General features: G+C 36.6%; 48 protein-coding genes (1 of these 48 running past the window's edge). 35 read left to right on the top strand and 13 right to left on the bottom strand.

The window, feature by feature from the left end; all coding sequences use genetic code 11:
• Positions 1 to 365: the 3' portion of a RagB/SusD family nutrient uptake outer membrane protein gene (locus DXB63_RS03645; RefSeq protein ID WP_122125039.1), read on the top strand. The gene continues 1,267 nt to the left of window position 1, outside the view; only the last 365 of its 1,632 coding nucleotides appear in the window; the start codon falls outside the window, past its left edge; it ends in the stop codon at positions 363 to 365.
• Positions 366 to 412: 47 nt separating this feature from the next.
• On the opposite strand, the gene DXB63_RS03640 is transcribed toward DXB63_RS03645, so the two are convergent.
• The 4 genes from DXB63_RS03640 to DXB63_RS03625 form a co-directional block, all read right to left on the bottom strand.
• Positions 413 to 2,182 carry a helix-turn-helix domain-containing protein gene (locus DXB63_RS03640; protein ID WP_122125038.1) on the bottom strand — a complete coding sequence of 590 codons (1,770 nt, stop codon included), beginning with the start codon at positions 2,180 to 2,182 and terminating at the stop codon, positions 413 to 415.
• A 402-nt stretch (positions 2,183 to 2,584) separates the two neighbouring features.
• Positions 2,585 to 3,847 carry a lipopolysaccharide assembly protein LapB gene (locus tag DXB63_RS03635; RefSeq protein WP_122125037.1) on the bottom strand — a complete coding sequence of 421 codons (1,263 nt, stop codon included), beginning with the start codon at positions 3,845 to 3,847 and terminating at the stop codon, positions 2,585 to 2,587.
• Positions 3,848 to 3,944: 97 nt separating this feature from the next.
• Positions 3,945 to 6,314, bottom strand: coding sequence for a T9SS type A sorting domain-containing protein (locus DXB63_RS03630; protein ID WP_122125036.1), 2,370 nt, complete (start codon positions 6,312 to 6,314; stop codon positions 3,945 to 3,947).
• A 25-nt stretch (positions 6,315 to 6,339) separates the two neighbouring features.
• Positions 6,340 to 8,325 (bottom strand): Omp28-related outer membrane protein, encoded by a 1,986-nt coding sequence (locus tag DXB63_RS03625; protein WP_122125035.1) that lies wholly within the window; start codon positions 8,323 to 8,325, stop codon positions 6,340 to 6,342.
• Positions 8,326 to 8,576: 251 nt separating this feature from the next.
• On the opposite strand from DXB63_RS03625, the gene DXB63_RS03620 reads away from it, so the two are divergent.
• The 7 genes from DXB63_RS03620 to DXB63_RS03590 are packed head-to-tail and all read left to right on the top strand — an operon-like array spanning position 8,577 to position 15,021.
• Positions 8,577 to 9,851 carry an MFS transporter gene (locus DXB63_RS03620; RefSeq protein ID WP_122125248.1) on the top strand — a complete coding sequence of 425 codons (1,275 nt, stop codon included), beginning with the start codon at positions 8,577 to 8,579 and terminating at the stop codon, positions 9,849 to 9,851.
• Between the two features lie 25 nt (positions 9,852 to 9,876).
• Positions 9,877 to 10,464 (top strand): bifunctional nuclease family protein, encoded by a 588-nt coding sequence (locus tag DXB63_RS03615; protein WP_122125034.1) that lies wholly within the window; start codon positions 9,877 to 9,879, stop codon positions 10,462 to 10,464.
• A gap of 9 nt (positions 10,465 to 10,473) precedes the next feature.
• Positions 10,474 to 11,172 (top strand): 16S rRNA (uracil(1498)-N(3))-methyltransferase, encoded by a 699-nt coding sequence (locus tag DXB63_RS03610; protein ID WP_122125033.1) that lies wholly within the window; start codon positions 10,474 to 10,476, stop codon positions 11,170 to 11,172.
• 23 nt (positions 11,173 to 11,195) lie between these two features.
• Positions 11,196 to 12,740, top strand: coding sequence for a DUF4836 family protein (locus DXB63_RS03605; protein ID WP_158563632.1), 1,545 nt, complete (start codon positions 11,196 to 11,198; stop codon positions 12,738 to 12,740).
• Positions 12,741 to 12,759: 19 nt separating this feature from the next.
• Positions 12,760 to 13,404 carry an ATP-binding cassette domain-containing protein gene (locus DXB63_RS03600; protein ID WP_122125031.1) on the top strand — a complete coding sequence of 215 codons (645 nt, stop codon included), beginning with the start codon at positions 12,760 to 12,762 and terminating at the stop codon, positions 13,402 to 13,404.
• Positions 13,398 to 14,603 carry an ABC transporter permease gene (locus DXB63_RS03595; RefSeq protein ID WP_122125030.1) on the top strand — a complete coding sequence of 402 codons (1,206 nt, stop codon included), beginning with the start codon at positions 13,398 to 13,400 and terminating at the stop codon, positions 14,601 to 14,603. The genes DXB63_RS03600 and DXB63_RS03595 overlap by 7 nt, the downstream gene beginning before the upstream one ends.
• Before the next feature lie 7 nt (positions 14,604 to 14,610).
• Entirely contained in the window at positions 14,611 to 15,021 is a 411-nt protein-coding gene (locus tag DXB63_RS03590) for a secondary thiamine-phosphate synthase enzyme YjbQ (RefSeq protein WP_122125029.1), read from the top strand.
• Between the two features lie 4 nt (positions 15,022 to 15,025).
• Here DXB63_RS03590 and DXB63_RS03585 read toward each other — a convergent pair whose 3' ends face one another.
• Together DXB63_RS03585 and DXB63_RS03580 are read right to left on the bottom strand one after the other, a co-directional pair.
• Positions 15,026 to 15,604, bottom strand: coding sequence for a Crp/Fnr family transcriptional regulator (locus tag DXB63_RS03585; RefSeq protein WP_122125028.1), 579 nt, complete (start codon positions 15,602 to 15,604; stop codon positions 15,026 to 15,028).
• 35 nt (positions 15,605 to 15,639) lie between these two features.
• Complete coding sequence (locus DXB63_RS03580) at positions 15,640 to 16,992, bottom strand: MATE family efflux transporter (RefSeq protein ID WP_122125027.1); 1,353 nt, start codon at positions 16,990 to 16,992, stop codon at positions 15,640 to 15,642.
• Positions 16,993 to 17,138: 146 nt separating this feature from the next.
• Between DXB63_RS03580 and DXB63_RS03575 the strand changes: the two genes are divergently transcribed.
• On the top strand, positions 17,139 to 18,302 hold the full coding sequence (locus tag DXB63_RS03575) for a Xaa-Pro peptidase family protein (protein ID WP_122125026.1): 1,164 nt from the start codon (positions 17,139 to 17,141) through the stop codon (positions 18,300 to 18,302).
• Between the two features lie 291 nt (positions 18,303 to 18,593).
• Positions 18,594 to 18,725: a hypothetical protein gene (locus DXB63_RS18340; RefSeq protein ID WP_255419990.1), complete on the top strand. Its 132-nt coding sequence runs from the start codon at positions 18,594 to 18,596 to the stop codon at positions 18,723 to 18,725.
• 281 nt (positions 18,726 to 19,006) lie between these two features.
• Here DXB63_RS18340 and guaA read toward each other — a convergent pair whose 3' ends face one another.
• Together guaA and mscL are read right to left on the bottom strand one after the other, a co-directional pair.
• Positions 19,007 to 20,530 (bottom strand): glutamine-hydrolyzing GMP synthase, encoded by a 1,524-nt coding sequence (gene guaA / locus DXB63_RS03570; protein WP_122125247.1) that lies wholly within the window; start codon positions 20,528 to 20,530, stop codon positions 19,007 to 19,009.
• Positions 20,531 to 20,720: 190 nt separating this feature from the next.
• On the bottom strand, positions 20,721 to 21,158 hold the full coding sequence (gene mscL, locus DXB63_RS03565; RefSeq protein ID WP_122125025.1) for a large-conductance mechanosensitive channel protein MscL: 438 nt from the start codon (positions 21,156 to 21,158) through the stop codon (positions 20,721 to 20,723).
• A gap of 253 nt (positions 21,159 to 21,411) precedes the next feature.
• Here mscL and gap point away from each other — a divergent pair, with 253 nt between their 5' ends.
• The 5 genes from gap to DXB63_RS03540 all read left to right on the top strand — a co-directional run bounded on the left by gap (position 21,412) and on the right by DXB63_RS03540 (position 31,144).
• Positions 21,412 to 22,422, top strand: coding sequence for a type I glyceraldehyde-3-phosphate dehydrogenase (gene gap / locus DXB63_RS03560; protein ID WP_122125024.1), 1,011 nt, complete (start codon positions 21,412 to 21,414; stop codon positions 22,420 to 22,422).
• A 123-nt stretch (positions 22,423 to 22,545) separates the two neighbouring features.
• Positions 22,546 to 23,463, top strand: a complete 918-nt coding sequence (gene miaA / locus DXB63_RS03555; protein ID WP_122125023.1) for a tRNA (adenosine(37)-N6)-dimethylallyltransferase MiaA — start codon at positions 22,546 to 22,548, stop codon at positions 23,461 to 23,463.
• Between the two features lie 46 nt (positions 23,464 to 23,509).
• Positions 23,510 to 24,439 (top strand): diacylglycerol kinase family protein, encoded by a 930-nt coding sequence (locus tag DXB63_RS03550; protein ID WP_122125022.1) that lies wholly within the window; start codon positions 23,510 to 23,512, stop codon positions 24,437 to 24,439.
• Between the two features lie 7 nt (positions 24,440 to 24,446).
• Positions 24,447 to 25,256, top strand: a complete 810-nt coding sequence (gene kdsA, locus DXB63_RS03545) for a 3-deoxy-8-phosphooctulonate synthase (RefSeq protein WP_122125021.1) — start codon at positions 24,447 to 24,449, stop codon at positions 25,254 to 25,256.
• A 281-nt stretch (positions 25,257 to 25,537) separates the two neighbouring features.
• On the top strand, positions 25,538 to 31,144 hold the full coding sequence (locus DXB63_RS03540) for a carboxypeptidase regulatory-like domain-containing protein (RefSeq protein ID WP_122125020.1): 5,607 nt from the start codon (positions 25,538 to 25,540) through the stop codon (positions 31,142 to 31,144).
• 367 nt (positions 31,145 to 31,511) lie between these two features.
• On the opposite strand, the gene DXB63_RS03535 is transcribed toward DXB63_RS03540, so the two are convergent.
• Together DXB63_RS03535 and DXB63_RS03530 are read right to left on the bottom strand one after the other, a co-directional pair.
• Complete coding sequence (locus DXB63_RS03535; protein WP_122125019.1) at positions 31,512 to 32,213, bottom strand: Crp/Fnr family transcriptional regulator; 702 nt, start codon at positions 32,211 to 32,213, stop codon at positions 31,512 to 31,514.
• A gap of 150 nt (positions 32,214 to 32,363) precedes the next feature.
• Positions 32,364 to 34,541, bottom strand: a complete 2,178-nt coding sequence (locus DXB63_RS03530) for a glutamine synthetase III (protein ID WP_122125018.1) — start codon at positions 34,539 to 34,541, stop codon at positions 32,364 to 32,366.
• A gap of 207 nt (positions 34,542 to 34,748) precedes the next feature.
• Between DXB63_RS03530 and DXB63_RS03525 the strand changes: the two genes are divergently transcribed.
• Positions 34,749 to 36,893, top strand: a complete 2,145-nt coding sequence (locus DXB63_RS03525) for a DUF5686 family protein (protein WP_199604158.1) — start codon at positions 34,749 to 34,751, stop codon at positions 36,891 to 36,893.
• Here DXB63_RS03525 and DXB63_RS03520 read toward each other — a convergent pair.
• Positions 36,879 to 37,346 carry a methylated-DNA--[protein]-cysteine S-methyltransferase gene (locus DXB63_RS03520; RefSeq protein WP_122125016.1) on the bottom strand — a complete coding sequence of 156 codons (468 nt, stop codon included), beginning with the start codon at positions 37,344 to 37,346 and terminating at the stop codon, positions 36,879 to 36,881. The two genes, DXB63_RS03525 and DXB63_RS03520, sit on opposite strands and share 15 nt — an antisense overlap.
• Before the next feature lie 3 nt (positions 37,347 to 37,349).
• A complete protein-coding gene (locus DXB63_RS03515; RefSeq protein WP_122125015.1) occupies positions 37,350 to 38,429 on the bottom strand; it encodes a YhcG family protein in 1,080 nt (359 codons plus the stop codon).
• Positions 38,430 to 38,593: 164 nt separating this feature from the next.
• Here DXB63_RS03515 and DXB63_RS03510 point away from each other — a divergent pair, with 164 nt between their 5' ends.
• A complete protein-coding gene (locus tag DXB63_RS03510; RefSeq protein WP_122125246.1) occupies positions 38,594 to 38,869 on the top strand; it encodes a GNAT family N-acetyltransferase in 276 nt (91 codons plus the stop codon).
• A 44-nt stretch (positions 38,870 to 38,913) separates the two neighbouring features.
• Here DXB63_RS03510 and DXB63_RS03505 read toward each other — a convergent pair whose 3' ends face one another.
• Positions 38,914 to 39,387, bottom strand: coding sequence for a Dps family protein (locus DXB63_RS03505; protein WP_122125014.1), 474 nt, complete (start codon positions 39,385 to 39,387; stop codon positions 38,914 to 38,916).
• A 129-nt stretch (positions 39,388 to 39,516) separates the two neighbouring features.
• Here DXB63_RS03505 and DXB63_RS03500 point away from each other — a divergent pair, with 129 nt between their 5' ends.
• The 18 genes from DXB63_RS03500 (at position 39,517) to DXB63_RS03420 (ending at position 57,478) form a co-directional block, all read left to right on the top strand.
• The gene (locus DXB63_RS03500; protein ID WP_122125013.1) at positions 39,517 to 40,443 is read left to right on the top strand and encodes a hydrogen peroxide-inducible genes activator; all 927 of its coding nucleotides are present in this window, start codon (positions 39,517 to 39,519) and stop codon (positions 40,441 to 40,443) included.
• A 427-nt stretch (positions 40,444 to 40,870) separates the two neighbouring features.
• The gene (locus tag DXB63_RS03495) at positions 40,871 to 41,422 is read left to right on the top strand and encodes a UpxY family transcription antiterminator (protein ID WP_122125012.1); all 552 of its coding nucleotides are present in this window, start codon (positions 40,871 to 40,873) and stop codon (positions 41,420 to 41,422) included.
• Positions 41,423 to 41,424: 2 nt separating this feature from the next.
• Positions 41,425 to 41,880 (top strand): UpxZ family transcription anti-terminator antagonist, encoded by a 456-nt coding sequence (locus DXB63_RS03490; RefSeq protein WP_122125245.1) that lies wholly within the window; start codon positions 41,425 to 41,427, stop codon positions 41,878 to 41,880.
• 157 nt (positions 41,881 to 42,037) lie between these two features.
• Positions 42,038 to 43,177, top strand: a complete 1,140-nt coding sequence (locus DXB63_RS03485; RefSeq protein ID WP_122125011.1) for a glycosyltransferase family 4 protein — start codon at positions 42,038 to 42,040, stop codon at positions 43,175 to 43,177.
• A 243-nt stretch (positions 43,178 to 43,420) separates the two neighbouring features.
• Complete coding sequence (locus DXB63_RS18390) at positions 43,421 to 44,149, top strand: acyltransferase family protein (RefSeq protein WP_122125010.1); 729 nt, start codon at positions 43,421 to 43,423, stop codon at positions 44,147 to 44,149.
• 56 nt (positions 44,150 to 44,205) lie between these two features.
• Positions 44,206 to 45,741 carry an oligosaccharide flippase family protein gene (locus tag DXB63_RS03475; RefSeq protein ID WP_158563631.1) on the top strand — a complete coding sequence of 512 codons (1,536 nt, stop codon included), beginning with the start codon at positions 44,206 to 44,208 and terminating at the stop codon, positions 45,739 to 45,741.
• Between the two features lie 20 nt (positions 45,742 to 45,761).
• Positions 45,762 to 46,685 (top strand): glycosyltransferase family 8 protein, encoded by a 924-nt coding sequence (locus DXB63_RS03470; protein ID WP_122125008.1) that lies wholly within the window; start codon positions 45,762 to 45,764, stop codon positions 46,683 to 46,685.
• A 54-nt stretch (positions 46,686 to 46,739) separates the two neighbouring features.
• On the top strand, positions 46,740 to 47,744 hold the full coding sequence (locus DXB63_RS03465; protein WP_122125007.1) for an acyltransferase: 1,005 nt from the start codon (positions 46,740 to 46,742) through the stop codon (positions 47,742 to 47,744).
• Between the two features lie 5 nt (positions 47,745 to 47,749).
• A complete protein-coding gene (locus DXB63_RS03460; protein ID WP_122125006.1) occupies positions 47,750 to 49,078 on the top strand; it encodes a hypothetical protein in 1,329 nt (442 codons plus the stop codon).
• On the top strand, positions 49,044 to 50,015 hold the full coding sequence (locus tag DXB63_RS03455) for a glycosyltransferase (protein ID WP_122125005.1): 972 nt from the start codon (positions 49,044 to 49,046) through the stop codon (positions 50,013 to 50,015). The genes DXB63_RS03460 and DXB63_RS03455 overlap by 35 nt, the downstream gene beginning before the upstream one ends.
• Positions 50,000 to 50,971 (top strand): glycosyltransferase family 2 protein, encoded by a 972-nt coding sequence (locus DXB63_RS03450; RefSeq protein ID WP_122125004.1) that lies wholly within the window; start codon positions 50,000 to 50,002, stop codon positions 50,969 to 50,971. The genes DXB63_RS03455 and DXB63_RS03450 overlap by 16 nt, the downstream gene beginning before the upstream one ends.
• 67 nt (positions 50,972 to 51,038) lie before the next feature.
• Complete coding sequence (locus DXB63_RS03445) at positions 51,039 to 52,037, top strand: hypothetical protein (protein ID WP_147332254.1); 999 nt, start codon at positions 51,039 to 51,041, stop codon at positions 52,035 to 52,037.
• A gap of 183 nt (positions 52,038 to 52,220) precedes the next feature.
• Positions 52,221 to 52,358 carry a glycosyltransferase gene (locus tag DXB63_RS17775; protein WP_147332253.1) on the top strand — a complete coding sequence of 46 codons (138 nt, stop codon included), beginning with the start codon at positions 52,221 to 52,223 and terminating at the stop codon, positions 52,356 to 52,358.
• Between the two features lie 18 nt (positions 52,359 to 52,376).
• On the top strand, positions 52,377 to 53,252 hold the full coding sequence (locus DXB63_RS03440; protein WP_369869577.1) for a glycosyltransferase family 4 protein: 876 nt from the start codon (positions 52,377 to 52,379) through the stop codon (positions 53,250 to 53,252).
• Entirely contained in the window at positions 53,249 to 54,436 is a 1,188-nt protein-coding gene (locus DXB63_RS03435; RefSeq protein WP_122125001.1) for a Coenzyme F420 hydrogenase/dehydrogenase, beta subunit C-terminal domain, read from the top strand. The genes DXB63_RS03440 and DXB63_RS03435 overlap by 4 nt, the downstream gene beginning before the upstream one ends.
• A complete protein-coding gene (locus DXB63_RS03430) occupies positions 54,436 to 55,707 on the top strand; it encodes a polysaccharide pyruvyl transferase family protein (protein ID WP_122125000.1) in 1,272 nt (423 codons plus the stop codon). Before DXB63_RS03435 ends, DXB63_RS03430 begins: the two co-directional genes overlap by 1 nt.
• Positions 55,708 to 55,817: 110 nt before the next feature.
• On the top strand, positions 55,818 to 56,327 hold the full coding sequence (locus DXB63_RS03425) for a DapH/DapD/GlmU-related protein (RefSeq protein ID WP_233522770.1): 510 nt from the start codon (positions 55,818 to 55,820) through the stop codon (positions 56,325 to 56,327).
• Between the two features lie 71 nt (positions 56,328 to 56,398).
• Positions 56,399 to 57,478, top strand: a complete 1,080-nt coding sequence (locus DXB63_RS03420) for a glycosyltransferase (RefSeq protein WP_122124999.1) — start codon at positions 56,399 to 56,401, stop codon at positions 57,476 to 57,478.
• The last annotated feature ends 193 nt before the right edge of the window (positions 57,479 to 57,671 follow it).

Genomic DNA, 57,671 nt, shown 5'->3' with positions numbered 1-57,671 from the left:
CAAAAGATGGCAAGTTGATGGAAAATGATATTGTCCTTTTCCGTTATGCGGATGTTTTATTGATGAAGAGTGAAGCTAAAGTGCGTAATGGAGAAAATGGAGATGAAGAGTTGAATCGTGTTCGTGCTCGTAGTGGAGCGGGTTATAGGACTGCGACGTTAGAAAATATATTGGCAGAACGTCAGTTGGAGTTTGCTTGGGAAGGTTGGAGACGTCAGGATTTAATTCGTTTTGGATTATTTACACGTACATATAGTGACCGTCCCCGACTTGCGGGAGAAGAAAATGGTTATACCACAGTGTTTCCAATACCGGAAAAAATAAGGAAGATGAATCTTGCGTTTACTCAAAATATGGGATATTAAATATGTTTTCTTGGAATATTTATTGGATATTTCTTTTTGGGTAAGAATTAAGTATTTCGGTTTGTCTGACAATCCTGAATTTCCATTTTCTTAAATTCCAGTTTCTTTTCCTCTTGTGCCATTCTTTGGAAGATAGAAGGAGTGATCCCTGTGATAGACTTAAATACATTCGTGAAAGTCGTTGTTGACTTATATCCTAGACTTTCGGCTATTGCCTTAATTGTATAATGGCCATAATTATCCAAGTCTGTTAATCGGATTCGTGCTTCTCTTATACGAAATTCATTAATATAAGTATTGAAGTTCTTATGATAAACTTCATTAATGACTTGTGATACATATTTACTATTTGAATTGACCAAAGTCGCTAGCTTGTTTAAAGAAAAATCGTCATTACAAAACTCATACGTGTTTTCCATTATCTGATTAATCGAATCCAATAAAAGTTGTTTTTGTTGGTCTGTCAAGGTGTTTGCTTGGTATTTTAAAGAAGTTTCTGCAGATTTGGTATTTAATGCATCATCTTCTGAAAGGATATCCTTTTCTTGTTTTTGATCTTTTGGGGACATTATTGGAACTGTATGGAGCTTCTCTTCATATTGTTGTCTCAGCTTTTTATTGTCATCATTTGATGCCATAATTTCTTGATTGATATGATACAATTTTTTATAAGCTTGTGATAATGCTCTTTTTTGTTTATAAGTAACAAGCAGGAATACACTGATCAGCAAGAAACCGAATAAGAAACCAAGTAAGCCAAGAGATTGTCTCTTTATTTTCAATTCTTTTTTTTCTTTTTCGCCATAAAGTATAGAGAATTGTTTATTCGTTGTTTCCATTTCATGGATAGCTTGCATGGATTTAACTCTATTAAACTCTCGAGTATTGAAGATAGAATCGGATAATGATAAATATTCACCTTTATACAACAATGATTTTTGAGGATTATCTAGCTTGTTATATAAGGTAGAATAAGCTTTTATACTTTGTACTAAGATGTCGGTTAGTTTATATTCTTGTGCTAATTTATAACATTTGTTGAGATAGTAAAGCGTGGAATCATTATTGTTCATGAGCAGATAGGTTTTATATAACTCTTCGTAAGATGAGCATTCATATCGGGGAGACATTTGATACTTATCGGCGAACTGTAATGATTGTTGAAAGGAATGAACGGCATCACTATATTTTTTTTCATTGATATAGATTAGTCCTTTATTTAGTAAATTGATATAGTTTTTTAGAGTGTCAGTAGAATTCGTCAATTGTTTTGATAGTTGATAATACTTCTTAGCTTCTGATACATTACCGAGGTAATTATAAGCACCGGTAAGGTTAGTATACAAATTGTATTCTTTTTCCTTATTAGGATGGAGTTGATATAATTTATGTGCTCGCTTATAATAACTGATTCCTGTTTCATAGTCAAAAAAAGTACAATAGACACTTCCTATTTTCAAATATATATTTGGTATTATTTGAGGTGCATTACATGATTCACAGATTTTTAATCCTTGAATATAGCAATCAAATGCTTTGGTATAATTACCTTGCAAATAGTAGGCATCGCCTGTTCTAAGAAAACTGGTTATAGATAATTGCTTTTCTTCTTCATTCATTTTATCATGATAGCGTTGGTTTGCGATTGTATAATATACAATCGCAGAATCCGATTCTAGAGGGTAGCAATCCCCTTGCTGAATGATTTCTGAAGTGGATAATACATTTGCTTGTTGAAAAAATGTCTCTTTATTGTTTTGAGAAAATACTGACAAATGAATACTGACAAATAATGTTATTATAGGGAATATCTTCATATATTTAAATTTAGAAGCTAATAATTAAAATAATATTCCATAAAGCATGAATTTATATTATTTAAATCGTTTTTGATGATAGGGTATTCTCGAATAATCGAGATAGCCTATTCTACTTTGGCATAATGCCGAAGATTTATCTGATATAAATGCCGTTCTTTTTATAGAATATTTTCTCAAAAATATATATATATTTTTAATCTAGCTAATATTAGAATCAATTTTCACTTTATCTGGATGCTATATTTTTTAGTCTTGTCTCAAAATAAAAGGAAAAAACTTTTTGTTATATCAACAAAAAGTTTTATTTGACTCAAATCAGTGCTATATACAAATCTGTAATTGTGATATCTGTTTTTCCTAATTTATGGTCAATAACTAAAAATAAAAGATCTAAGAGGTTTATTTTTCATAGACTTCATCTGAATTTTCTTTGAATTTTAATTGTATATCATTAATGGAGTTTTTAGTTTCAGTTAGTTTCTGTTCCGCTCTAGAAATATTATTATATGTTTCTATTAAATGTTTTCGTTGTAAGAATATAATTATTACAAGTAACCCGGCAATAAATAGAAATGCTCCTATAAACCATAGAATTTTACTATAGTGACTTTCTGCTTCTTTTTTTGAAGATATCGGAGATCCGGTGATAATTTTTTCTTCTTCCTTCTTTATTTCAAACAAACGTTGTGTATTCCATGTCTTATAAGACTCTATAGTCTTGAGAACGGAGTCAGAAAGGGAGAGATATTGTTTTTTATACCATAAAGCTTTAGAAGGATTATCCAACATCTCATATAATTTGGAGTAAACATTAAGATTTTCTATTTGATCATTTATCAAATGATTCTGCTCGGCTATTTGTTGGCATTTCCCAATATAGAAAAGCATAGAATCCAATTGATTCAAATATTGGTAAGCATGGTATAATTGAAAATAAGAGGTCGATTCATACTTGGGATCCAACTGATGTTTTTGGACGATACCAACAGATTCTCTGAAAAGGTGTATGGCATCTACATATTTATTCTCGCCTGCCAATATCATTCCATGAAGTAACAGATTCATATAAGTTTTGATCGAATCCTCTGCTACCGTCAGTTTTTCCATATGGGAATAGTATTTTCTAGCTTCTTCTTTCTTTTTTAATAAACTGTAAGCACCTGCTAAATTACATAACAATTTGTATTCGTACTGCTCGTCCGGATACTTACTACACCATTCGTATCCCAATTTATAGTATTCAATTCCCTTTTCATAATCATGAAAGGTGCAATAAATGCTGCCTATATTCAGATAAAAATCCCGAAACGAACTTTGATCTGTACTGTTTTGGCATATTTTTAGTCCATTCATAAAGAAATCCAGTGCATTGGCATAATCTTTTCGGGAATAACAAATGTGCCCAAGTTGAAGGCAGCTTCGGATGCAAAACTGCTTAGAGTATTCGTCCGTATTCTCCTTATTACGGGTGTATAATAGGGAGTATAAAATAAAAGCCGTATCATAATCTTGTTGCTTATAAGTACTATCTGCTTGTTCGCAAAGCATATCAGACGGAACATTATTCCACTGTCTGGAAAGCTTGCCGTACAAATTACCGTCATGTGCGAAAGACATTATGGAACTAGCAAAAAGAACAAAATAAAGAATCACTTTTCCCATTTTTGTATATATAGTATAGGAATAAATTAAAAAAGATAAATGCCGGAGACCAAACCGTCTCCGGCATTTGAAACCATAAATGGACAATACAGAAAAACTAATGCATCACTTTTACCTTAAAAGTTTTACTTGCACCGCCTGCTTTTACATTCAGCATATAAAGCCCTGAAGTTACATCGCTTAAGTTCATTATATTGCTAACGGAAGAAGTGTTCATGCTCTTCACGACTCTTCCTTGCATATCAAGCAAGAATACCTGAGTCACGATATTATCATACGGAAGATCAATATGTAATTCGTCGGATACCGGATTCGGATATATGCTTGCCTGACATTGATCCAATGCTGCAGATTCTATTCCGTTACCATTATATTTCAAATCCAGAACATAAGCATATTTGCCTAGATCTTTCATACACCATCCGCATACATAACGTCCGTTAGGCGACATATCCATCATAGAACACAAATAATATCCCTGCAAATCATACCCTAATGTTTCTTCAACGTATGTATTCAGATTCTCCGCTTTTCCACTTTCCTTTGTCCATATCCAAGGAGATGTACCCGATGTATCGATACCGACTACTATGGTAGCATCATTATTCATATCCTGTGGTTGACCACCCAAACCTGTACCTTCCATCAGAATTAAACCACTCTCTTCACTCCAAATCCATGGAGAACCGACAGCACATAAATTATCACCACGACCACCGATCCATTTTCCATCTGCTGTGATGGCGGTACATTGTCCCAATAAATTAGCCATCATATCATTCTGATTATCAAAGTCCACATCATCTTCCGTCTTATCTGGATCTTTGAGCATCATTTTGCTGTCATAACCTCCATCTGCATTCTTGCGCCATACGTTCGCATACCATGGTCCCCAAATATCCTGCCAACCAACAATCACACTTCCGTCATAACTCATTTTGGTTGCTTTACTTGATTTGTTTCTGTCTGCAAACTTAGATCCCAAATCGAGAACTCCTAATTCATTCGACCAAACGCATGCATGATATTGTGTTGTGTTATTACAAGTTACATAAGATCCACCTATCACGATTTTTCCATCAGCCGAAATTCCTTCAGGACCGGAAATTACATCCCCTGAAGAAGCTCCAAGTGTTTCAAGCAATTTCCAAGATGCGGATTCAATGTCATAGATACCTGCGGTATAACCCTGCATCTTGTCTTTTAATTCTTTCAAATAAAAACTTCCTTCAGCACCGCAAATATTCAATTTATTTCCAGCTCCGTCTACTGCTATCGAGTATAAATCTGTCTCGTCGACTCCGGGTATAGTAACTTTCGTCCAATTAACACCTTTATCGGTTGACTCGTAAACAGCTCCCTTGTTACCAACAATTATTATTTTTCCGTCTGCCCAAACCACATCATTCCATACAATCGTTTCCGTAGTAGTCAATGGGTTTATACCCGGAGTCCCGGCAATAACTTCGTGCTTCGTCCAATTCTTACCACCGTCAGCCGTCACATAAACCACACCGTCAGATAACGCCATGCCGTTGTCTTCGTCTGCGAATTTGATCCGGTGCAACGGAGCATTCCCTTCGGTTACAAACAAATCAGTCCAAGTTTGTCCATTATCTGTAGAAGTCTGGATATGTCCGTTTCTGGTAACCATATAAAAGGTATAGCCTAAATGAGTAATATGCTGTGGCACGCCGGTTACTCCGGTGGCTACATGGAAAGAATCGCCGCTATCGGTAGTGTACCATACGGCAGCATTCCCGCCCTTTAGCTCCATTCCTATCACTCCGTAAGTAGCTGGCATATAATCAGCTTCCTCTACGAAATCAATGCACCAATAAGTATCTACCTCGTCTGTATTTCCCTCCGGATGCAAATCGATTGGCTGCCAACCTCTTCCTTCCGATTTAGTTATATACATCGCTCCATTATGTCCCCCTACGAGTCCGACAGAGTAGGTCTGAAAACCCATAGCTTCCATTCCGGGAATCGTAACCATCCCTGGATCCGCGAGTTTCCAAGTTTTTCCACTATTTGAAGAAGCTAATATATAACCCGATTGTCCGTCCTCACTGCTTCCGATCGCCACAGCAGCAGTTCCCGTTCTATAATAGATATCTTTATAAATAAACTCCTCTCCCGTGCTAAGTTCTACTTTCTGCCATTCAGTATAAACCGGTATTTCAGTAGAAAACATAGTAGATGCAACCTTTCGTCCATCATCCGAAAATCGAGCAGTTCCGCCAATACCGTTTCCGTTGGACATACTACCTACAATTTCGATAAATTCTTGTTTTTCAGGATTCCATATTTCAAATGGCTTAACCTGATTTTTCGTTACGATTACCTTACCTTCGTTATTAACACTATGCGAGAAGTACTGTGTTTCCGTGAAAGTAATCTGTGCAGACAACAAACCTGCCGAGCAAAGCCCAGCCAAAGAAAGAATAATGTTTTTCTTTTTCATAACTCAATAAATTAACGATTAGACTCTAATTAACTACTATTTTTTTCACTACAGTTTGTTTGGCAGTCTCTATACTCACCAGATAAAGCCCACTTCTCAATTTGTAGTTCTCTACTTGCATACCTCGCATATCATAAATGCGATAAGCTTGATAATCACCCGTGATATGAACCATGCCGTTGATTGCTTCCACCAACAGCTCATCCGTCAGATTCTTCTCAGTGATGGCAGACGAAGTCCCGTTCACTCCGGTCTGTGCCGCATTCATCACATTGCGGAAATAACGGCTGTTTGAATCTTCATCGGTCAGGAAAGCGACTACATTCATGTTTTCAGCTTTCCATGCATCATCCAAAATGGTCTTAAATTCAATGGTATAGTTGTTTCCATCCCAAAAAACTTCTTTACCCCATATTCCGCCCAAGATAGCACGAAGCACATGGTCATGCACGTATGTTGCAGAAGCACCGGATTGCATGCCTACCAAGCCGTCTTCTGTCAGGAAAACATTCACATGAGGTTCTTTCATGGCGATATCGAATAGTTCGCTTTCTTTCGTTCCCGAAACACGAACCGTCAGTTCGCGGTTGTTTTCATCATAAGTAGAGTTCACAACGATGGATGCAAAAGCCGGAAGTGCCGTTTGCGTGAAACCGATATAACCGCTAATAACCTTTGCTCCTTCATTAGGATCATAATATCCCATGCTGAAAGACGGACTTTGTACTGCTTCATCCTGAATATAAGTACGGTCGGCAGTACCATGCGGAGCTCCTTTTACTAGGAATTCATACATATAATTATAGCTATCTTGCAATGTAAATTCATCTTCGCCGTAACCTACATGATGGGCCACTTTGACATGGTTGACGCTTTCGGGAATAGCCTCTGCCACTTTATGACCATAAGGGCAATTCGGGCAATAACCGGTAGTGTACATTTCCAACAGGGAAGTCTTGACAAAGTCCCGGTCATAGAAATAAACTTCGACCTTCCCTTCATTGTTTTTCTCATATTCATCCGTAAAAGCACCTTTATTGATATTGGATATTTTCAGCATTACATTGGCTGACTCTGCATTACTTGGAATCTCGACATAAGATTGCAGAATAACTCCCTTAAGGGCTTTCAAGCCACCTTTGATTGTCACCTCTGAGGTTTTCGTTTCAATGCCTTCGGCAGAAACGGTCAAATCAAAGCTGGTAACCGGTTCTGTGCCTCCATTGAAGACGTAACCAGAAAAGTCGATACGGACTTTCTCTTTTTGAGGATCACGTTTAATGAAAGCAAGATTGCTTTTGAAATTCACCAAAGCAAGATCTTTGTCCACATGATGTTCACTGACAATAGCAGTTTGTGCGCCCAATACCGCTACAATTCCGTTGTTTATGAAAGTGCAGGTATGGTCCACCCAATTTTTGCCTCCATCATCCGAATATAAAAGAGTTTTCTCACGCAACAGTCCGTTACCGGCTATCGCAATGGGGTAATAGGTTTTATCATTATTATTGTATTTTTTCGACGTAATCGTATATCCTACATAATATCCGTTTTCTGTAATCGTATAAACTTTGTCAGCGGGAAGTTCTACTTCGATCCATCCTTTTTCCTCAAGGCTCGTCTGAGGGACTTCCATAGAAAAGACAGGTTCTTCGTCAAGCTTTTCACGCAGCCAGATGGTTAGTCCGTTTACCGGTGCGCCTATAGCCACCCGTATTTTCGTTACTTTGTCACCGACATATCTGTCGACTAACATCCGGTCAAAATAAGTAGCCATATCGTAGATTTCAGGAGTCATTCTTAAATAGGGAGCGGCTTCCTCACAATAACTGACATACTTCTCGTTTGCTGCTGATTCAGCTTTTTTCAAGACCGGATGGGATAATGTATTCATACAGGGAGAAAACTGTATACCTTCCATCTGTCTTGAAAAACGGCTATCCGGGGTTTGTGCTATGACATTCCCGATCATCATACATAAAACAAATACTACTAAATAAACTTTCTTCATAATCTTAACATTTTAAGTTCTTGGCAATATTATGCTGTTTTTCAATGGAAAACAAACCAAGATTGCTCAAATTCATGAATTTGTTGAGGTTAGAGCTGTATCTGTCGTTTTTGGGAAGTGCTTTTTAAATCTATTGAACTTGGAGGCCATTTATAACTTCAGAAACTAATATTCGTAAACGTATTATGCTTTTCAGAAAAATTATGTACATTTGCATATATAAGTATAAAATTGGAAAAACACATAAGTTTATGAATGTTAAGTTACGACTGATAATTATGAATTTCCTGCAATTTGCAGTGTGGGGAGCATATTTAACTTCTATGGGAAGTTATTTGGTGAGTGTTAATCAAGCATCACATATTGGTATGTTTTATGCCATGCAGGGGATTGTGTCCATGTTTATGCCGGCCTTGATTGGTATTGTCGCCGATCGTTGGATTCCGGCGCAGAAAATGTTAGGTCTTTGCCATTTGATAGCCGGTGCATTTATGTTGGCTGCCGGATATTATGCCTATTCGGCAGGGACGGATGTACAATTTCCTCTTTTGTTTACTTTTTATTCATTGAGTGTTGCTTTCTATATGCCTACACTGGCTTTGTCTAATTCTGTTGCTTATTTTGTTTTGGATGGAGCTGGTCTGGATACGATAAAAGCTTTTCCTCCGATACGTGTCTTCGGTACGGTTGGTTTTATTTGTGCTATGCTTTTGGTTGACGGTATGGGATTTCAGACTACTTATATGCAGTTTATTGTATCCGGTTGCTTAGGATTGATCTTAGCGTTATATGCAGTGACATTGCCTAATTGTCAGGTTAATAAGTCCAGTGATAAGAAAAGTCTTGTTGAAGCATTGGGATTGCGTGCTTTTACTCTTTTCAAAGAAAAAAAGATGGCACTGTTCTTTATCTTTTCTATGCTTCTCGGAGTATCGCTTCAGATAACAAATGGATTTGCCAATCCTTTTATAACAAGTTTTAAAGCAATACCGGAATATGCAGCTTCCTTTGGGGCTAATCATGCCAATGCTTTAATATCCCTTTCGCAGATGTCGGAGACTTTGTGTATCCTGTTGATACCGTTCTTCTTGCGTAAGTTTGGCATTAAGCAAGTAATGTTGATAGCAATGTTTGCATGGGTACTACGTTTCGGGCTGTTTGGAGCCGGTAATCCGGGAAACGGTGTTTGGATGTTCATTCTTTCAATGATTGTATATGGTGTAGCGTTTGACTTTTTCAACATTTCAGGTTCTCTGTTTGTTGATAAGGAAACCGATCCGGCTATCCGTTCAAGTGCCCAGGGATTATTTATGTTGATGACAAATGGAATTGGTGCGATGGCAGGTACACTTGGTGCACAGGCTGTTGTGAACCATTTTACTTACTCAACAGAATATCAGGGAGAGTTTTATACAGTGGGCGATTGGTCGGCTGTATGGTATATTTTTGCCGCTTATGCTTTAGTTGTGGCAATCGTGTTTGCGTTAGTATTCAAATATAAGCATAATCCGGCTGAATTAAAATAAATAATTTTAATCAGGAGGGATTGTTATGAGTAAAAAGATTGAGCTTAAGGTTTTAAACGTTTCCAGTAGTTTGGCACAGGCACATGCTTATGCATTGGTTTTGCAGGAAGTGGACGGAGAGCGTCGTCAGTTACCGGTTATAATAGGTCCGGCAGAGGCGCAAGCAATAGCTTTTAGCTTAAAAGGTTTCACGCCTCCGCGTCCTTTTACACATGACTTGTTTGTCTTTTTTGCAGATGCTTTTCAAGTGGAGTTGCAAGAAGTGGTAATTTATAAAGCGCAAGAAGGGGTTTTCTATTCGTATCTTTATTTTGAGAAAGATGATATAATATCCAGAATAGACTCCCGTACTTCGGATGCCGTTGCGCTTGCGTTGCGTTTTGGTTGTCCTATATATGTGACGGAAGATGTTCTTGAGGCTGAAAGTATTAAGTTGGAAGATGGCGGACCGGTTGCCGTTCCTATAACTACTGTAAATATGGATTTGTTGCAGGAGGCGTTAGATAAGGCGGTAAAGGAAGAAAATTACGAGCTTGCTTCCCAGATAAGGGATGAAATGCGTCGAAGAGAAATAGGAGAACTGAGTCCGGAAGATAATATTTTGAATTTGTAATTTGAGTCTATGCATGTATTTTATACGCCGGATATTCAAGTAAAGTCTGAGTTGCCGGAGGACGAAGCACAACATTGTATACGTGTGCTTCGGTTGAAACAAGGAGACGAGATTTTTTTGACAGACGGTAAAGGCTGCTTTTATAAGGCGGAGATTGGTACGATTTCAGGGAAACGATGTTTGGTGACGATCAAGGAGACCATTCATCAAGTGTCTCCGTGGGGATGTCATCTGCATATAGCGATGGCTCCAACCAAGAATATGGATCGTACGGAATGGTTTGCTGAGAAAGCTACGGAGATTGGTTTTGATGAGTTGACTTTCCTTAATTGTCGTTTTTCGGAACGCAAAGTAATCAAGACGGAACGAATTGAAAAAATATTGATTTCGGCGGTAAAACAGTCGTTGAAGGCTACTTTACCCATATTGAATGAAATGATTGATTTCAATAAGTTTATGAATAAGGATTTTAAAGGGCAGAAATTTATAGCACATTGTTATGAGGGTGAAAAACCTTTGCTTAAAGATGTGCTTCACAAAGGAGAAGATGCCTTAGTGTTAATCGGGCCGGAAGGGGATTTTAGCCCGGAAGAAGTGGAAAAAGCGATAGCCAAAGGATTTACACCTGTCAGTCTGGGAAAATCCAGGTTGAGGACAGAAACGGCGGCATTAGTGGCTTGCCATACATTGAATTTATCGAATCAATAATACTTAATTAATAATGTATGAAAATGAAAAAAAGTAATCTGATTTCTGTTTTATCGGCGTTTCTGGTGTCGGTAATGTTCTTGGCATCTTGTACCAAAAGTGTGGAATATGTAAATGTGATACCGGCAGATGCTTCGGTGATAGCCTCTCTTGATTTAAAGTCGTTGACTCAGAAAAGTGGAGTAAATGACAATGAAGCGGCAAAACAACAGCTCGCTGAAGTATTGAAAAGCGGATTAAATGCAGATGCTTTGCAATATATGGATAAAGTGCTTAAAGATCCTGCGGAGTCAGGTATATCTACTGCGGATAAAGTTTATTTGTTTGCTACGGAAGCTGCCGAAAATCAAGGGCTTGTGGCGAAAGTAAACGATATGAATAAAGTGAAAGAGTTATTCAAATTGTTGGAGAGCGAACAGATTAGTATGCCTTTGGAAGATACCGGTGTGAACGGTTATCAGCTGACATTCCTGAATGAAAAGGATGTTGTTTGTTTCAATGAAAATACTTTGCTGATTTTAATCGGTAAGAATGTGTTTGATACGGAATCCACTCAAGATATGGCTAAGAAGTTGATTGCTCAGACGGCAGAACAGAGTATTGCTTCAAATGACGGCTTTAAGCAAATGAGCGGTAAAAATGCAGATGTTGTAGTTTATACTACAATGGATGTGCTTCCTTCCGATTATGCTATGCAGATAAAAGCGGCTATGCCTGAAGGATTGACTTTAAAAGATATTGCTTATGTTGTTACTTTGAACTTTGAAAAAGGCAAGATTGTTTTGGATGCGGAATCTGTAAAGAATGAAGCTGTTGATAAACTTAATAAGCAATATGAAGGACTAATTTCCAAAATAGGTTCTGAGTTCCTGAAATATTTCCCGGCTTCTTCTTTGTATTATACCGGTATGAATTTGAACGGAGAAAAGTTGGCCAAAGTCTTGGCTGAAAACGAAGAATTTCAGAAAACATTGAAAGGAATAGAGGGTAATGGAGTAAATGTAAATAATATCATTAGTTCTATTAATGGAGATTTGGCTTATGGCATTACTTCTTTGTCAGCACAGGGTGTACCGGCTTTGACATGCTATGTACAAGTGAAAAATGATGAGATATTGAAAACTGTAAATAATGCGTTGCAAGGTGGAGCGACAAAGATCGACGATAATAATTATTCGGTAACAATCGGTGGTGGCGCAAATGCTTATTACGGAATGAAAGACGGAGTCTTCTATTTCACACTTGATGAGGCGGCCTCAAAGAACATCTGCAAGAAAGTAGACAATCCGATGTCTGATGCAAAATGGGCTTCTACGGCTAAAGGTTCATACGTGTTTATGGTAGCTAATATAAAAGATGCATTGAATCAGCCGATGGTGAACTTGATGCTGTCAATGGGTGGACAGCCAGCGGCTTTGGCTCGTAGTGTTTTGTCTCAGTTTGACTATATTGAATTCTATGCTCCGGAAATGAATAAAGTGACACTTGATGTTGTGATGACAAATCAAGATGAGAATGCATTGAAACAACTCTTTGCTTTAGGCGAGAAATTGGCCGGAGGTAAATGATAAACAGCTTTAAAATAAAGTGAATACAATCAGCTTACAACAAACACTTCCTGAAGTCTTTGCCGGAAAGGATTTGATAGTTTCCGACGTTTGGCATAAGGAAGTGGAATTTCAAAAAGAAAGAATTTATCTGATAGAGGCGGCTTCCGGTACAGGGAAGTCGTCTCTTTGCAGTTTTATTTATGGTTATCGGGACGACTATCAAGGCATTATCTGTTTTGATGGTGAGAATATCCGTAAGAAGACGATAACCGACTGGACGGAAATACGTAAAAGATCCATTAGTATGTTATTTCAGGATTTACGTTTATTCACGGAACTGACGGCAATGGAGAATATCCGGTTGAAAAACAGTCTGACCGGATATAGGTCCGGTAAAGAAATTACTCTCATGTTTGAGACATTGGGGATAGCGGATAAGATAAATATAAAAGTCGGGCAACTTTCATTTGGCCAGCAGCAGCGTGTTGCATTAATCAGAGCTTTGTGTCAGCCCTTCGATTTTATTTTTCTGGACGAACCGATTAGTCATTTGGATGAAAGTAATGGAAATATCATGTGTGAACTGCTTATGAAAGAGGTCCAAAAACAGGGAGCAGGAGTTATTGTTACTTCTATAGGAAAGCATTTGGAACTGAACTACGATAAAATAGTAAGATTATGAGATTTGTTTGGAAGCTTTTGCGTCAGCATATCAGTGTGCCTCAGTTGGCAGGTTTTTTCTTTGCCAATTTGTTTGGCATGGTTATCGTGCTTCTCGGTGTTCAGTTCTATAAGGATGTGATTCCGGTCTTTACGGATGGCGATAGTTTCATGAAAAAGGATTATATCATCGTCACAAAAAAGATTAGTACGTTGGGTTCCTTTGCTGGTAAAAGCAATGTGTTTACTGACAATGATATAAAAGAGATAAAAGAGCAGAGCTTTACAAAAGGAGTTGGTAAATTTCAACCTTCTTTGTTTACTGTTTCTGCCGGATTAGGAATGGAGTCTGCAGGAATCCGTCTCTCTACCGATATGTTTTTTGAGTCTGTTCCGAATGAATATGTCGATGTAGGGCTGGATAAATGGCATTTTACGGAAAGCAGTAAGGAGATTCCTATCATTATCCCCCGTAACTATCTGAATCTCTATAATTTTGGTTTTGCACAGGCACGTAGTCTGCCTAAACTGTCCGAAGGAGTGATGGGAATGATTCAATTGGATATAGTGATTCGGGGTAATGGAAATATAGAGAAGTATAAGGGGAATATAGTCGGTTTCTCCGATAGATTGAATACGATTCTTGTACCGGAAGAGTTTATGGACTGGGCGAATCGTGAGTTTGCGCCGAATAAGAACGGAGGTCCTTCCCGTTTGATTGTCGAGGTGAACAATCCTGCCGATGAAAAGATTGCCCGTTTCTTTCAGAAGAAAGGTTATGAGACGGAAGATAATAAACTGGATGCGGGTAAGACTACTTATTTCCTTAAATTGATAATTGGTATTGTGCTTGCCATAGGATTGTTTATCAGTGTGCTTTCTTTCTATATACTGATGTTGAGTATCTATTTATTGTTGCAGAAGAATACCACAAAACTGGAGAATCTGCTTTTGATAGGATATAGTCCTAAAAAAGTGGCATTACCCTATCAGGCACTTACTATGGGAATGAACTTAGTGGTTTTGTTGTTCTCTATATGTATTGTCGGTTGGGTAAGGAATTACTATTTGGGAACCATCACATTACTTTTCCCCCAATTACAATCGGGAGGCTTATGGACGGCTATTGTGGTCGGTTGTATTCTTTTCGCCTTCGTGTCGGTTATGAACATCTTGGCAATAAAAAAGAAAATATTATCTATCTGGAGACATAAAGCATAAAGAGATTATGGTTTTACAAACAGAATTTATTTTACGTCCGCGAAACAAAGGTTTCCACCTGGTTACGCAAGAAATTATGCAGTATCTTCCGGAACTTCCGGAAACCGGTTTGCTGAATCTTTTCATTAAACATACCAGTGCGGCTTTGACTATCAATGAGAATGCAGATCCGGATGTGCGCACTGATTTGGAAGCTATTTTCAATCATTTGGTAAAAGAACGTGAAGCGTATTATGAACATACGCTTGAAGGCCCGGATGATATGCCGGCGCATGCCAAAGCGGTAATGACCGGGGTAAGTCTGACCATTCCTATCACCAATGGTCGATTGAATTTGGGCACTTGGCAAGGAATTTATCTTTGTGAGTTCCGCTATTCGGGTGGCGGACGGAAAGTTGTAGCCACCGTTGTCGGGTAAGATTCTATTTCTTTCGCTTGCTGAGTTCCGAACGTATCCGGCTCAGTGACTGCGGAGTGACCCACAGATAAGACGCAATATGTTTTAGAGGAACATATTGCAATAATTCGGGATTTTCTTCCAGTAGATTGAGGTAACGTTCTTTGGCACGCGGGCTTCCTCCGCTTATCAGCCAGTTTTCAAGACTGAGAAACTGTTGTTCGAAAAGCCTTCTGCCGAAATTGGCGAACTCTGCCGAAGATGAATAGAAACTCTCTAATTCAGCTTTTGAGATACCATACAGGTCACTGTCGCACATTGCTTCAATGGAAACTAAGGAGGGAGTATTCTCGATATATCCCCAAGAAGAAAAAATAGCTTCGCCTTCGGATGCAAACCAAACGGAGACATCTACCCCGTCATTAAGATAATGTCCCCGCCAGATTCCTTTGCTTATAATATAGAAGTTGGAGTTTCGTTCGCCTTCCTGTACTATAAAATCTCCTTTCCGAAAGGTGAATTTTTCCATTTTATCCAATAATTGCAAACTGGTAGTTACCGGTAAACTATATTTCTCACAGAACTTCTGTATAAACGTATCCATATTTTCACTTGACTAATTACCGCAAAGGTAACAAATCATCCGTGAACAGGTTGCCGTTTGCGCCAATAAATTGTTGTTATGACCAGAAATGTAAGTGCTTCCGCCAATGGTACGGCCAGCCAGATACCGGGTACTTTCAGTAACAACGGCAGTCCGAAAAGGCAGATGACCATGAATACAAATCCACGCAATACGGTGACCAGCATGGCAGGGCGTGCCCGTTCCACACTTTGGAAATAACCGATAGAAACGATGTTTACCGCAAAAAAGATAAAACCGGACGCAAACAGCGGTAATCCTGCTACTGCTATGTCATAGGCGGGATAAGAACGGTCGATAAACATACCTACTATCTGATGGTTGAAGAGTGCCGTCAATGCCAAAAAGACAACTCCGCAAGACACGGCTGTCACTAATGCCAAACGGAAAGCGGAACGTACGCGTCCGGCATATCCGGCTCCGAAATTATAACTCAGAATGGGTTGAGCCGATTGTCCTATCGCATTATATACCATAAATATGATAGGGAAGAAGTAGCAGGCAATGCTGAAAGCCGCTACGCCATCTTCGCCCAAATAGGCAATAAATACATAATTTCCGGCAAACATCATACTGGCAATAGCCGCTTCACACAAGAAAGTGGATAATCCCAGACGGCACATGTATTTTACATTGCGTCTCGTCAGTTGCCTGCTCTTTTTGCTCCATTTTATCGGACAGAAATGCAATACGTTTTTCTTTCTGCCGAGATAAACCAAGATCATGGCGGCTCCGATTATATACCCCAAACTTGTAGCTAACGCTGCGCCCAGCATACCCCAACCGCAAATAAATATGAATACATAGTCGAGTACGATATTTATCACAGCCGGAATGGCGTTGCATATCATGGCATAGACAGGAGAACCGTCCAGACGTACGAAAAACATTCCCGAACTAAGTAATGCGCTGAAGATAAAGAAAGGTACAGACCAATACATGTATTCCACAGCCAAAGGCAACAGGCGTTCCGAACTTCCTAATAATACGGCGACTTGCGGTGCAAACATACATACGACTCCCCATAATATAGCCAATAACAAAGAGGAAACAGCCACCGCCTGCGTCACATTGATACGGGCTGTTTTTACTTTTCCTTGTGACAAATGAATGGATGCCACTACGGATGCACCTACGCCGAACATTAATCCCACTCCTGTGTTTATCAGGAACAATGGTGCTGTGATGTTCACCGCAGCCAATGCGTCACTACCTATTCCTTTACCGACAAAAATTCCGTCTGTTATCACAAATACAGCAGAAAATACCATCCCCAGCACTGTTGGTATCAGTAATTTCCGGAACAGTCTCGGAATTTCCATACTACCAAAATCAATACAATCTTTCATCTCTTTTTCCTTTTTTGTTAATTCGGGCGCAAAGATAGAGCCTTATCCGGGGATAAAAATTACCATTTGATAATTTCGGCAGTGATTCCGTTCGGTATAAGACCGATTATTACTATTTTTACTCGCAAAACAGAATTGAATATAATATGTTACAAACGGAATTGGAGTTGAGGCACAGTAAGATTAGAGCCTTAATGGAACAACAAAATATCGATGCTGCACTGATAACCTGTAATGCTAATTTGTTTTATACGTGTGGGCAGGTTGTTATCGGCTACTTGTATTTATCGGTTCATGCACCCGCCCTGTTGTTCGTAAAACGTCCTAATAATATCAGCGGTGCGCATCGGTTCTCTATTCGCAAACCGGAGCAGATCGTTGATTTGCTGAAAGAAAATAACCTGCCTTTACCTTCAAGGCTGATGCTGGAAAGTGATGAGCTGCCTTATTCGGAGCATGTTCGCCTGGCTGCTTTGTTTCCGGAAACAGAGATTGTAAACGGAAGTTCGATTTTGCGTGAAGCCCGTAGCGTGAAAACGCCTTATGAGATAGAGTTGTTTCGCCGTTCGGCAGCTTTGCATGCAAAAGTGTATCATCAGATACCGCAGTTATACCGTCCCGGTATGACAGATATTGGATTATCTGTTGAAATAGAACGCCTTATGCGTTTGGAAGGAGCTTTGGGACTTTATCGGGTATTCGGACGGACTATGGAAGTGTGCATGGGTAGTTTGTTGGCAGGAGATAATGCTGCGGCAGCTTCGCCCTATGATTTTGCATTGGGAGGAGAGGGGTTGGATGAATCCTTGCCGGTAGGAGCAAACGGTACGCTTTTGAAGGAAGGAAATAGTGTTCTGGTGGATATGAACGGCAATTTCTATGGATATATGTGTGATATGAGTCGGGTATATTCCGTAGGTCGTTTGAGTGACAGAGCTTATACTGCGCACCGGGTTTGTTTGGATGTTCAGGATAAAATAGCATCCGCAGCCTGTCCGGGAATAACCGGTGAGGAACTTTACGAGCTGGCGATGGGAGTGGTGAGGAAGTCCGGTTTTGCAGACAATTTTATGGGAATCACTCAGCAGGCCCGCTTCATAGGGCATGGCATCGGATTAGAGATAAATGAACTCCCGGTGCTGGCTCCGCGAATGAAACAGGAATTACAACCCGAAATGGTTTTTGCCTTGGAACCTAAAATCGTATTGCCGGAAACCGGAGCGGTGGGCATTGAAAATTCGTGGCTCGTGACGGAAACCGGAATTGAGAAGTTGACGGTTTGCGAAGAGGATATTTTGGAATTGAAGTAGTTTGAACCCATATATATATATATAAATATATATGGGTCAAAAAGGAACTCTTTTATGGAAGCTGGCTTTTAATTTAGAGGGTGTGTCCGTTTGTATCAATAATCGAACAATCTGTAATTATTATCCTTTGGCAGAATGCGAGTTAGCTGTTCGGCTTGTCCTATAAAACTGTCAAATGGAGGGGTAGGGCTTGACAAAGGCTTTTTCATGTCGTATCTTTGCAGCCGGAGCAAGGATAAAGGTGTATTTGCGGTATGTATCTTTCTTGTTCGCGGATTCGCTCTTTGACGTATGAAAAAGTATTGTTCTTTGATTCGTTTCACCAAGGTCATCCATGCGTTCAGGCATGGGCAAACGACAGGATGGGCATGGGTGAATGCAAGAACCGTGAAGGGAGAACGAATGGGAATACCCTATGTTTAAATTTCTCTGAACCTGAGCCCGGCATCCACAAAATCATTGTTTTCTAACAATGCCTGTGCCGCTAGCTTGGGCAAGTTAAACCCACTTGATAAAAGAGAACGGAATGTGTCAAACGTCAAAGCATCCAAGTTTCCCCGCTTGAGCGGGGATTAAGGGGTGTGTGATCTTTCTTTGCTTATTAAACTGTTAGAAAATTCACACACCCCCTACCCCCGCTCAAGCGGGGGAATTGGGATAGTTTTGATACAACTTTTACTATTGTAATATAAACTATTGATTGCTTATTCCCATTCTATTGTTGAAGGTGGTTTTGACGAGATGTCATAGCAAACGCGGTTTACTCCTTTCACCTTATTTATAATGTCGTTAGACACCTTAGCGAGGAATTCGTAAGGGAGACGTGCCCAGTCGGCTGTCATGGCGTCTGTGGAAGTAACGGAACGAAGAGCAACGGCACGCTCGTAAGTACGCTCGTCACCCATAACGCCTACGCTTTGCACGGGCAACAATACAACTCCCGCTTGCCATACCTGATCGTAGAGTCCCCAGTCACGCAGTCCCTGAATGAATACTTCATCTGCATCCTGAAGGATACGTACTTTTTCCCGGGTGATATCACCGAGGATACGTACTGCCAAACCCGGTCCGGGGAACGGATGGCGACCGATAAGATGTTCCGGCATACCTAACTCACGTCCTACGCGTCGAACTTCATCTTTGAACAACAGACGGAGAGGTTCGCAAAGTTTCAGGTTCATTTTCTCCGGAAGTCCGCCCACATTGTGATGGCTCTTAATCACTGTTCCTGTGATGGAAAGCGATTCGATGCAGTCCGGATAGATCGTACCTTGCGCCAGCCATTTGGCATCGGTTATTTTATGTGCTTCGGCATCGAATACGTCGATGAATCCTTTGCCGATGATTTTACGTTTACGTTCGGGGTCGGTAACGCCTTCGAGTTCTTTGAAGAACTTCTCGCTGGCATCTATACCTATAACGTTCAGTCCCAGACATTCATAATCGTGCATTACGTTCTTGAATTCGTCCTTACGGAGCATTCCGTGGTCTACGAAGATGCAGGTAAGGTTCTTGCCGATGGCTTTATTCAATAATACAGCAGCAACAGAAGAATCTACGCCTCCGGACAGACCTAAGACAACTTTATCATTTCCAATCTGTTCTTTTAGATTGGCAACCGTACTTTCAATGAATGAAGAAGGAGACCAGTCCTGTTTGCATCCGCATACATCTACAACGAAGTTCTTCAGCATTTGCGTTCCGTCTTCGCTATGAAATACTTCCGGATGATATTGTACACCCCATATTTGTTCGCCTTCTACTTGGTAGGCGGCGATTTTTACTTCCTTGGTAGAAGCTATTGTTTTGAAGTTGTCAGGTATCGAAGTGATGGTATCGCCGTGAGACATCCATACTTGCGAATGCTCTTTGACACCTTTGAATAAGACATTATCTTTATCGAAAGAAGCGAGATTGGCACGTCCGTATTCACGGCTTCCTGCCGGTTCCACCTTTCCGCCATTGGTATATGCAATGAATTGAGCGCCATAGCAAATACCTAAAATCGGATATTTTCCACGTATCAGGTTCAGGTCAATTTTGAAAGCCGCCTTATCATATACCGAGAACGGACTTCCGGAGAGGATGACACCTTTTATCGTCGGATCATTTTCCGGGAATTTGTTGTAAGGCAGGATTTCGCAATACGTGTCGAGTTCACGTACTCTCCGACCGATAAGCTGGGTCGTTTGCGAGCCGAAATCAAGAATAATAATCTTTTCTTGCATAATATATTTAATGAATGTGTATTGAATATTATGCACGCAAAAGTAAGTATTATATTTGAATATTCAATGAAAAACACTGCTTAGCATCATATTATTTTTAAGATATGCGGTTATTGGGAAACAAAAAGAAAGTAGAAGACCTTATCCCGGCTTTTTTTATACGGGAGCCGGGGTAAGGATTCGTATGAAATTATTTCTTTTGTTCTTTCAATAAATCCCTGATCTCTGTCAGTAGAATTTCTTCTTTTGTAGGAGCCGGAGGTGTGGGTGGAGCAGGCTCTTCTTTTTTCTTTTGTGTCAGTTGGCTGATTAATTTGATGAATAAGAAAATAGAAAAGGCGATAATAATGAAGTCGAAACTTGCCTGAAGGAATTTCCCGTAGTTCAGAGTTACGGCGGCAGTCTTTTCTACGCCGTCCACAATCTCGGCAGGCTTCATCACCCATGATAAATCGGTGAAGTTGACTCCTCCTACTAATAAGCCGATAGGAGGCATGATGATGTCGGCTACGAGAGACGATACGATTTTGCCGAAAGCACCCCCGATGATGACACCGACGGCCATATCAATCACATTCCCGCGCATGGCGAATGCTTTGAAATCTTGTAAAAACTTACTTTTTCCCATCTTTTTTTATATTTAATATTAATTTGTTCGCTAATATAAAAACAATTTTGTAATTTTGCACCGCAATTTAGAAAGGAATAGACATCTTGATTATGTTATAATCATTGTTTCTGCAATTGCCGGCTTGTTTGTGCTTGTCTCCATGCAGAACATCTGATCCTTGTTATTGTGACTGATTTTATAACAATTTTGTCAAATATAAAGTTGCGGATATTTTAAACAAATATTATAAAACCCTTAAAAGTTTAACAAAATGATTAAAGTAGGTATTAATGGATTTGGCCGTATCGGACGTTTTGTTTTCCGTGCAGCGCAAAAGAGAAACGACATTCAGATCGTAGGTATCAATGACCTTTGCCCGGTTGATTACTTGGCATATATGTTGAAATATGATACAATGCACGGACAGTTCGAAGGAACTATCGAAGCAGACGTTGAGAAAAGTCTTTTAATTGTAAATGGCAATCCTATCCGTATTACAGCTGAAAGAAATCCTGCTGATTTGAAATGGAATGAAGTTGGAGCAGAATATGTAGTTGAATCTACAGGTTTGTTCTTGAGCAAAGATAAAGCTCAGGCTCATATCGAAGCCGGTGCTAAATATGTAGTAATGTCAGCTCCTTCTAAGGATGATACGCCTATGTTTGTTTGCGGTGTAAACGAAAAGACTTATGTTAAAGGTACTCAATTCGTTTCTAACGCTTCTTGTACTACTAACTGTTTGGCTCCTATCGCTAAAGTTTTGAATGACAAATGGGGAATCACTGATGGTTTGATGACTACAGTTCACTCTACTACTGCTACTCAGAAAACAGTTGACGGTCCTTCTATGAAAGACTGGAGAGGTGGTCGTGCTGCTGCCGGCAACATCATCCCTTCTTCTACAGGTGCTGCTAAGGCTGTAGGTAAAGTTATCCCTGCATTGAACGGCAAATTGACCGGTATGTCAATGCGTGTTCCTACTTTGGATGTTTCTGTAGTTGACTTGACAGTGAACTTGGCTAAACCGGCTACTTACGCTGAAATCTGTGCTGCTATGAAAGAAGCTTCAGAAGGCGAATTGAAAGGTGTTCTTGGTTATACTGAAGATGCAGTTGTTTCTTCTGATTTCTTAGGAGATACTCGTACTTCTATCTTCGACGCTAAGGCTGGTATCGCTTTGACTGACACTTTCGTAAAAGTTGTATCTTGGTATGACAACGAAATTGGTTATTCAAACAAAGTTCTTGACCTTGTTGCTCACATGGCTAAAGTTAACGGATAATTTAACCGATTCCAAAAATATAGAGCCGTTTAGGATTTTCCTGAACGGCTTTTTTTATGCCCGTTCCCGTAGAAATCTAAAAAGAAATATGTACATTTGCATACCTAACCAAGTATAATCTGTATGGCATATTATGATTTAATTACAATTTTAGGTCCTACGGCATCCGGAAAAACCTCTTTAGCTGCAGCTCTTGCCTACGAACTTGATTCGGAGATTATCAGTGCGGATAGCAGGCAGGTTTATAGGCAGATGGATTTGGGTACGGGAAAAGACTTGGCGGATTATACTGTAAACGGGAAACAAATACCTTACCATCTCATTGATATTGCAGAGCCCGGTTCCAAATATAATGTTTTTGAGTATCAGGGCGATTTTCTGAAAGCGTACGAAAGTATTAAACAAAAAGGGAAGATTCCTGTTTTATGTGGAGGTACGGGCTTGTATTTGGAGTCTGTTCTTAAAGGGTATAAATTGATTCCGGTTCCGGAGAATCCGGAGTTGAGGGAACGGCTGTCCGGGAAGTCATTGGATGAATTGACTGAAATACTTAAAAAGTATAAGACATTGCATAACTCGACGGATGTAGATACAGTGAAGCGCGCCGTCCGGGCGATAGAGATAGAAGAATATTACCTTAAAAACGAAAAGGATTACCGGGAATTTCCTTCTTTGAACAGTCTTATTATCGGTGTTGATATTGATCGGGAACTTCGCAGAAAGAAGATAACCAAACGGTTGCGCCAGCGCTTGGATGAAGGGATGGTGGAGGAGGTCAGGAGCTTATTGGAACAGGGAATTTCTGCGGATGATTTGATTTATTACGGATTGGAATATAAATACCTGACTTTATATGCTACGGGTGAACTAAGTTTTGAAGAAATGTTTTCCCAACTGGAAATAGCTATTCACCAATTTGCCAAACGGCAGATGACGTGGTTTAGGGGGATGGAGCGTCGGGGATTTTCTATTCATTGGATAAACGCGGAGTTACCGATGGAGGAGAAAATAAATAAGATAAAGATGTTAATTGATCGTTGAAACAGCAGTTTTAATGGTACATTGTAATTGTTAATATTGAAGAACTATGGCAATAGAACCAAATAAATGGGGAGTAATTTATAATCCTCGTGCCGGAACTCGTAAAGTGCAAAAGCGTTGGAATGAAATACGGGAATACATGGACAGTAAGCATGTGGCTTTCGATTATGTACATTCGGAGGGTTTTGGATCTGTGGAACGTTTGGCACGTATTCTGGCGAATAATGGTTATAGAACGATTGTCATAGTGGGAGGCGATGGGGCTTTGAATGACGCGATTAACGGAATTATTTCTTCTGAAGCCGAATATAAGGAAGAAATTGTTCTGGGTATTATCCCGAATGGTATCGGCAATGATTTTGCCAGATATTGGGGATTATCCGTAGATAACTATAAAGAGGCGGTGGATTGGATTATTAATAATCGCCATCGCAAAGTGGATGTCGGGTATTGTACCTATTATGATGGTGAGAAGCATAACCGCCGCTATTTTCTGAATGCTGTCAATATAGGGTTGGGTGCACGTATCGTGAAGATTACGGACGGAACTAAACGTTTCTGGGGAGTAAAGTTCCTTTCATATTTGGCAGCCTTGTTTCTATTGTTTTTTGAACGTAAACTTTACCGTATGCATCTCCGTATTAATGACGAGCATATTCGCGGACGTATAATGACGGTCTGCGTGGGAAGCGCGCGTGGGTATGGACAGACACCGAGTGCCGTGCCTTACAATGGCTGGTTGGATGTTTCGGTTATTTATCGTCCGGAACTTATTCAGGTGGTGTCCGGTTTATGGATGCTTATTCAAGGCAGGATATTGAATCATAAAACGGTGAAGTCGTATCGGACGAAGAAAGTAAAGGTACTCCGGGCACGTAATGCATCTGTTGATGTAGACGGACGTATACTTCCAAAACATTTTCCACTTGAAATCGGTATTATTCCGGAAGCGATAACTATTATTATTCCAAATTAAATAAAATATGACTATACAAGATTTGAAACATACGGAATCGGGAAATTTCTTTTTACTTGCCGGCCCTTGTGTTATCGAGGGAGAAGATATGGCTTTGCGTATTGCCGAGCGTATTGTGAAGATTACCGATAAATTGCACATACCTTATGTCTTTAAAGGCTCATACCGTAAAGCTAACCGTTCCCGTTTGGATTCTTTTATGGGGATAGGTGATGAGAAAGCCCTGAAAGTATTGCAGAAAGTGAAAGACACGTTTGGTGTTCCCACTGTTACGGATATTCATGCGGCAAATGAAGCTGCAATGGCTGCCGAATATGCCGATGTGCTCCAGATTCCTGCTTTTCTTTGTCGGCAAACGGATTTGTTGGTAGCTGCTGCCCAAACCGGGAAGATTGTGAATATCAAGAAAGGGCAGTTCCTTTCTCCGGGAGCTATGCGTTTTGCTGCCGATAAAGTGGTTGAAGCCGGGAACAGTAATGTAATGCTGACCGAGCGAGGCACGACTTTCGGTTATCAGGATTTAGTGGTGGACTTTCGGGGGATTCCTGAAATGCAAACTTTCGGTTATCCGGTTGTCATGGATGTAACCCATTCTTTGCAACAACCCAATCAGACAAGTGGCGTTACAGGTGGAATGCCCCAACTGATAGAGACTATTGCCAAAGCTGCAATAGCAGTCGGTGCCGATGGTCTGTTTATAGAAACGCATGAAGACCCCACGGTAGCGAAGAGTGACGGAGCCAATATGTTGAAATTGGATTTGCTGGAAGACTTATTAACGAAGTTGGTTCGTATAAGGGAAGTTATTAAGTCATAGGAAAATAGCGAACAAAAAATAAAAAGTCGGGTGAACTTTAAATCTTAGGTTTAGAGTTTACCCGGCTTCTTTTTTGCATATTTATTAATAATGGTAATGTTTTTAAGGCGATTTTAGTGAATTTACTGCATAAATGTTGCTTTTGAATTTTAATTTGTTATAATTGGATATTGAAAATAGGTATAAGCTTTAAGGATAGTTCTTTTTTATTTACGACGGCAAAACATTACCGAATATTCGGTTTATATAGTGTTCTTTTTATTAATTAATCCTTTTAGCGTATGAGAAATTTTACTTGTAAAAATGTTCTCTGCATGTTTATCTGTTTCGCATTCTTATCCATCCGCGTAGGAGGACAATGTGCGGATAATTCCTCTCCAATGACAGGTAACGTACAGATTGTTGGTAGTGAAAAGGTTCTGAAGTACAAGTTACAAAAAGCTCCGGCTAGCCTTACACGGGCTATTGAACGGCAATTAAGACACACGAGTCCGGGAATTGCAAATCCTCCTTCTTATGTAAATGAACAAGATGAACCACGAGTGATGCTGGGTGGCTATGCCATTAATATAATAGGTGGTGGAAGTTGTAGTGTAACCTCTGTTGGGAATGTCTTTGGGTTTGATGTAAATAACCTATGTCAGCAAATTACTTATCCTTCACCCTTCACTTCTGCGGGATTTGGCGTTCCGGGAATAACGTTGAGCGTTTATTGTGGTGACTGGATTGGAGATAAGTGGCTGGTATTTACTACAGCCAAACAGTCGGGGCAAACGTATTTAGGATATTGGATGACTTTTGACCCGATTACATATACGGTTGATATGATGCTGGAAGCCAATTCATCTATGCAGTGTCAGGATATGGCGTATGACGTCACGTCTTCACTAATGTATGGAGTGGGATTGAATAATGAGCTTTATCAATTCAGTATAGATGACAATTTATCAATATTAAAAGGTAAGATCCGTCTGGATGGTGAACCGTTTAATGATCGTTTTATGGGATTGGCTTGTAACAGTCAGGGAGAACTGTATGCAATAAATGTAGATAAGAATCTCTATCGTATTGATAAGAATACTGCTGCTGCAACATTAATCGGCTCCTTAAATATTGAGCGTAACATATACAGTGAGAACCTCCAATCTGCCACGTTTGATTTACGGAGTAACACCATGTATTTTGCACTTAGAGGTACGGCTTTCCATGAGTTGTATACGATTAATACTACTACGGGTGAAGCTAGTCTGGTAGGGAATATGTATGCTGAAACAGCAGGTCTTTTCTCTCATTATTATAGTAAAGGAACTGTTCCTCCGGAAATGGTTACTGATTTTAAGGCTATTTCCGGTGAGGATGATCCTTTAAAAATTAAACTTAGCTGGAAAAATCCGGAGAAGAACTTTAATGGCGAGAAACTGACGGATCTGTCGAAAATATACATTTATAGAGGTGTGGTACCTACGTCTTTACAAAAAGTAGATAGTGTTGACAGTTCGGTTGCCGGTGCGGAGATGTCCTTTGAGGTACGGGAAAAAGCTCCTGGTACTTATTATTATGGAGCAATGGCGGTTACTAAATCTGAGAAGACGAGCTTATTGGCAGGTGGTGCAGCTTACTGTTTCGAATCTTCTATTCCGTATTCTATGGGATTTGAGGAGGAGGATAACTATATGCCGTTGTCGGTACCTGCAGGTTGGAGGATAGATACTTTAACTGCTAAGTATGCGAATACGGGAAAGGGTGCTATCCTGACAACAAGTACAGCAGGAAATAAAATCTCAATCAATGGCTTAAAGTCTCAGAAAGGTGCATTATATGAACTTACCCTTTGGGGATATGCTACGACAAGCGGACGTAAATTTACGGTTGATCTCGGTAACGTATTAAATAAGAACACAAGTAACATAACTTCAAAAGTGTGGACAAAATTAACTGTTACGGGAGTAGCGGAAGGAGAGATTCTTCCTGTAACAATAAAGTCTACTTCTTCCGGTGTATATCTGGATGATGTTTCCATAAAGATGCTTTATCCGGGAACTACGCCTGATAGCGTAAAAGCTCCTAAAGTGGAGATTGCAGAGAGTGGAAAGTTGGAAGCCAACGTCTCTTGGACCAATCCTGTTTTGGATGCCGGTGGCAATCCTTTGGCTGCATTGACTGGGGTTATTATTCAAAAAACATCGGCAGGTGGAGCATTTACGGCAGGGGTAACGGCCGATACCATTCCTGCGATTGTTCCGGGAGAAAAAATGAGTTGCGCTATTGAAATACCTAAAGCCGGAGCGTACTATTTCCGTTTGATTCCAATGAATGATGACGGACCTTCTCCATATTACTACGATCTGGGAAAAGTGGGGTATATCGGTAATGATACTATTCCGGCAGCTCCCGCAAATCTTAAAGTTGTGTTGGGAAAAGACAGAAAGATTAAATTGAATTGGGACGCGGTCACTACAGGAAAGAGTGGCGGATTTCTGGGGGGAGATATCACAAACTATGAAGTGACTGTGCGCAACTTTGATATGAAGACTTTATTGAATGAAACTTATGAAGTGGCATCTAATGAATATACGACATCTGTTTTGCCCAGAGGATACTATATTATTGGTGTAAAGGCAGTTCGTGCTAATAAAGATAAAGGGACGGAAGCATTGGTATATGTGGCTGTCGGAGCAGATGACAGTAAATTATTGATAAGTAATAAAGATTATCAGGTTAAACCTGCATCTACCACTTACCCTATGTTTATTGGTTATACAGCTAGCGGATATTCTGCGCTGACTCAGAATATTATAAAGAAAGAGGAATTGAATGAGAAATGTGTAATCGATACATTAATATATTATTTGTATGTAGCCCGTGCTACGGAGAACAGGCATAGAATGACAATTTATATAGGCTATACCGATAAGGATGCTTTTGAAAAGAATACCGATTGGATTTCCATACGGGACGATCGCTCTCAAACGGTATTTTCTGGTGAGGTGGTTTTTGAGCCGAATACACAAATGGTTAAGATTCCTATCAAACCATTCTATTATGATGGAAGTCGGAATCTAGTGATTACATTCTTAAAGCATGATGCCGTACCTGTTGCTAACAATGATAGCTATAGTTTTGTCGGTAAAGATCAGGTCGGAGTAAATTGTCTGCTGTATGCGCAGAGGCAAAAAGAGAGTATAGAGACTTTGGATGATACGAGTGACATGGGAACGGGCTCTTTCTCTGTCTTCACTCCGACAATGTTGTTAAGTAAGATTTCCGGTCTGGCTACTCTTAAAGGGACAGTTACGGATAAAGAATCCGGCGAGGCGGTAACAGATGTAAAAATAGCCTTTATACCTAAAGCCGGTCAGGAGAGAGTATTGGATACTTATATCATGAATGATAAAAATACGGGTACTTATGATTTTGCTTATCTGCCTAAGGGAACTTATACGGTTTCCTTGTCAAAGCTAGGTTATAAAGAAGCTACAGCCGAGATTACAGTTAGCGAAAAAGAAGTCAAAGTCTTAAACTTTTCCATGGAGGCATCCTCAAACATTGTCTTAAAAGGCAAGGTTGTCAACTCTAAAAATATAGCAATAAGTGGTGTAGCTGTCAAAGCAGAGGGGTTGTTGAACTACGAAGCGGTGACGGATGCAAATGGTGACTTTGCGATACAGAAGGTTTTGTCGGACAATACTTATAAAATGAGTTTTGTAAAAGACGGTTATGCATCGGTTGAGAAATCGTGGACATTGGCTTCTAAAGATACGACATTTGCTGCTTTGGAAATGCCTTACATCGCTTATCCTGTTGCAATGGTAGATGCGACGACTACCCGTGAAACATCTACAATAAAAATAGGCAAGCCTGCTGTTATGAAGGAAGTGACATGGGCGGTTGACGATCAAATTGCTCATAAAATAGGAGGTAGCCGTGAGCAGATGATTGCGGCTGTTGAATTCTATCTTTCGGATATTAAGAAGTTTGACTTGATAGGCAAGGAACTCATGACGGTTGATTTCTATGCGGGTGATGCTACAGCCAATTATGTACTTCATATTTATGAAGATGAATGTGCTACGGAAATTTATACTCAGGATATCGGCAACAGTCTGTCCGGCTGGCAAAGTGTAACGCTGGGTACACGATATAAAATAGATCCGACACAGGAGTTTAGCATTGCTATCGAGGCTAAGCCCGGTTATAGTGGTGCTCCGTTTGCTCTTGATAACGGCCCATGTACATTTAAGAGTGATAAAGTATTCTTTGATGGAGTGTGGACTAGAATTTCTACTTTGATGAAAGCATCCGGTTATGATTATAATTGGCAGATTAAGGGTGTTTTCGGACAGGAATTGGAGGAACATGCTGCCGGAGGTTATCTGATTTATCGTGCAAAGGCTGGTAATGTGGGAGATCCGGCCCAGTGGATTAAAATAACCGATAGTCCTGTACAGGCAACGCCGGAAGGTTTCATCGATTATAATTGGAGAAACGCTGATACGGGTGCTTATAAGTATGTTGTAAAAGCAGATTGGATGAACGATAATTTATCGGAACCCGCATTTTCTAATTTTGTGTATAAAGGTTTGGATGCCAATGTTAAAGTTCAAGTCAATACAAACGGCTCCTCGAAAAAAGGTGCTGTGGTTACTTTGACTAATCTGGATAAGTTGGAATCCCACCGATATGCAAAGGAAGCGGAAAGTAATGGTTTGGTTGAATTTACAGATGTTTGGAAGGGATGGTATTCTCTTGATATTGCCATGACGGGGTATCCGGGTTTCCACAAAGACAGCTTACAAATAGTGGAGGATATAGTAGTACAGGGCGGTCAGATGAACGAATATATTTCGGACCCTCAAATTGTAAACTCAACTATCAATAAAGGTGAAGTAAAAGTTGATTGGACAATGAAGTATCCTGCAAATTGGTCTGATGATTTTGAAAGTTATCCTGATTTTACTATTAACGATTACGGAGAATATATCCTTGACGGAAAACAGGAGAAATATTTGATGAACAGTTCTTATTGGGATAATTGTACTAAAGCTCAGAGTTTTATCGTATTTAATCCGTATACGACAGAGCCTCCGGTTTCTTCTTATAAATATTATCCTCACTCCGGAGATAAAGAACTGGCAGCGATAGCAGCTAGGTCGGGTGTTAATAAGGATTTTGTAGCCCGTGTCATAGATGAAGGCAACGGTGTATTCTCATTCTATGTAAGAGGTATAGCTTCCGGCAATGATAAAGAGCGTTTTGATGTCTTGTATTCGGAGACAGATGCCAAAGTAGGAAGTTTCAAAAATCTTTCCGATGCCACATTGGAGGCTACCAATGAATGGGTGAAATATAGTTTCAAGGTTCCTGCCAATGCGAAATATGTAGCGGTGAAATGCGTATCGGAAGACTTACAGGCGTTATTGTTGGATGATTGGGAATATATTGCGGTGAACGAAGGCGTTCCGTCATCTTATGAGGCATATCTTGATGGTAATAAGTTGAGTGCCGTGATTGGTGCTGATGCGACTTCTTATTTATTCACCGGATTAAGTAATGGAAAGCACACGCTCGGAGTGAAAGCAATATTTGCATCCGGAGTTTCATCTTTGGTTACGACGGAAGTCAACATTACGGATGCTCCGGATATGATAAGTATGGAGGAAGTTGCATCCGTTAAGTTATATCCTAATCCTTCTGTGGATGGAATCTTTACCATTACGGCATCTGACGATTATGAAGTGGAGGTGGTGACGTTTGACGGAAAAGTGATCTATTATACCAAGATGGAAAACGGTATGGTTAGACTGGATTTGTCGGCTCAGCCAAAGGGATGTTATATGATTAAGTTAATGAATGACGAAAAATCAATCCTGTTGAAAGCTGCAAAATAATATTCTTTAGAATCTGTTTTTCAGCATACGGTCGATTGTTTGCAAACGATAGGAGTTTGTAATCAATCGACCGTACCTTTGTCTTCGATCGACCGTATGTTTGTTTTCAATCAACCTGATGTTTTTTACAAACACCTAAGATGTTTTTTAAAATCATCGAGGTCATTTTATAAATCACCTAAGGGAGCATTGCCAAACGCCCAAGGGAGCGTTAGCTTACAGCTACCGGAGCGTTAAGCAACACTCCCTTGAGTGTAAGCCAACGCTCCCTTAGGCGTTTTTAGCTCGCTTATGGGGAAATAAAACTTTGTCGGATATAATGAAAAAAGGTTTTACTGGTTATTATTTATTTGTGTGGCCGGTGTTTTTATCCGATCTTGCTGATCTTCTTCAGCTTTTCTTCGTCTATAATCTTAATCTTACGACCGTCGATTGTGATTAATCTTTCGGCAGCGAAATTAGATAACGTACGTATAGCATTGGAAGTCGTCATATTGGATAGGTTGGCCAAGTCTTCCCGCGAAAGATAAATACTGAGGGTTGATTGGTCTTCTTCCAATCCGTAACTGTCTTTCAGGAAAAGCAATGATTCTGCGAGGCGTCCCCGTATATGTTTCTGGGTAAGATTGACGGTTCTTTCGTCTGCGATACCTAAGTCGACGGATAATTGCCGGATAAAAAACATGGCCAGTTTATTGTTTTCACTCAACAATTTCATAATGGCAGTCATTGGTATCATACAGATAGTGGAAGGTTCGAATGCCGATGCGGCGGTCACAAAGTTCTCCTTAGCGAAAAAAGCCCTGTAACCGAAATATTCAACCGGTTTAATCATGCGGATGATTTGACTTCTTCCACCTACACCATCTTTGTATATTTTCACTTTTCCATTAAGAAGGCACATCAGATGTGTCGGAGTTTCTCCTTCACAGTAAATTGTTTCATTCTTCTTATACTTCTGAATCGTGAAATTTTGAACCAGATATTCCCTCTGTTCATCATTCAAGGGATACCACATCTCGGAAATACTTTCTGAGATTTCTGCGTCAGACAATTCCTTTTTAATCATTGTATGCTATAGAACCGTGTTATAAAGCACAAATGTATAAAGAAAAAATTGAAATCGTGCAAAATTAGGTAACAAAATGCACATCTGTCAATGAAAAGTATAGAATTCAGGTGTGATTATCGGAACACACCTGAATTCTATGATAAATATTTATTTGGAGAACAGAAGTTCGCGGTATTTAGGGAGCGGCCATATTTCATCATCGATCTCCATTTCGAGGTGGTCGATATGGTCACGGATGCTTTCTAAGTAAGGACTGACATTCTTTTCGTAAGAGAACGCTTTTTCTTCCTGGCTCTCCAAATGGTTTGCTACCTTGCGGGCTTCGGTCATTTCCCGTACAAGTATTTTGATAGCAGTAACCCGATGTGATATTTCTCTGACAAGGTCTTTACGGTCTTGACTCATCTCGGCATATTCTTCTTCCGTGAAGATTTCCTTGAGGCCACGCAGATTCTCGAGCAAACGGTTTTGATAAGCTACTGCGATGGGTACGATATGATTGATAGCCAAATCTCCCAATACACGGCTTTCTATCTGTATTTTCTTGGTGTATTTTTCCAACTCCACTTCAATACGGCTGGTAAGCTCGTTTTCGTTGAAAATCTTTTCACCGAGCAATACTTCACGTGCTTGCGGATCGTTGTACTTCATCAGAGCTTCCGGCACCTGATTGATATTTGTCAGTCCGCGCTTTGCCGCTTCTGTTTTCCAGTCGTCGGAATAGCCGTCACCTTCAAAACGAATTGCTTTGGAGGCAATAATGGTTTCTTTCAATACATTGAAGATCGCCTCATCACGTCCTATGCCTTCGTTTATCAGTTTATCCACCTGTGCTTTGAAAGCATTCAACTGATGAGCCATTGCTGCGTTGATGGCAATCATGGCTGCGGCACAGTTTGACGAAGAGCCTGCCGCGCGGAATTCAAACCGGTTTCCGGTGAATGCGAATGGGGATGTGCGGTTGCGGTCTGTATTATCCAAAAGGATTTCAGGAATACGTCCGATACCTAATTTCAATGCTTTCTTTTCTTCCGCAGTCAAGTCTTCCGCACCCAGCTCGTCCAGCATGTGAGATAAATGTCTTCCTAAGAAGATAGACAGGATAGCGGGAGGGGCCTCGTTAGCACCCAGGCGGTGGCTGTTTCCCGCGCTTACGATAGAAGCACGAAGCAAATCCTGATTTTTATAGACCATCATCAGTACATTTACGATGAAAGTCAGGAACAGCATATTGCCTTTCGGACTTTTGCCCGGAGCAAATAAGTTGATGCCGGTATCCGTACAGAGCGACCAGTTGTTGTGCTTGCCCGAACCGTTGACACCTTTAAAAGGTTTCTCATGGAGCAACACGTTGAAGTTATGCTTTTGGGCAATGCGTTTCATCAAATCCATTACCAACTGATTGTGGTCATTGGCCAGATTTACATCTTCGAATATCGGTGCAAGTTCAAATTGGTTGGGTGCAACCTCGTTGTGGCGAGTCTTGACCGGGATACCCAGTTTATGACACTCCAATTCCAACTCTTTCATGAAACCGGTAACACGTGGCGGGATAGAACCGAAATAGTGGTCGTCCAGCTGTTGGTCTTTTGCAGAAGAGTGTCCCATCAGTGTCCGTCCGGTCAAACATAAATCCGGGCGCGCATTGAACAGTGCGCTGTCTACAAGGAAATATTCTTGTTCCCATCCTAAATTGGCATATACTCTTGTGATGTTCTTGTCGAATAATTGGCAGACTTCCGTAGCCGCTTTATCCACGGCGGCAAGAGCTTTAAGGAGAGGGGTCTTATAGTCCAGCGCTTCTCCCGTATAAGAAATAAATATAGTGGGGATACAAAGGGTGGTGTCTACCACGAATGCCGGTGAAGAAACATCCCAAGCTGTATATCCGCGTGCCTCAAAAGTGTTACGGATTCCTCCGTTGGGGAACGAAGAAGCGTCTGGTTCTTGCTGGATTAATAATTTTCCGGAAAAACGTTCTATCACATCGCCGTCATCACTGAATTCGATAAAACCGTCATGTTTCTCGGCAGTACCGTCTGTCAAGGGTTGAAACCAATGAGTATAATGTGTTACATTGAATGACTTTGCCCAGCTTTTCATGCCGTTGGCTATCAGATCCGCCATGCTACGGCTTATCGGAGTACCTTTTTCTATGGCATTGGTGACAGCCTTAAAAGCTTCTTTGGGGAGATACTCCTGCATTTTCTTACGGTCGAACACATGAATACCATAATAATCGGACAGTTTGTTCGACGGATTTTTTATGTCAATCGGCTGTCGGTTGGCAAGCTCTTGAAGAGCGAAAAAACGCATTTGTGACATTTGGTCTATCTTTTTATTGGTTGTTGCGGCACAAAAGTATCTATTTTTTGCGATATAGCCCTATAAAAACGACATCTTTGTTCGTTAATATATATAATGTTTCTCTATATTTGTCGTTATCTAATATAAATTGTGCATGTGAGATCCTCTGTATTTACCTATATATTGTTGCCGTTGTTTCTGTTTTTTCTGGTCCCGTACGAAGGGATGGCAAAGAGACGGAAACCGGATTTATATGATAAGCCGGAACTTGCGGATTCCATTTTGAGTAAGGTGATATCTTCCGCTTCGTCTTATGAAAAGATTGTGGAGGATTACAAGGCTGATTTATACATAAAGGGTAAGATGAATATGCTGAAGAGGAATCATCTTATAAAATTTGTGCCTTCCATGTTCAAGCTTCAGAAAAATGTGAAGGAATATATTATCGAGTCTGTCAACAGCATCCATTATACTTCACCGCATATCTATGATATTAAAGTGAGAGCCGTCTCCGGTACGATACCACGCTATAAAGGAGTGCCGAGTGAGATGTTGGAGTATTTTAATATGAATATCTATTCGTCTACCTTGCTTGGAGATAAATTGCTTTCTCCTCTTGCGAAGAACGGTCGGAAGCACTATCGTTATTTGTTGGATTCACTGGTCAGTACACCGGACGACGGAATGTGTTATAAAGTGCAGATTATCCCTCGTGTCAAAAGTGACCAGCTGGTTGAAAGTGGTTATATATTGATAAGTGACAGCCTTTGGACGGTAAAAGAAATCTATTTGGAGGGTAAAGTGGAATTTGTCCGTTTCAAACTGAAGGTGAGCATGGGACAGGAAGGAAAAGAAACCTTTTTACCTAAGCGTTTTGATTTGGATGTCATGTTTCGCTTTATCGGGAATAAGTTGGATGCAAGTTACACAGCTTTGTTGGACTATAACGAAATCACCTTGTCGGACGCGGCAAATCCACGCTTCCGGAAGCATAACAGCAAGTATAATATGACAGAATCATTTACCCTGAAATGTGATTCTTCCACTTTGTTTTCAGATAGTGTGTTGTTCTCGATTTTGCGTCCCGAACCTCTTGCTACTCATGAGGAACAGATTTACCGGGATTATATAGCAAGGCAAGATACATTGGTTCGTAATTTCCAACCGAAGAAGCGTAGCCAAGTCTTTTTCGGACAATTGGGAGATGTACTTCTAAGTAGCCATACGGTGGACTTTTCCCGTTTCGGTAGTGTACGTAGTTCACCTTTAATTAACCCGTTACTATTAAGTTATAGCCCAAGTAACGGCTTCTCGTATCGACAGGAATTTAAATATAACCGTTTGTTCCGTAATGATAGATTATTGCGTGTAGTTCCTAAAATCGGATATAACTTCACGCGTAAAGAGTTTTATTGGAGTGTAAATTCCGATTTCTATTACTGGCCTCAAAAACGTGCTTCCCTGCACGTGGCATTCGGTAACGGAAACCGTATTTACAGCAGTGATGTGCTGGATGATATAAAGTCGACTCCGGATAGTATTTTTGATTTCGACAAGATAAAACTGGAATATTTCAAGGATCTTTATTTCTACTTCAGTCATGATATAGAAGTCTTTAACGGGTTTAATATCGGCGTGGGTTTTACAGCTCACCGTCGTACGCCTGTAAATAAGCCTGTTCTTATTCCTAAGGCTCCGGTTTTGGAGGGACAGGGAGAAGAAGTGATGGATAAAATTAAAGATGCTTATATTAGTTTTGCCCCGCATATTCGTTTGAGCTGGACTCCCGGATTATATTACTATATGAGCGGTAAGCGTAAAATAAACCTGCGTTCCAATTATCCTACTTTTATTGTTGATTGGGAACGGGGCATTCATGGCGTGTTTAACAGTACGGGAGAATACGAGAGATGGGAGGTCGATATGCAGCATCAGATACGGCTGGGACTTATGCGGAGTATCTATTACCGTGCCGGATTAGGTATGTTTACTAATCAGAAAGAAACTTATTTCGTGGATTTTACCAATTTTACCCGCAATAATCTTCCGATTGGCTGGAATGATGATATAGGGGGAGTATTCCAATTGTTGGACGGACGATGGTATAACTCTTCCGATCGTTATTTGCGCGGGCATATCACTTTTGAATCTCCATTTCTTATATTACCGCACTTGATGAAATATACGGGACTTATCCGTAATGAACGTCTTTATCTGAATGTGTTGGTCGTACCTCATCTTACTCCTTATATTGAGTTGGGGTATGGCATCGGTACGCATATTTTTGATTTAGGTGTCTTTGTGAATAATGTAAACGGTCGTTTCAGTAAAGTAGGGTGTAAGTTTACTTTCGAGTTATTTACCAAGTGATGTTTTTTCCAGTTTCAGTAGCTTGGTTTTTATATCCAGCCCTCCTGCATAACCAATCAGTTTTCCATCAGCTCCGATAACGCGGTGGCAAGGTATAATGATGGGGATAGGATTCCGGTTATTCGCCATACCGATGGCGCGCGCAGCTTTGGGATTACCTACTGCCATTGCAATTTGTCCATAAGAACGTGTCTCACCGTATGGTATGTCCAGCAAAGCATTCCATACCTTTTGTTGAAAGGACGTCCCTTTCGGAGATAATTTAAGATCGAACTCCTGTCGTTCCCCTCGCAAGTATTCTTCTATCTGCCTGTGTGCATTGGCAATGACAGGTGTTTCTTCTTTTACACCTTCTGCCCGGCTTTCAGAGAAAGAGATACGTGTGATGGAATCTTCGTCGTCATGAATGCATAATATGCCGATAGCTGTTTGATAGGGAAAATAATGTTTCATGTATCAGTATGTTGTATTTAATAGCTCTTGCAAATGTCTTTGTAATACTTCTTTGGGAATTAATTGTCGTTTGTACTCAGCGACCATCGTCGGACTCAAGCTACGGTTTAAAGCATATTCTACCACTTGGCTGTCGGCACTTTTACACAATAATATTCCAATGCTCGGATTCTCATTTTCTTTTTTTACGTCTCGGTCCAATGCTTCAAGATAAAAGTCTAGTTGTCCGAGATATTCGGGCTTGAACTCATTGATCTTGATTTCCATTGCAACTAAACATTGTAGTCCCCGATGGAAAAAGAGTAGATCAATTCTAAAGTCTTTCATTCCCACTTGCAGCCTGTATTCTTCTCCTACAAATAAGAAATCCTTTCCGAGATCAAGGATAAATTTTTTCATTTGTTTGACCAGTCCCTCTTGAAGATTTTTTTCACTGTGATTTTCCGGTAAGTTAAGGAAATCAATCATATAAGAATCTTTGAATATACGCCCTGCATTTGGGTATGTTTCTTTTAAAACTGGTGATTGTTTGGTCTTGCCAAGCAGGCTCCGTTCATAAACACATGTATCTATTTGCCTGCGAAGTTCTTGATATGAAAGGTTCTCTCTACTACATAATAAGATGTAGAAAATCCGTTCTTCTGCCGATGTACAACCGGACATGATCTCAAGATGGGCTGACCAACTGATTTGAGTGAGTAGAGAAAGCACGATACTGTCATTCCCGAATTGCGTCAGAGTGTCTGACGCAATAATTCGCTCTTTTATTTGCGTCGGAATTGCTGACATAAATTCTGATGACGAATATTCATTATAGAATCGTACCATCCTTTCAATGGAACGCTTCTCATAGCCCTTTATACCGGGAATTGCCTGCTTGAGATATATAACCAGCATCTCAATAACCTTACTACCCCATTTAGCAGAAGTTATCTTATCGGATACATAATGTCCAATTTCCCAATTATTGAGAATGATTTCTTCATTTACCGCTTTATAGGCCCGTTTTCGACGATTATTAATAATCAGTTTTATCTCGTCGAATTGAGTCTGATATTGATTGTTATTTATGTTTATCTCCATGTTTTTTACTATTCATCAAATAGATTATTTGTGAGTCCTATAGTTTTATTATGAGACTTATTTATTTTTATATTGATCAATTTTACACAAAGATACATATATTTCTAAACAAAATGACTTTTAGCTTGTTTTATAGGAAAATTTATTCATTAAAAAACAGAAATATGGAACATACTGTGATACATGATGAGAAAGTCGGACGTTTCGAAGTCTTTGAGTCCGGACAGATGGGATATCTTCAATATGAAGAACGAGGAAATGTGATTGATTTGCTACATACAATTGTTCCCAAACAATTGGAAGGAGAGGGCGTGGGATCTGCTTTAGTACAGGCTGCTTTGAACTATGCCCGTAGTGCGAATCTGAAAGTGATACCGACTTGTCCTTTTGTAAAAACTTATATAGAAAGACATCCGGAATATAAAAACTTAGTTGCTTAAAAAAGAATGGGGATACTTTTTAACCGGTATCCCCATTTGCTTTATTAAGAATTGTAGGCACATAACATCCATACCATCTTTTCCTGTTCTTTCAGATAATCACTCATCAAAGCTACCGTAGCCTCATCTCCCGCTTGGGATGCAATGGATAGAATATTACGTTCTTCGCTGATGAAGTAACCGTAAGTTTCAAGAATATTCTTCAATGCTTCGTCACCTTTTGAGATACCTTCCACTTCTTTCACATTTGCAGCTTTCAGGTAATCGCTGAATTTATTCTTAGGTACACCGCCTAATGTCAGGATACGTTCTGCGAGTTCATCCACTTTCTCCGCTGCGTCATTGTATAAATCTTCAAATTTGCTGTGAAGCACAAAGAAACCGTGACCTTTGATGTTCCAATGGAAACCTCTTAAATTGGTATAAAATACTTGGTAGTCTGCCAAAAGTTGTTGCAAAGATGCTACTACGTTGTTTGCTGCTGATGCGTCTAATTTGATATAATCCAAAGTCTTCATAATTTTATTGTTTTAAATGATTAATATTATTTTCTTTTGTCTGATGCAAAGATAAGGCGTAAAAGCATGCGTGTCAAACTGATAATTTTTATCTTTGCATAGATAAAATTTATAATCATCAAGAAGACTATGACATTACAACAGTTGGAATATATCCTTGCGGTCGATAACTTCCGCCATTTTGCTAAAGCAGCAGAACATTGCAGAGTAACACAACCTACTTTGAGTATGATGATTCAGAAATTGGAAGACGAACTGGATGTGAAACTCTTTGACCGTACCGTTCAACCCGTTCAGCCTACTTCAGCAGGAAGAAAAGTGATAGAACAAGCAAAAAAGGTGGTATATGAGGCTTCTTTGATTAAAAGTATTGTCAGTGAAGAGGAACAATCCATGAAAGGAGTCTTTACTATCGGTGTTTTGCCTACTATTGCACCCTATCTGCTTCCTCTGTTTTTCGAGCAATTCAAAGAAAAGTATCCGGAATTGGATTTGAGAGTAAATGAGATGAAAACCTCTGTTTGTCTTACCGCTTTGACAGACGGTCTGATAGATGCCGCCATTCTTGCTACGGAAGTAGACAGTAAACAGTTGAATGAAGAAGTGCTCTACTATGAACAATTCTTCGGATATGTATCTCGCAAAGAATCTGTTTTTAAGAATGAATTGATACGTACGTCGGATATTAATGGAGAACGTCTTTGGCTGCTTGATGAAGGACATTGTTTTCGTGACCAGTTGATGCGCTTCTGTCAGATGGAAGCGGTGAAACTCAATCAGGTAGCTTATCATTTGGGAAGTATGGAGACTTTTATGAGAATGGTGGAGAGTGGCATGGGAATTACATTTATACCCGAACTGGCTACATTGCAACTCAGCGAATCACAGAAAGAGTTGGTACGTCCTTTTGCCGTGCCGAAACCTACTCGTCAGATAAGCATTGTGACACGTGCCGATTTTGTCCGTTTCTCTGTTCTGAATCTATTGAAAGAAACCATTCGTAAGTCTGTTCCCAAAGAGATGCTTACACTGAAAGGCACGCAGAAAGTAGTGTAGATATTACATTCTTTTGTCAAAGTATTCACGGTAAAATATTTAACAGTGATTTTCCTACCTCTATATAAGAGGTTGTACTCATAGAGGTGGTAGACACAGTACTAAAACGTCGCAAAGGTAGTATAAACAAATGAAATACCATAAACTTTAATAGTTATTTTCTTGCGTAATCTACTATATTTTACGTTAAATTCTTCCTTTTCAGAAAGAGACATCTCTCTTTATCTATTCCCTAACGAATTATAATATAACCGTTTATAGCCTTATTCTTACCTCTTATATAGAGGTAGGACAAAAAGGCTATTACCTTATGGGACTTATCACTTGATTCACAGACCAATAACGTCAGTGGGTGTCAGGAAGGTCTATGCTTTAAATTAAACAGTTGTAGTAAATAATCAATATAAAATAAGATATGGTAAGATGAATGGATGAAAGCGAAAATAGCAAGAAAATAAAAGTAAATACATGGTATGCGATTCAAACGCTCCATTGCAAAGAAGAACGGGTAGGAGAGTTTTTCGAAAAGAGAGGATTAACCTACTTTATTCCGATGCGTTACGTGGAGCAGATTACGCTTGATGGCAAGAGACATCGTGTACTCACTCCCGCCATACACAACTTGTTATTTTTAGCAAAGACACTCGATGAGCGAGAGTTGCTTAAAATCATAGATGAGTGTCCTTTTCCCGTCATTTTAATCCGCCATCGTGATACACGCAAATGCTATGAGATACCGGATAGCGAGATGGTAGAGATCAGAGCTATTTGCGATCCCAATTACACAGGAACACTTTACGTTGATGCCGCCACTGCGGAATCCCGACCGGGACAGAAAGTCCGTGTCATTCACGGTGTATTTACCGGTCTGGTTGGTAAGCTCACCCGTTATAAAAACCGTTATTACGTAGTTATTATTGTAGCCAATCTAGGTGTCATGATTCATATACCGAAATGGTATTGCATGAAACTGGAATAACAATGAATCCCACATTATATAAAAAGATAGAAGAACTGCGACGTGCTTCTCGTGAACTACTCCGTCTTGGAGAAGCTGACGGTATGGTCTATGCCGATGACCTTTCCCGTTTGAATCGGGAAGTGTGTCGCCAAAGTCGTGCCCTACTCAAAGCCAAAGGTGAAACTCCCGAAGAAGAGGCTGCCATTTGTGTCGCTTTGCTGATGAGCTATACAGTCACTATGTATGGCAATCCTGTAGAACAACAGAAACAACAAATACTGGATCGTGCACTTTATGTGCTTGACGAGCTTCCTGCTTCTTTATTAAAGTGCCAATTACTCACTTATTGTTATGGAGTGGCTGGTGATGAAGAGCTGTTGAAAGAAGCTTGTGAGATTATAGATAGTTGGGGTGGGAGAGAGCTTTTGGAGGAGGAAAAGGAAGTTGTTGAGGGGGTGAAATGTATGAAAGAATAGAAAATTAGGTTGAATAGCTAGTATAATGCATCCATTAAATATAAATATTTTTTTATTAGAGGGTCCAAAAAGGTAATAGTACTGTGGATGTATTGTTTTTTGATTTTCAGAAAATGAAAAATTTAGAAGTTGAAAACTTTTATAATAAGAAAGTAAGATGAGAATAATCATGATATCTATCCCTGATCCCTCTGATAAACTTATCAGAAGTGGGATCATATATAGTATATATAATCAATTATTGAAATATTATGAAGTTATTTGGATAAAACCTGAATTAAAAGGGGGGGCATCTTTTTTTTATAAATTAGTAGCTAAAACATTACGTCTTATGAACAAAATGGGTTATGGAGTGACGGAACATAATCCTTTATTGTCAAAAATGCGCTGTAGATCTATACAAATACAGTTAAAAGAATATCAATATGATGCAATATTTAGTTTTGATTGTATGAATATTGCATATCTGAAGACCGATAAACCGATATATTATCGAAGTGATGGATTATTTCATTTGTTGATTGATTATTATATTTATAATATTCCACAGTGTTTTGTAAAATGGGGAGATCAAGTGGAAGAGAAAACTCTTGAAAACATAAAATGTATGTTTGCTCCAAGCCAATGGGTGATAGATGGAGCAAAAAGATATTACCCAAATGTAGATTTTCATAAAATATCACTTATTGAATCGGGAGCAAATGTTTATTCTGATGCGTCATTTAATGAACATACATATTTGAATAAATCTATTTATAATATGATTTTTATAGGTTTTGATGTAAAACGTAAGGGCATTGATGTTGCTTATGATACATTAGTTTTGTTAAATGAAAAATATGGTGTGAATACTTGTTTGACAATAATAGGTGGTACCCCAGAAATTAGGATTCAGAAAGATAAAAGAGTAAGATGTTTAGGTAAGCTAAATAAGAATAATCCAAAAGATTTGAATTTATTTTATGAAGAACTTTCAAATGCAGATTTTTTTATTTTCCCGACAAGGGCTGAATGTCATGGAATTGTAAATTGTGAAGCATGCGCTTTTGGACTGCCTATATTTTCTTATGCAACAGGGGGTGTTCCATCATATGTCATTAATGATTTTAACGGTTTTGCATTTTCTTTAGATTCAATAGCTGTTGATTTTGCAGAAAAAATAGTTGAAACTATACAAAATAAGAAACTAAGTTACTATTCCAATAACTCAAGAGAGCTGTTTGAAACTCGTTTTAATTGGGATGTTTGGGGAAGTAAGGTAAATAAAATAATATTAGATAATTATGAGAAAAAGTAGTATTGAAGTCCTACGTTTTTTCTTTATGTTTTTAATTGTTCTGCAACATGTGTTTGTGCATGGACTTCATTATCAAAATGATACATATTCAACATATCCTTATTTAAATATTTTACTTCTTAGCTTTAGTTATGTTGGAGTTACTGGTTTTATGTTTATTTCTGGATATTATGGTATTCGATTTAAACTTAATTCACTTATTTCTTTATTTAATCAAGTTTTATTTTGGTCTGTAATAATAGCATGTTTTGTCTACTATATCTAAAGAATATAACTATAAATGATGTCATTAAAAGTTTTTTCCCGATATCAAATGGAGGATATTGGTGGTTTTTAAAAGCCTATTTTATTATTTATCTAATAAGTCCTATATTAGAGGATGGAATAAGGACGATAACGAAGAAAAAATTTCAAATAATATTGTTCATATATGCTTGTGTGATATATATAGGTTCATTTATAGGGTTATCTTTAGGTACTTCAATTTATAATTTGTTATTAGTTTATTTATTAGGACGATATATGGCTATGTATCCATTTCTATTATTAGATAAGATAAATTATAAAACTTTTCTCTGTATATTATTCTTCTTCTTGAGTTTAGTGTCTCTATTTTATTGGAAAAGTTATGATGAAGGACTGCGTCTATTATTAAGTAATTGCGATTTTTTAGTTTTATTGATGGCAATTAGTCTGGTACTGTTCTGTAATAGATTTTTGTGGAGTAATAGAAATATTAATTATATATTAAAAGGTGTATTTTCTATATATTTAATTACAGATCATGTGAATTTTAGAGATTATGTAATGGTTGATCTTCTTAATATATTTAATTCTTCGATTGAAGTAACTATATTTAAAGTTAATGTTTTGATAGGAGTTTGTTTGCTGTTAGAATTAATTCGGAAATTATTATATAATAATATTGATATAAAAGTATCACATTTTATAGAAAGAAAGATAGGTCTATAAGAATTAATAAAAAGATTTTAGTGTGATTATTAATGTGTATTTTGAATAATCTAGGGATGACGGTTTCTAATAATAATAAAATTCTTAAAAATACATTGTTATTATATATTCGTATGTTCTTAACAATGGGGCTAGGCTTGCTTTCTTCAAGATATATTTTAAAGTCTTTAGGAATTGTTGATTATGGAATCTATAATGTTGTAGGGGGAGTTGTTACGATGTTCACTTTTTTTAATGCGACAATGTCTTCATCTGTTTCTAGATTTCTTACGTTTGAATTAGGTAAAGAGAATCTGATACGATTAAAAAAAATATTTTCTACAAGTTTATTGACACATGCTTTATTAGCTATATTGATAATAATCTTAAGTGAAACTATTGGGCTTTGGTTTCTATATAATAAACTAGTGATTCCGTCAGATAGATTTTATGCTGCATGCTGGGTATATCAAATTTCTATTATTTCTTGTGTGATTGGTATTATAAGTGTTCCTTATAATTCTGCAATAATAGCCCATGAGAAGATGGGAACTTTTGCTTTTATAGCTATTATAGATTCCATTTTGAAATTTTCAATATCTGTTTTATTATGTTATTATAAAGGGGATCGTTTGGTATTATATGCAATATTATTAATGCTCGTATTGTTATTAGACAGGTTTATTTACGGTTTGTATTGTCGGAGAAATTTTGAAGAAGTTAGAGTTAATTTATTATTTGATAAAAAACTTTTTGTTTCAATGTTTTCTTTCGCGGGTTGGAATTCAATAGAACATTTAGCGCTAATGGGTATAAATACAGGATTAAATATATTATTAAATATGTTTTTTGGTCCAATTGTTAATACAGCTCGTGGTATTGCTTATCAAATGAATGGGGCTATTTCTAGTTTTTATTCTAATTTTCAGATGGCAATGAATCCTCAAATAATTAAATATTATGCTCAAGAAGAATTAGTTAAAATGCATAAGTTAATAGAATTTGGAAGTAAGCTTTCTTTTTTTTTAGTGTTGTTGATTTCTCTTCCTGTTTTTGTTAATACTTCTTATCTTTTGAAATTGTGGCTTGGGACAATTCCAGAATATTCTGTGACTTTTTTGAGAATTATTATTATAATTACTTTAGTAGGTTCATTATCAAGGCCATTAATAACATCTGTACAAGCAACAGGGAATATAAAGCTTTTTCAATTGTTTCAGGGAGGAATCATGTTATTGATAGTTCCTATAGCATATATATTTTTAAGATTGGGTTATCCTCCGGAATTTGTTTTTTTTACACATTTGCTCATTGAAATTATTGCTATGTCTATAAGGATAAGAATGATACTTCCTATGATAAAATATCCAATAATTGATTATTTGAAGAATGTAATTGTTCCGATATTATTGACTTCACTAGCCTCTTTTATGTTCTCACTAACCTCATTTTATATATTTAATTCCAATGATTTTATTTCATTTGTAGTTATTGTCTTATTATCGTTGTTTTTTACATCTATTTCTATTTTTTTGTTAGGGTTATTGAAGAATGAACGAAGTATACTTTGTAAAAAAATCAAATCTATTTATTTTTCTTTTGTTAAAAATTAATTCTTTATATACTGTTTTGTATGCAAGTAAAAATGTATAATGTAGTATTGATAGCTGATGATAATTATGCATCTTATGCTGCGGTAACTTTACAATCTTTATTTGAAACAAACAAAACTTTATACTTTCATATTTATTTGATTTCATGCGGTTTTTCTCAAATAAATACTCAAAAAATAATTAAGGTTTGTAGAAAAGTAAATGCTGAATTTGATTTAATAACAGTTAATGCTTCGGAACTGGATGATTTTGAAAATATTGGTGAATGGTCAAAATTTACTTTTTTAAAACTTTTTATTCCGTCTAAGTTACCATTAATTCTTGATAAAGTATTATATCTAGATGTTGATTTATTAGTTGTTGATCGCTTGCAAGAGTGTTTTGATCTAGATTTAACAGGATATGCTATAGCAGGAGTCGAAGATTGTCCATCTTGTATTTCACATAAAGAACGTTGCCATATTCCTCAAGAATCTCCATATATAAACTCAGGCTTTATGTTGATAAATTTGGAAGAGTGGAGAAAAGCTGATTCTCAACATTTATTTCTTAAATTTATAAATGAAAACAAAGATAGAATGAAAATAAATGATCAAGATGTCATAAATTCTGTTTTTGCGAATAAAATTTATAGTTTGCATTTACGTTATAATGTAACTAATCATTGTTATGGCTTGCATTATAATGTAATAGCAAAACATTTGCAACAATGGAGAGAAGCCCGTAGACATCCTGCTATTATTCATTTTACGAATTGGAATAAGCCATGGTTATTTGAAACATGCCATGAGTATAAAAGCTTATATAAGAAATATTTATCATATATTTCTTCTGGAGAAGTAGTACCTGAAAATGAAAGAAGAGACTATCTGTTGAAAGTTAAGAATTCCATAAAATATATATTTGTTAAATTTGTTGATATGTTTAGACTTTATGGGAAATAGTTTAAAATATATTTAGCGTTGTGTCCCAATTGTTTGAATATTAGATGATAAGAAATGAATAAAACTATAAATTTTAATTTAGTTAGTCGCTATAGAAGTGAATTAATGGGGGTTGCTATTCTTTGGGTTATGTTTTTTCATTTAGTAGCGAAAGGACCATTAATTTTTAATTTTTCAATATTATCTCCGATTTTGGGTATTGGATACGGAGGTGTGGATATCTTTTTGTTTTTATCAGGATTAGGACTCTATTTTTCTTTTCGTAAAAGTATAAATCTAAAAAGTTTTTATATTCGTAGGGTTATTAGAATTCTCCCAACTTATATTGTTGTAAATATCGTATATGGTATTTTATCGAAGATGTCAATATTAGATATATTTTATAATATTACTACTATTGGTTATTGGCTGAATACATCTTATTATGATTGGTATATTCCTGCAATTTTAATGCTTTATTTATTTTTTCCTTTATTGTATAAAGCTATAGAATCATTTCCTGTCATTTTTATATTAAGCATTAGTTCTATTTCCTGTTTAATGATTATAGTTTCTCTTTATTTTACTCATTTTCAATTAGATGATATTAGATTTTTCTTTATTGCAAGAGTTCCTATATTTGTGGTTGGCATATATATGGGGAAATTAATAAATGAAAATAAAATTAATTTAGCTTATATATCTTGGTTGTTTATGTGTGTGGGATTGATATTGCTTTATTTTGTTAAACAACATACAATGTGGTTTAAACTTGGAAGTGGAGTTCAGCAAATTCCTTTCGTTTTAATAACTCCAGGACTATGTTTATTATGTGCTGTTATTTTTAATGTTATCTCTCTTATTTTTTGTCGATTTTTTTCTTTTTGTGGACGTCTGAGCCTGGAATTATATTTGGTTCATCTTCATTTGTTTTCTGCTCTTCCTTTTTATCCTAAATCTCATAAGCTTTTGTACGTTTGTGGACTTTTTTGCATATCTTTTATATTAGCTTATATATTACATAGAACTATCTTGTATGTAACTGCATATTTTCAGAGAATATTATCACATGAAAAATAAAATATATGTCATTAATATATATACTATTAATATTATTAGCATTTTTAAGTTATTCTAAAAGACACTTCTCTCTTTTTATTAAATTATTTGTTACGCTAGTTTCTGGAGGCTTTGCGATATTTCCTGAGACTATATTGAAAGTAACAGATTGTTTATTGATATTGCTAGTTCTGATTTCAATATTTGAATTTAGTAGAGGTAGACACTTTTTCTCATGTAAAAATGATAAAATAGCTTTGTTTACTTTATTATTACTATTTTATTTCTTTTTAATTGGAGTCTATACAGTTTTATCCGGTAAAGAATCTTTTCTTTATGCATTTAAGGTCTGGAGAATGGACTTATTTTATTTATATTATTTTGTGTTTAGAAACGTGCCTGCTAAATCTTTGAAAGCCTCATTTAAGTTTTTATTTATAATGACTACCATAGCGGGTATATTTTATATATTGCAGTTTGTTGGGGTATATGGCATTTTGCAAAAAAGTGATTTGATGGCTGATTCTAACAGGTATGTTGATGGTATTTCTAGATACACTAATACTCCAATATTGACTATACCTATTTTGTTGTATTTATTTTATGAAAAAATCAGAAATAATCGAACTCTTTGGATAATATTTTATTTAGTATTATTCATAATGCCAATGATTAGAGGCGCTATTATTGCTTTTGCTATTTCAAATATAGTCTATCTTGTGGCAGCTCATAAATTAAAAAAAATGAGGAGTGTTATCGTCTATTTTTTATTAGCTTTTATATTGTTTTATCCTGTATTGGAATATCGTTTTCAAGGTGATAATAACAGAGTTAGTACTATGGAAGATATAAGATTAGTCCAGAATATAGATTATAATAATATAGATTTAAATTCTGGTGGATCTTTTTACTATAGAATTGCTGTGTTATTGGAAAGATGGCATTATTTAATAGATGAGTCCCAATTATTTTTTGGAGTTGGCAGTATTCATGAAGAATCTCCGCATAATATATTTATATTGAATGTTGGTAAATCTATATATCTAAATAGGAATGCGATGATAGATACTAACGATATTGCTTTTGCTACCCGTTTATTTAGATATGGATTAATTTATTTCATTTTATTTGCTATGTTAATCTATTTCTATGTTAGACATTTATTTAAATACCGAAATGTAATGACGGGGGCAATTGGATTTATGACTCTATTGATTATAGTTATTCAAAGTTTAGGATCTGACGGATTCTCTATGTATTCTGTCATGCTAATACCTATTGTATTATCAGGATTATGTATATCTGATAAAAGTGAAAATTATGGAACATGTAGGAATAGTAATATTGAATTATAATAATAGTAGTGATACTATAAATTGTATTGAGTCAGTATTAAAATATACCACAGTTCCTATTAAAATAGTGGTAGTTGATAATGGATCAAACGATGTAAATAGTATAATAGAAATATCAAATTATTTAACTGAGAATGTAAAGAAAGAAGAGTACGTTGATATTAATGTGAAAAAAGTTTCTCCTATTTTACTTCCTAAAATAACCTTATTAAAGTTAGAAGCGAATCTAGGCTATGCATTAGGTAATAAAAAGGGAATAGAGTTATTATATCGGGACAGTTCTGTAGAAAGTATTATGATACTCAACAATGATATATTATTTATAGAGAATATAATTCCTGATTTATTGAAAGAATTATCGATATTAGAAAAGGCATTTCTTGTGAGTCCGCTTCTTTTGAAAAAAGATGGTGTAAGTATTGATTATACGTGTGCTCGTAATAATTATTCTTTTAAAGAATTTATATTATCTTATATTTCTAAATTTTTTGATCCTTTTTCTATCAGAAAAAAAATATATCAAAAGAATCATTTACTTATAAATAATCCAGGTCTTTTGAATGAACAATATTTTGAAATTGAAATGCCTTCAGGATCGTGTATGTTAGCTAGAAAAGACGATTTTAGGAAAATAGGAGATTTTGATTCTAATACTTTTTTATACTGTGAAGAAAATATTCTATCGAAGAAAGTAAAGGCTATTGGAATGAAAAACTATTTGCTCACTCAGTCTCGTTGCATTCATTTGGGAGCTTCGTCAACTTCTAAGTCTAAAAGTAGTTTTATTGCAAAATGTAGTAAAGATAGTATACTTTATTATGTAAGAAAATATGAAAATCCTTCTTTTTTAAGCTTTTATGTGTTTAAGAGTATAGTGTATGCCGATTTTTATAAAGTATTATTTTTCAATAAAATAAAGAAATGGATCAAAAAATAGTTTACTCGATAATTACGCCTGTATATAATCGTGAAGACTGTATTTCTCGTTGTATAGATAGTGTAATTAGTCAGTTAAAATTGAATATAACTTTAGAACATATTATAGTCGATGATGGCTCTGAAGATAATACTTCATTGATTATACAAGATTATGCTAAAAAATATACTCACATAAGATTTATTCAATTTCTTTACAATAAAGGAACAAATGCTGCAAGGAATGAGGCAATCAAAGCCGCTAAAGGTGAATATTGTATTATCCTTGATAGTGATGATTTTTTTGTAGATAGAGCCTTGGAGATAATTAATAATACTCGAAAATTACATTGTAATTATTCTTATTATCTCTTTGCGCCGGATGATAAGTTGGATTTTTTTAATAAAAATTCTTATTTGAGTAAATTTGATGAATTAGAATTGTGTTACAAGGATTTTTTACTAGACAAGATAAATACAGATTTTATACATATTTGTGAAACTAGGATAATGAAAATGTATCCATTTGATGAAAGTCTTCGTATTTATGAAGGTGTGTTTTTTCTTAGATTTTATAAAGAGGCGCAAAAAATATTCTTTATGAAGAAAGTTATTGCTATTCGTGAAAGAAGTCGAGATGATAGTGTAACTAGGACGGTACTTAGAACGAATAATGATGCAATAAAGAAAAGAATTATATCTAATAATTTGTTTCTTGAATGGTTTGGAGAAGATTTTATAAAATATAAGGCTTTTGATCGTTTACAGTTCATCCTTAGTTCTTTATATCAAAATTATATATTGTTGGGTGATTATAAGAAAGCTAAATCTATAGAAAATAGGATTCGGGATAATTCTTTTTGTATAGATAAAAAGTATTTTATAATACATAAATTTAAACTCGGATTTTTAATGAAGGTATATATAAGAATCGGGTTGATTATAAAATATAATATGTTGAAGAAACAACTAAAATAGTGATTTTTATCTCATAATAGATGTCATTCGTAATTGTGTATTGTAATTTAATTTAAAGTGTATGTTGTTGGGGAAAGTATGTGATAAAATAAATCGTGAATATAAATGTTTAGTGGAAATTCTATTTAAGCAATCTCGGGAATTACATTGTGAATCTTTAAAACTTATTCAAAAATATTATTCTCCAACAGCAAAACGAGCTACTAATGAAGATAAAATTGTAATATGCATGTTTGATGGTAAAATGAGGCATGGAGGATTATCGGATAGGTTGAGAGGTATGATTTCTGTATATAAGCTCTGTGAAAAATTTAAATTAGATTTTAAAATTTATCATGTTAGTCCATTCCTTTTGGAGAATTATCTGGTACCTAATAAAATTGATTGGTCAATAAATGAAAATGATATTTCATTTAATGTACAAGATTCTTTGCCTGTATTTTGTGGTAGTGTGGGAGGCTTCTTAACTCCTGCATTCCAAACTTATTATTTGTCAAAGATGCTTAAAACAAAATATAAACAAATACATATTTACACTAATGCTTATATTACAGATAAAAAAGAATTTAGTTTTCTTTTTCACAAATTGTTTATTTGTTCAGATAGTTTACAAAAAGTAATAGATCAGCAATTAACATCAATAGGCGGGAAATACATTTCAGTATCTTTACGATTTGTGCAGCTTTTAGGGGATTTCAATGATTGGGCAGCTCAAACTTTAAATGATACAGAGAAAGAAAAATTGATAGTGAAATGTATAACTCAGATAGAAAAAATGCATAATTCATTGCAAAATTATAAGCTGTTAATTGCTACAGATTCCATAACTTTTATTAATAGAATTCTGGATAAAGACTATGTTTACGTAACGCCAGGTAATCCTGTCCATATTGATTATAATGAAAATAATTCTTTTGAGATTCATTTGAAAACCTTTCTCGATTTCTTTTTAATTGCAAATGCAACTAAAATATATTTATTGAGGAACGGTAAAATGTATAAAAGTGGTTTTCCTAAATCGGCTTCAATGATTTATAATATTCCGTTCTTAGTGATTGATTTTTAGTTTTTTTGATTTAATTATACAATTCTTTTTTTGAAATATATTATGGGAAATGTTATGTAAATAGCATAATATTAGCTGAAGCTAACTTTGATATATTTTTGGTAAGTTATACTAATATATTATAAGAAATATTTACTTGTCAAGTTTTGTAATATAAACTGTTTTATAAATAAAGGTTGAATAATGAAAATAGCTCATTTAATATTTGGATTAGGTTTAGGAGGAATAGAAACAATGCTTGTTAATATTGCTAATGAACAAATCAAGTATGCATCAGTAACAATTATAATTATAAATGATTGTATAAATAAAGAATTATAGAGAAAGTTTCATAGTCAAATTGAGGTTATAAGAATGAATAGGCATAGAAGTATATGGCCATTGATTAAATTGAATAGACTTCTTATAAAAAGAAAATTTGATATTGTACATGTTCAAAGTAAAGAATTAGGATTGGTTTTATTAACTTACTTTATAAGAAGTAAGTTCGTTTATACAATTCATGATACAGGCGTTGCTTTAAAATATATAAATTGCCCATATGATTTAAGAATTTCAATATCAGAATGTGTTAGAGAAGATGTAAAGATACGAACTGGCATTGATAGCATTGCAATATCAAATGGAATAAAAGTAACGGATTTTAGGTGTAAAATCAGAGAAATGACAAATAAAGCTTCGGTATTTAAAATAATACAGTTAAGTAGGATAGCACTTCCTAAGAAAGGACAGCATATTTTAATTGAGGCATTGAGTATTCTTAAAAAGCGAGGTATTACTAATATTTTATGTACATTTATTGGAGAGGGTGATTCTAGTGGATTAGAATCATTAGTCTCTAAATATGGATTATCTAATGTGTTATTTTTAGGAGCAAGGGATCAAAGTTATATTCAAGAGCATTTAAATGAATATGATTTATTAGTACAGCCTTCTATGTTTGAAGGATTTGGAATAACGGTGACAGAAGGTATGGCAGTAAAAATTCCTGTTTTGGTTTCTAATATTGAAGGACCTATGGAAATTATAAATAAAGGGGAATATGGATATTTTTTTGAAGTAGGTAATGCTGAAGATTGCGCAATTCAAATAGAAAAGATAATGTCATCTGATAATGTTCAACTGGTGAATAGTGCATACAAAAGGGTTTGTCAGATTTATAATATTGAAACAACAGCGAAACGCTATATTGAAGAATATAAAAAAATCATATGATTGCTATACAAAACAATAAATATTATGTCATAAACGATTTATGTCAGCAATGTGGATCTTGTGTTGCAATTTGTAATAAAGATGCTGTAAAATATATCCGTGATGAGAGAACAGGCTTACTTAATTTAAGTATTCAATATGATAAATGTATAAATTGTGGATTATGTGAAAATATTTGTCCTGCTAACAAGGATACATCAATAAGTAATATTGAAAGTTATTGCCAATCAAAAACATATTATTTAGGACATTCAAAAGAGCTTTTGATTAGAAAAAATGCTTCATCAGGTGGAATTGCTCGTACAATTATTATTGAAGGTTTAAGATGTGGAATTTTTGATGGTGTTTATACCTTAATAAAAACCGATAAATATCCGTTTGCAGAAGGATATTTTTACACAAAAGATAATATTCCTAATTATGGTGATATCTCTAATTCTATTTATCATTCAGTTCCCTTAAATTTAGATATGAGGAGAATTCAAAAATGTGAGAAGTTATTAATTGTTGGTACACCATGTCAATTATTATCTTTAAGTCAATTTGCTAAAAATAAGTGCCACCAATTATTTTCTTTGTGTATTTTTTGTAAACAACAGAAAAATTTCTTATCAACTAAATTTATTGCACGATTGGCTGGTATAGAATTGAAATCGTTCAATACTGTGAGGTCTTATTCTTATCGTGGCAATGGCTGGCCTGGGTATTGTACGTTTGATGATAAAAAAGTATTTTGGGGCGTTGCTGCATTACTGCCTTTTGGGCAAAAACTTTGGAGTGTACCTGGTTGTGATATTTGTGGTAATCCATTTGGGGTAGCTGATATTTCATTAATGGATCCATGGAATATTCATAAAAAAAATGATTATGGTAGTAATGTTGTAATTGTACACAATACTTATGGTGAGAGTATCTTAAACTTATTAAAAGACTATATAGAATTGACCCCACTGTCTTATAAAGAAGTTAAATCAACTCTTATGTTAGATGATATAGAGTCAAAAAATAAATTAATATCTTTTTATCAAAAAAGAGAGAATAAATTGAAATTACAGTTTATTGGTAAATTAGATAAGTACCAAAGGAGAATTCTCGAAATAATTTGTTTGAATATACCCAAAATGCCTTTAATGTTTTATCGAATATTAAATAAATTGATTTTTAATTTTAGAAAACTTATTTAATGAAAAAAGTTGTGATAGCAGAGGCAGGAGCTGCTAGTAATATTGGTTCAATGGCACTTATATTAAATGCTATAGAAATTGCCCAAAAAATATATCCTAATTGTGAAATAACGGTTCTGACTCCTGATATACTAAATGTTGTAAAGGAGTTAAAACGACATTATTCAAAAAATATTAATGTAATAAATGATTTATTAGTTTTTCCAAGAAGTAAAAATATGCTACATAAAATATTGTGGCTTATAAATTCGATATTCTTTTTACTGTGGTGTAATTTTATTCTTTGCTTTACAAAGAATCCTTTTGTATGTATAATGAGTCGTAAAAGAAAAGTCTTAAAAAGTGTTTCAGAAGCAGATCTAATTTTATGTATTGGTGCTGAAAGAATTAATGATGTCTATTATAAAACAGCTTTATTATCATTATTGATATTAACTATTTATGAGAGAATGCAAAAAAGAGTTGTTCATTTCTCTCTTACTATAGGACCCGTATTTAATAAATTAACAATACTTTTAGCAAAGCATGTTCTTAATAATTCATATGCTATTTTTGTAAGGGATACAAAATCGTACTCTTTACTAAAAGAGTGGGGTATAAGTCATCCCTCAATTTTTAATAGTTTTGATATAGCTCTTTTGCAAAAGAAGTGTTCGGATGAAGAGGCTCTTTTAGTTTTAAAGAAATATGGAATAAACTTAAATCAACCAATAGTTGGTGTTTCTGTTATAAATTGGGCTTTTAGAAAAGTAAAGGGTCCTCAGAGAATGGACGATTATAATCTAGCTTTTTCTTTAATTTTAGATTATATAATAGAAAATTATGGTTGCCAAATATTATTTACTCCTACAGTTGTTGGAGGGGCTGGTATTGATGATGTGCAACAATCTGAAACTATAAAATCTAAAATGAAGAATAAAAAAGAAACATTTATTGTTAGAGAATTATTATCGCCAGATATTCTTGCTGGGGTCTATTCAAAATGCCGCTATTCCATTGTAACAAGAATGCATGCTGCCATTCTTTGCTCTGGTGCAGGATGCAAAAATATAATATCTGTTAATTATCTTTATAAGCTGAGAGAATATATGAAAAATATCGGGTTTGAAGACTATTCTGTGGACATAGATTATGTGAATTTTGATTCTTTAAAAGGTTTTGTGGATAATATGGAAACGAATTATGAATTAAATTCTAGTGTTTTAAGCAATAGAGTTGCTATTTTGAAAGAGCGTTTACAGATGGATATTGAATCGTTATTGAAATTATAGTTAATATTATAATAATGATGTTGGGGTATATTGGTAACATTGGAGTGAAATTAAGTTTGTTATTTCCTTTTTTATTAGATAAATTCTGGAGTCTTTTTTATAAAAAAAGTATGAAAGAATGTGGTCTGAGAGTCTATCTTCGCCCTACTTGTTCTAATTTTAAAGGATTATGGAACATAAGTATTGGAAATTATACCAGTATCCCTAAAGGAGCAGTATTTTATTGCACAGAGGCCCCTTTAACAATAGGAGATAAGGTAATATTTGGTCCAAATCCAACAATAATTACAGGAGATCACAGAATTGATGTTATAGGAAAATATATTATTGATTCTCATGATAAATTGATAGAAAATGATGCTCCTGTTATTATTGAGGATGATGTTTGGACTGGAGCTAATATAACTATTTTGAAAGGAGTAACAATAGGGCGTGGCTCTGTAATAGCAGCAGGAGCGGTTGTAAATAAATCATGTCCTCCTTATTCTATAATTGGCGGAGTTCCAGCTAAGGTCCTAAAATATCGTTTTTCGATTGAAGAAGTGTTAAAACATGAACGATTATTGTATCCTGAAAACAAACGGCTTACTGAAGAAGAACTAATAGCTTCTCGAAGTTAAAAATCTTTTCTACTAAAAACAGCTTCTAATAATTCCTCCCTCTTCAATCTACTTAATCACATTCTTTTCCAATGACTAATCCTAAAGTCTTAGTCGTTGCCACGTCTCGTATGACTCGTGGTGGCATAACTTCTGTTGTCAAAGCTCATGAGATGGGAGCACAATGGGAGAAGTATCACTGTAAATGGATAGGAACACACATAGATAAGGGCGTTTGTTTAAAGCTACTTTATTTGGTAAAAGGTTTTATTCAATATTTACTTTATGTACCGTTTTATGATATTGTTCACATTCACATGAGTGAACCAGCTTCTGCTGTACGTAAATGTTTGTTTATGTTTGTGGCAAAGCTATGGCATAAGAAAGTAATAGTACATTTTCACGCATTTTCACCGGATACGACCATTAATAGTAAATATAAAAGAATATATAGATATTTATTTTCTAAAGCTGATAATGTTATCGTACTTTCTGAGTTCTGGAAAAAAGCAGTAAAAGATGCATTTGGTTTGGAGGATAAAGTTAAAGTTATCTATAATCCATGTACGACTGAAATTTCGAAAAAGAAATATGAGAAGAAGAAACAAATACTGTATGCCGGAACTGTAAATGCCCGTAAGGGGTATGCGGACATGATAAAAGCTTTTAGTCGGGTTGCTTTAAAATATCCTGATTGGAAGATTGTATTTGCCGGAAATGGTGAGATTGAGCAAGGTATGAGTTTGGCGAAAGAGTTGGGAATAGAAGGTCAAACTATATTCTTGGGATGGGTGAATGGAGATGATAAAGATAAGGCGTTTAAAGAATCTACAATCTTTTGTTTACCAAGTTATGCAGAAGGATTCCCTATGGGGGTACTTGATGCATGGGCTTATGGATTACCTGTAATAACAACTCCGGTTGGTGGAATACCTGATATTGCTATTGATGGTAAGAATCTATTGTTATTTAATCCGGGAGATATTAATGAATTGAGTGAACAGATGAGCCGGATGATTTCTAACGAGAAATTAAGGGATTCTATCGCAAAAGAGTCAATTCGGCTGTCTGAAACTACTTTTAATTTGAAATCAGTAAATGAACAAGTTGGTATTTTGTATAATCAAATGTTGGGACTCCACTATAAGGTGGATCATGGGATGTCTTTGTGAGATTCTGACATTTGTTTGTTATTGGATTTTTACCTATTTGAGAATTGATAAAGATTAAACTTTAAAAAGTAAGTTTTCGGAGATGGAATTAGGAAAGTTAGCGTCCAAAAATGACGTCTTAAAAATTTTAAAATAAATGCTGATCTTCGTTGCTGTAATTAAAAAAGTAATACGATGTATAGCAGCAATGATT

The organism is Bacteroides sp. OM05-12 (assembly GCF_003438995.1).
GTDB lineage: Bacteria > Bacteroidota > Bacteroidia > Bacteroidales > Bacteroidaceae > Bacteroides.
Note: the sequence above shows the minus strand (reverse complement) of the source record. Positions and strands in the feature narration are given on the sequence as shown.

Bases quoted from the DNA above. Each gene is read 5' to 3' on its own strand.
- DXB63_RS03605 (WP_158563632.1), top strand. From the start codon at position 11,196: ATGAAAAAAAGTAATCTGATTTCTGTTTTATCGGCGTTTCTGGTGTCG.
- DXB63_RS03435 (WP_122125001.1), top strand. From the start codon at position 53,249: ATGATTGCTATACAAAACAATAAATATTATGTCATAAACGATTTATGT.
- gap (WP_122125024.1), top strand. From the start codon at position 21,412: ATGATTAAAGTAGGTATTAATGGATTTGGCCGTATCGGACGTTTTGTT.
- DXB63_RS03510 (WP_122125246.1), top strand. From the start codon at position 38,594: ATGGAACATACTGTGATACATGATGAGAAAGTCGGACGTTTCGAAGTC.
- DXB63_RS03585 (WP_122125028.1), bottom strand. From the start codon at position 15,604: ATGGATACGTTTATACAGAAGTTCTGTGAGAAATATAGTTTACCGGTA.
- DXB63_RS03495 (WP_122125012.1), top strand. From the start codon at position 40,871: ATGGATGAAAGCGAAAATAGCAAGAAAATAAAAGTAAATACATGGTAT.
- DXB63_RS03530 (WP_122125018.1), bottom strand. From the start codon at position 34,541: ATGTCACAAATGCGTTTTTTCGCTCTTCAAGAGCTTGCCAACCGACAG.
- DXB63_RS03635 (WP_122125037.1), bottom strand. From the start codon at position 3,847: ATGGGAAAAGTGATTCTTTATTTTGTTCTTTTTGCTAGTTCCATAATG.
- DXB63_RS03450 (WP_122125004.1), top strand. From the start codon at position 50,000: ATGGATCAAAAAATAGTTTACTCGATAATTACGCCTGTATATAATCGT.
- DXB63_RS03540 (WP_122125020.1), top strand. From the start codon at position 25,538: ATGAGAAATTTTACTTGTAAAAATGTTCTCTGCATGTTTATCTGTTTC.
- mscL (WP_122125025.1), bottom strand. From the start codon at position 21,158: ATGGGAAAAAGTAAGTTTTTACAAGATTTCAAAGCATTCGCCATGCGC.
- DXB63_RS03475 (WP_158563631.1), top strand. From the start codon at position 44,206: ATGACGGTTTCTAATAATAATAAAATTCTTAAAAATACATTGTTATTA.
- DXB63_RS03580 (WP_122125027.1), bottom strand. From the start codon at position 16,992: ATGAAAGATTGTATTGATTTTGGTAGTATGGAAATTCCGAGACTGTTC.
- guaA (WP_122125247.1), bottom strand. From the start codon at position 20,530: ATGCAAGAAAAGATTATTATTCTTGATTTCGGCTCGCAAACGACCCAG.
- DXB63_RS03620 (WP_122125248.1), top strand. From the start codon at position 8,577: ATGAATGTTAAGTTACGACTGATAATTATGAATTTCCTGCAATTTGCA.
- DXB63_RS03465 (WP_122125007.1), top strand. From the start codon at position 46,740: ATGAATAAAACTATAAATTTTAATTTAGTTAGTCGCTATAGAAGTGAA.
- kdsA (WP_122125021.1), top strand. From the start codon at position 24,447: ATGACTATACAAGATTTGAAACATACGGAATCGGGAAATTTCTTTTTA.
- DXB63_RS03430 (WP_122125000.1), top strand. From the start codon at position 54,436: ATGAAAAAAGTTGTGATAGCAGAGGCAGGAGCTGCTAGTAATATTGGT.
- DXB63_RS03505 (WP_122125014.1), bottom strand. From the start codon at position 39,387: ATGAAGACTTTGGATTATATCAAATTAGACGCATCAGCAGCAAACAAC.
- miaA (WP_122125023.1), top strand. From the start codon at position 22,546: ATGGCATATTATGATTTAATTACAATTTTAGGTCCTACGGCATCCGGA.
- DXB63_RS03610 (WP_122125033.1), top strand. From the start codon at position 10,474: ATGCATGTATTTTATACGCCGGATATTCAAGTAAAGTCTGAGTTGCCG.
- DXB63_RS03455 (WP_122125005.1), top strand. From the start codon at position 49,044: ATGGAACATGTAGGAATAGTAATATTGAATTATAATAATAGTAGTGAT.
- DXB63_RS03630 (WP_122125036.1), bottom strand. From the start codon at position 6,314: ATGAAAAAGAAAAACATTATTCTTTCTTTGGCTGGGCTTTGCTCGGCA.
- DXB63_RS03485 (WP_122125011.1), top strand. From the start codon at position 42,038: ATGAGAATAATCATGATATCTATCCCTGATCCCTCTGATAAACTTATC.
- DXB63_RS03490 (WP_122125245.1), top strand. From the start codon at position 41,425: ATGAATCCCACATTATATAAAAAGATAGAAGAACTGCGACGTGCTTCT.
- DXB63_RS03525 (WP_199604158.1), top strand. From the start codon at position 34,749: ATGGCAAAGAGACGGAAACCGGATTTATATGATAAGCCGGAACTTGCG.
- DXB63_RS03520 (WP_122125016.1), bottom strand. From the start codon at position 37,346: ATGAAACATTATTTTCCCTATCAAACAGCTATCGGCATATTATGCATT.
- DXB63_RS03515 (WP_122125015.1), bottom strand. From the start codon at position 38,429: ATGGAGATAAACATAAATAACAATCAATATCAGACTCAATTCGACGAG.
- DXB63_RS03535 (WP_122125019.1), bottom strand. From the start codon at position 32,213: ATGATTAAAAAGGAATTGTCTGACGCAGAAATCTCAGAAAGTATTTCC.
- DXB63_RS18390 (WP_122125010.1), top strand. From the start codon at position 43,421: ATGTTTTGTCTACTATATCTAAAGAATATAACTATAAATGATGTCATT.
- DXB63_RS03425 (WP_233522770.1), top strand. From the start codon at position 55,818: ATGAAAGAATGTGGTCTGAGAGTCTATCTTCGCCCTACTTGTTCTAAT.
- DXB63_RS03470 (WP_122125008.1), top strand. From the start codon at position 45,762: ATGCAAGTAAAAATGTATAATGTAGTATTGATAGCTGATGATAATTAT.
- DXB63_RS17775 (WP_147332253.1), top strand. From the start codon at position 52,221: ATGAAAATAGCTCATTTAATATTTGGATTAGGTTTAGGAGGAATAGAA.
- DXB63_RS03460 (WP_122125006.1), top strand. From the start codon at position 47,750: ATGTCATTAATATATATACTATTAATATTATTAGCATTTTTAAGTTAT.
- DXB63_RS03420 (WP_122124999.1), top strand. From the start codon at position 56,399: ATGACTAATCCTAAAGTCTTAGTCGTTGCCACGTCTCGTATGACTCGT.
- DXB63_RS03575 (WP_122125026.1), top strand. From the start codon at position 17,139: ATGTTACAAACGGAATTGGAGTTGAGGCACAGTAAGATTAGAGCCTTA.
- DXB63_RS03500 (WP_122125013.1), top strand. From the start codon at position 39,517: ATGACATTACAACAGTTGGAATATATCCTTGCGGTCGATAACTTCCGC.
- DXB63_RS03550 (WP_122125022.1), top strand. From the start codon at position 23,510: ATGGCAATAGAACCAAATAAATGGGGAGTAATTTATAATCCTCGTGCC.
- DXB63_RS03590 (WP_122125029.1), top strand. From the start codon at position 14,611: ATGGTTTTACAAACAGAATTTATTTTACGTCCGCGAAACAAAGGTTTC.
- DXB63_RS18340 (WP_255419990.1), top strand. From the start codon at position 18,594: ATGAAAAAGTATTGTTCTTTGATTCGTTTCACCAAGGTCATCCATGCG.
- DXB63_RS03625 (WP_122125035.1), bottom strand. From the start codon at position 8,325: ATGAAGAAAGTTTATTTAGTAGTATTTGTTTTATGTATGATGATCGGG.
- DXB63_RS03640 (WP_122125038.1), bottom strand. From the start codon at position 2,182: ATGAAGATATTCCCTATAATAACATTATTTGTCAGTATTCATTTGTCA.
- DXB63_RS03615 (WP_122125034.1), top strand. From the start codon at position 9,877: ATGAGTAAAAAGATTGAGCTTAAGGTTTTAAACGTTTCCAGTAGTTTG.